This window comes from Devosia equisanguinis, from assembly GCF_900631955.1.
In the GTDB taxonomy this organism is placed as follows: Bacteria; Pseudomonadota; Alphaproteobacteria; order Rhizobiales; family Devosiaceae; genus Devosia; species Devosia equisanguinis.
The window spans coordinates 1-57,671 of sequence record NZ_UZWD01000035.1; the positions used below are offsets into that span (position 1 = coordinate 1).

Below are 57,671 nucleotides of genomic sequence, written 5' to 3' on the forward strand. Positions count from 1 at the left end.
CCGGGGTGGGGGGTGGTTCAGTGGCACACCGATGGACCCCCACCCTCAATCCCTCCCCTCAAGGGGGAGGGAGGCGAAAGAGCCCTGAGTCCACGTCAATTTGAAATGTTCTAGCCGCGTCTTCGGACTCTCCACAGGAGCCTCAACCATGACCCTGACCATCAAGCTCATCATCCTTGCCATGGCCGCGCAGGTTTTTTTGTCGATGGGCATATTGGTGCTGTTGGGGCGCGAGCGCGTGCCGAGGATCATGAGCGGGGAAATCCCGGTCGCGACGATCGCCGTAGAGCGCGATGCCTATCCGCTCAAGGCGCGGCTGCTCTCGAACAATTTCGACAATCAGTTCCAGCTGCCCGTGCTGTTCTATGTCGGCGCCATTCTTTCGCTCTATGCGGCGCCGGGTTGGCCGGAGGCGGGGCTCGCCTGGCTCTTCGTTGCCAGCCGCTATATCCACGCCTATATCCACGTTACCCATAATCGCGTCACTCAGCGTTTCATGGCCTATGTCGCCGGCCTTGCGATCCTGGCGCTGTTCTGGCTATGGCTGGTCGTGCGCCTCGTCATCCTAGCCCCGAGTGTCTGATCCATGCGTTTTCCCGGCCGTCTGTCCGCTGCCATCGAAGTCTTGACCGATGTGGAGCAGCGCAAGCGGCCCGTTTCGGAGGCGCTGAAGGCCTGGGGCATCAACAATCGCTTTGCCGGGGCAGGCGACCGCGCCGCCATCGGCAATCTGGTCTATGACGCACTGCGCCGCCGGGCTTCCCACGCCATCGCCATGGGCAGTGACAGCCCCCGCGCGCTGGTGCTGGCCGTCGCCCTGCGCGATTGGGCCGAGACGCCGGAAAGCCTCAATGCGGCTTTTGCCTCCGATAGCCACGCCCCCGTGCCGCTGAGCGAGGAAGAGACCAAGGGCGCAACGGCCGATCTGGCCGCTGCGCCGGCCGCGATCCGTGCTGATGTTCCCGAATGGTTGGCGCCGTCGCTGGAGCGTGCCTTTGGCGCCGACTGGATTGGCGAGGGGGAAGCCATGACCGGCCGCCCCTCGCTCGACCTGCGCGTCAATGCGCTCAAGGCGGCGCCGGAAAAGGTGATGAAGTCGCTGGCCCGCTTTGCGCCGGAACCCGCTGCCATTGCCCCCTTCGGCCTGACCATGCCGGCCGGCCCACGCGATGCCCGTACGCCTAATGTCACCACCGATGAAGGCTATCTCAAGGGCTGGTTCGAGGTGCAGGACCAGGGCAGCCAGATCGTCGCCGCCCTTGCCGGCGCGCGCGAAGGCGAACAGGTGCTCGATCTCTGCGCCGGGGCAGGGGGCAAGACCCTGGCCCTTGCCGCGACCATGGGCAATTCCGGCCAGATTTTTGCCTATGACAGCGACCGCGCGCGCCTGGCGCCGATCTATGATCGCCTCAAGCGCAATGGCGTGCGCAATGCGCAGGTGCGCGCCCCCAATGATGGCGCGCTGGACGACCTCGTCGGCAAGATGGACCGCGTGGTGGTCGACGCGCCCTGCACCGGCACCGGCACCTGGCGTCGCCGCCCCGACACTAAGTGGAAGCTGACGCCGGAGCTCCTGGCGCAGCGCCAGTCCGAACAGGCGGCGCTCCTGGTGGAAGCCGCCCGTTATCTCAAATCGGGTGGCACGCTGGTTTATATCACCTGCTCGATCCTGCCCGAGGAAAACGACGACCAGATCACCGCCTTCCGCGCCGCTCATCCCGAATTTACCTCGGTCGATATCGCCGGGGCCTGGCGCAGCGCCCTGATCACCGATCTGCCTGCGGGCCTCGCGACCCAAGCCGGCGGCCTCTGCCTCACCCCCCGTCGCACCAGGACCGACGGGTTCTACGTGCATATGCTGCGCAAGGCGTAGCGCGGAGGTTACCGGTCTACTGTGCGGCCGGAGTGAACCACCCCAGCCTGCGCGACGTTATGGTGTCAGAATGCTGACACAGGAGCGTCGCCATGCACGCCACCACCACAGACTACCGCGCCCCCCAGTCCTGGGTCGCTCTTGCCGTCTTTCTTGTCCTGGTCATCGGCATCGGGGCGCTGATCGGTACGCAGTCCGTCCCCGGCGCCTGGTATGAGCAACTGACCAAGCCGCCGCTCAATCCGCCCAATTGGGTATTCGGCCCGGTCTGGTTCGCGCTTTACGTGCTGATCGCCATTGCCGGCTGGCGCATCTGGGTGGCCGCGCCGACATCGAATGCCATGAAATTCTGGGGCGGGCAGATGCTGCTCAATTGGGCCTGGTCGCCCATCTGGTTCCTGGCACAGCAGCCCTGGCTTGCCTTTGCGGTGCTCGTCGCCATGTGGCTTTCCATTGTCGGCTTCATCGTCACCAGCCGTCGCCACGACACGCTCGCTCCCTGGCTCTTCGCCCCCTATCTCGCCTGGGTGAGCTTTGCGGGCTATCTGAACTTGTCGATTGCGCTACTCAATCCCGGCGCATAGCAACCTTGCCCCACGTCGCACTTGCGGAATCCCCATGGCGGGGCTAAAGCCTCGCCATGCTGCACCCAGACACCGCCCCCCGCACCGACACCATTCTCATCGTCGACTTCGGATCGCAGGTCACGCAATTGATTGCGCGCCGCATCCGCGAAACCGGCGTGTATTGCGAAATCCATCCCTTCCAGTCGGCGGGCGCCGCCATGGTCGCGCTCAATCCCAAGGGCGTGGTGCTCTCGGGCAGCCCGGCCTCGACGCTGGACGACAACGCCCCCACCATCGACCAGTCGATCCTCGATGCCAATGTGCCGATCCTGGGGATTTGCTATGGCCAACAGGCTTTGTGCATGGCGCTGGGCGGTAAGGTCGAGGCTGGCCACCACCGCGAATTCGGCCGGGCCGAGCTGACGCTGCAAAAGCCAAATTCACTGTCCGAAGGCGTCTGGGACGTGGGCACCGACCATCAGGTCTGGATGAGCCATGGCGACCGCGTCGTCGCGCTGCCGGAAGGCTTTGAGGTCGTCGGCACCTCGCCGAATGCGCCCTTCGCCATGATCGCCAATGAGCAGCGCCGCATCTGGGCCGTGCAGTTCCACCCGGAAGTCGTGCACACGCCCGACGGCGCCAAGCTCTATGCCAATTTCGTGCACAAGATCTGCGGCATCCAGTCGACTTGGACCATGTCCGCCTATCGCCAGAAGATGATCGAAAAGATTCGCGATCAGGTCGGCTCTGGCCGCGTCATCTGTGGTCTTTCCGGCGGCGTCGACTCTTCGGTCGCGGCGGTGCTGATCCACGAAGCCATCGGCGATCAGCTCACCTGTATCTATGTCGATCACGGCCTGATGCGCCTGAACGAAAGCGAACAGGTCGTCACCATGTTCCGCGATCAGTTTAATATCCCGCTGGTCCATGTCGATGCGTCGAAGAAATTCCTCGGCGAGCTCGAAGGCCAGTCCGATCCCGAAACCAAGCGCAAGATCATCGGGCGCCTGTTCATCGAAGTCTTCGAGGAAGAGGCTAAGAAGCTCGGCGGCGCCGAATTCCTGGCCCAGGGCACGCTCTATCCGGACGTCATCGAATCCGTCTCCTTCACCGGCGGCCCCTCGGTCACCATCAAGAGCCACCACAATGTCGGCGGCCTGCCCGAGCGCATGAACATGCAGCTCGTCGAGCCGCTGCGCGAACTGTTCAAGGACGAAGTGCGCGTGCTCGGCCGCGAGCTGGGTATTCCGGACAGCTTCATCGGCCGTCATCCCTTCCCGGGCCCGGGCCTGGCCATTCGTTGCCCCGGCGGCATCACGCCGGAAAAGCTCGATATCCTGCGCCAGGCCGACGCCATCTATCTCGACGAGATCCGCAAGTCCGGCCAATATGACAAAATCTGGCAGGCCTTCGCCGTGCTGCTCCCTGTCCAGACCGTCGGCGTCATGGGCGATGGCCGCACCTATGAATTCGTCTGCGCGCTGCGCGCCGTGACCTCGGTCGACGGCATGACCGCCGATTTCTATCAGTTCGACATGAACTTCCTCGGCAAGACCGCCACCCGCATCATCAACGAAGTCCGCGGCATCAACCGTGTCGTCTACGACGTCACCAGCAAGCCCCCGGGCACGATCGAGTGGGAATAATCCGGGCCGCCGAAGCGACCCGGCCTGCCTGTAAAGCGGCAGTTACGACTGGCTGGATTACTGACCGCGCTTGCGGGCAGTCACTTCGATCTCAACCTTGATTTCCTCGACCGGGAAACCGCAGATGATTGTTGTGTTGGTCGGCCGCGGGTCTGAGAAGGTCTCGCCCAGGACCTTTGAAACGGTCATCACGTCAGCACGGTCGGCGACATAGACATTGAGGCGCACGATATCGGCAAGGCTGGCGCCACCCTCTTCAAGCGCCCGGGCAATGGTGCGCAGCGACTGCCGCGTCTGCTCTTCCGGATCGAACGAGATCGAACCATCGGGATTGTGCCCCGCTGTGCCCGAGACGAAAACCCATTCGCCATCGACCAGCGCGCGCGAATAGCCGGCCAGTTTCTCGAATTTCGATCCGGATGAAATGGCGCGGCGGTCCGTCGACATATTTTCGTGCTTTCTTGTTTGGGCCTAATCGCCCCATGGCAGGGCTGGTCGGCTCGTTCTAGCTCTAGGGCGCGTCGCTGGTGGAATCTTCGGTTGCGAGAATATCGAGCAACAGGTCTTGCGAGGCGCGGATATCGGCTTCGCAGGCCTCGCCAAGCCCATTCCAGTCACCATTCTTGATCGCCGTGATCATCGCGGCATGCTGGTCGGTGAAACCCGAACGATGTTCAGTCTTGAGCAATTCGCTCATCCGGTCCGAAAGAAAGCGCACATAAGGCCCGGATCGCAGCCAGAGATTTTCGATCTGGCTCAACAATACGGAACTGCCGGCAGCGCGGTAGATGTGGAAATGGAAGGCGCGGTTGGCCGCCGTCATTTCGGTATTGTTTCCGGCACTGGCACTGGCGCGGTGGTGCTCGAGAATTTGCTCGAGCCGGGCAATATCAGCAGGGCTGAGCTGCGGTCCCGCAATGCGCGCCGTGGCGCCCTCGACGATCATCCTGGCCAGGGTGATATCGCGCAGCTCCGGTGCTGTGATCGCAGGGACATAGGCGGTGCCGGACGCAGAAATGCTTAGCGCATTTTCCGATGCCAGCCGGCGCAGCGCCTCGCGCACAGGCATATGCGAGGTGTGAAACCGCTCAGACAAAGACGCGATGGTGAAGGCTTTTCTGGCTTCGAAAGCGCCGGACATCAGGGCATCGCGCAATTGCTCATAGACCAGATCATGCACAGTCTTGCGCGAAGAAACGGGTTTCAGCTCGCCGGTCGAGAATTTGCTTTCCAGCAATCGAATACCCTTTCCCACGCACGAACGCCCCTTAGTCTTTGCTAGTATGATCAAAGGACACTATCCGCAACACGGAAATGCCCGATCAACCGAGCTGCCGAACAAAGCCCGCCATGCGGTCCATTGCCCGGTCGATGTCGTCCAGCGACAGCGCTCCGAAGCAGATGCGAAGGCGGCCTTCGCCGGCCGTGCCATAGAAACTGCCGGCTTCCACCACTACCCCGGCTTCGTCCATCAGCCGCTCGGCCAGGGTTTGCGCCGACAGGCCGAGTTGCGACACATCGGGGAAAGCATAGATGGTTCCCTGCGGCCAGGCGCAGGTCACGCCGGAAATCTGGTTGAGCCGGGTGACCACGCGATCCCGCTTGGCGCGGTCGTCGGCGATGAGTTCCGCCAGGATCGCGGGATCACCGGTCAGCGCGGCCAGGGCGCCTTCCTGGATAAAGGTGTTCACATGGGTCACGTCATTGGCTGTGATCTTGAGGATGGCGCCAACCGCTGCCTTGGGCGCAGCCAGATAACCGATGCGCCAGCCATCCATGGCATAGCTCTTGGTGAAGGCAAAAAGCGTCACCGTGCGTTCGGCCATGCCGGGAAGCGACGCGATCGAGATGTGTTTGGCGCCGTCGTAGACGATTTCCTCATAGACCTCGTCGGACACCACGATCAGATCATGACGGATCGCAAGATCGGCCAGGGCCAGAAGTTCCGCGCGCGTATAGACGCGACCGGTCGGATTGCACGGATTGATCAGCACGATCATCTTGGTGCGGTCGGTAATGCTGGCCTCGATCCGCGCCGCATCGATGGCGTAGTCGTTGGCGGCGTCGAGCGGCACGGGAACGGCAATGCCCCCGGCCAGTTCGATCTTGCCGATATGCTGGGGATAGTAGGGCTCGAGCAGGATGACCTCGTCGCCATCGTCGATAAAGGCCATGAGCGCGGCATAGGAGCCGTGGGTCAGGCCATTGGTGACGACCACCTGGTCGGGCGTGACGTCCATGCCGTTTTGCCGCGACAGCTTGGCGGCGATAACCTGGCGGAGCGGCAGGATGCCGGGAAGGTCGGAATAATGGACCTTGCCCGCCTGGATGGCAGCGATGGTGGCATCCTTTATGTGCTGTGGCGTGTCGGCGGAGGGCTTGCCCAGCTCCATATGAATCAGGTCCTCACGGCCGCTCGACGCGGCGCGCGCATACATGCCGAAGGACTTTTTGGACGTGGCGGTAATTCGGCGGGAGAGCTGCTTCATAACTATAGGTCCTGGCGGCGATCTGTGCCGCTCAACTGTTCGATCATTTGGCCAGCATGTCCTTGAGGCGGGCCTGGACGAGCGCGGCCGAGGCGACCATGGGCGTAAACTGGTGAAAGGGGAGAGGGCGCAGCGGGCGGGTTGGAATGGGCAAGGTCTCGAGGCTTTCGCCGAGCGCGGCCCGTGCCAGCACGCGGCCCAGTTGCGCGGTCATGGCGATGCCGCGGCCATTGCAACCGATGCCGCCGAACCAGTTTTCGCCCAGCTGGTAGAGACGTGGCAGGAAGTCCGGCGTCATCGCTGCAACGCCGGTCCACACCACTTCGGGCGTCACGGCCTGGGGCAGCGCGAGCTCTTCGCTGAGCCGCTTCGCCACGGCCCGGCCGAGCCTGTCGAAGGCGCCAAAGGGAATGGCGGCCATGCCCCCGCTGATCAGGCGATTGTCGCGGTCCAACCGATAGGTGAACAGGTTTTGCCGCGTATCGCCGACCGGGCGACCATCGGGCGCAATGCGTTTGACCGTCGTCGGGTCGGCTGGTGTGGTGGCGATCTGGTAGACCCGCAGCGGCACGGTTGAGCGTCCCATGCGGGAAGCCACGCCGCTGGTGAAGGCATTGGTGCATTGCAGCACCGTCGTTGCCATCACGCTCGCACCTGAGCGCATGGTGAGGCGCCAAAGCCTGCCGTCGCGGTCGACCCTATCGACGCAACTGTTTTCATGCACGGTACCGCCCCGGCGCCGCACGCCTTGCACCAGTCCGCGCAGATAATCGAGCGGGTGGATGGTGCCGCCGTCTTGGTCGAGCAGCGCCCCGGAATAGATGTCCATGCCGGTCTGTTCGCGGGTCGCATCCGCGTCGAGGAACGATACCGGCCGGCCCAACTCCCGCCACAGCGCCGCGCGGCTGCGGAGCATGTCGGCGCTCGCCTCGCCATAGGCGGGATTGAGCCAGCCGCTTTGGCGCGCATCGCAGGCGATGTCGTCTTCCGCGATGATACTGAACACGGCGTTGGCGCCATCCCCCACAAGACGCAGCAAGGCGTTACCCCGCTCAGTCCCGAGCTTGGCACGGACGGCGTTGGGGTCAGCCTTGGCGAAATTGGGGACCACGAAACCCGCATTCATGCCGCTGGCCCCGGCGCCGATCTGGCCGGCCTCCAGCACGGCGACCGAACGGCCGGCAAGCAATAGCGCGCGTGCGGCGGTGAGACCGGTAAAGCCCCCGCCGATAATGGCGACATCCACCGAATGCGGCAGGTCGGTGTCGGTCTCGGCAGCGAGCCGCGCCGTGCGGGTCCACAGCGTATCCTGGAGGGGTGTGGTCATGGTCAGGTCCGGATCCGGGGATCGAGCAGGATGTAGAGGAAATCCACGATCAGATTGGCGATGACGATGAAGAAGCCTGCCAGCATGACCACGCCGATGATCACCGGGCGGTCCTGGGTCTGCACCGATTGCACGGCGAGCGAACCAATGCCCTGCAGCCCGAAGACTTGTTCGGTGACCAGCGCGCCGCCGAGCAGGGCCGCGATATCTGCCCCCAGCTGAGTCGACAGCGGCGAGAAGATCGATCGCACGCCGTGCTTATAAACGACCTTGCGCTCGGAAAGTCCCTTGGCCCGGGCGGTGCGGATATAGTCTTCGCCCAAAACCTCGAGCAATTGACCGCGTGTGAGGCGCGCATAGATGGCGGCGGAGGTGAAGGCCAGGGTGAACCAGGGCAGCATGAGATGCCACGCCCACAGCCCCGGATTGGGCAGGAACGGCCGGTAGCCGCCCGGTGGGAACAGGGTGAAGCCGGCCTGCCGCGGCACGAAATAGAGAAAATACAGCGCCGCCATGCCGAGAACGAAGGAGGGGAAACTCACGCCGATCAGGACGAACCCCTGGCCCAGCCGGTCGGCCAGGCTGCCGGGTCGCCGCGCCGACATGATGCCGATGGGTATGCCCATGCAGAGCCAGAGAATGACCGCCCCGACACAGAGCGAAATCGTGGCAGGCATGCGGTTGCTGATGAGATCGAGCACCGGCTGCTGGTTGCGATAGGAATAGCCGAGATCACCGCTGAGGCTGCGCCCGAGAAAACTCATATATTGCTCGATGATTGGCCGATCGAGGCCAAGGTTCTCGCGCACCTGTGCAACCTGGGCCTCGGTTGCCCTTTCCCCTGCGACCACGCGCGCGGGATCGCCCGGCGCAACGAAGAACAGCGTGAACACGAAGCCGCTCAGCATGATCAGGACGAGCGCGGCGAAGCCGATGCGGCTGGCGATGAAGCGGATCATGGCGCAGTCCCCACGGCGGTCTTTTTCTTCTTTTGCACCTTGTGCCGCATGCTGGCCGGGTCGAGCGCATCGCGCAGCGCATCCCCCAGGATGTTGAACGAGAGCGTGGTGAACAGCAGCGCCAGGCCGGGAAACAGCACCAGCCACCAGGCGAACATGTAGATCGAATTGTTGGCCGCCTCGGCCAGCATGCCACCCCAGCTCGGCGCCGGCGGAACGATGCCCAGGCCGAGGAAGGACAGTGTTGCCTCGAAGATGATGGAGGTCGGCACCATCATGGTCGTGTAGATGATGATCGGCGCACCCAGATTGGGCAGGATGTCGGTCACCATGATCGACAGATGCCCGGCACCCATCGATCGGGACGCGAGAACGAATTCGCGCTCCTTGAGCGAGAGCACCTGTCCGCGGATGACCCGGCCCATCGTCGTCCATGAGAAGAACACGATGACGGCAAGGCTCAGGGGCAGGCTGGGGCCGAAAACCGCCACCAGCGACAGCATGCAGAGCAGCACCGGGATACTCATCACCAGATCCATGAGCCGGCCCAGCACGACGTCGATCCAGCCGCCGAAATAGCCGGCCACGAGCCCGACAGTAATGCCGATGACAGCAGCCGTGAGCGAAGCGAGAACGCCTATGGCCAGCGAGATGCGGGCGCCATAAGCGAGCCGGACCAGGACGTCGCGCCCCAATTGATCGGTGCCGAAGAGAAATTCGCCGCTGGGCGGCACGGGCAGGCCGGTGGGTGTGAGGCCAGTGGTGAGGAACTGCGCGACCGGGCTGTGGCCGGTCAGGGCGGCAATGGCATCTGCACCCAAGGCAGCTGCGGCCAGCAGCACGATGAAGACCAGCGCGACGAGGCCGGCGCGGTCAGCCAGCAGCCGCCGCATCGTCAATTCGAACGAACCGCGTTGTTTGACTTCGGCGCTCATGGCGTGGCCCCCTGTCCGAGGGCGTCGGCAAGGCCGCCGCCTGTTTTTCGATAGTGCGGGTCGGCCGCGGCGAGCAGTTCGCGCGTATAGGGGTGCTGCGGGTTGTGATAAAGCGTTTCGGTCTCGCCACGCTCGACCACCTGTCCCGATTTCATCACCATAATCTCGGAGCTGACATGACGCACCACGGCCAGATCGTGGGAGATGAAAAGGTAAGACAAGCCCATTTCCCGCTGCAGCTTGCCGATGAGGTTGAGAATCTGCGCCTGGATCGACACGTCGAGTGCCGAAACCGGTTCGTCGAAAATGATGATCGAGGGCTTGAGCGCCAGCGCCCGGGCAATCCCGATGCGTTGGCGCTGGCCGCCGGAGAATTCGGCTGGAAACCGGTTATAGTGCTCGGGGTTGAGACCAACGATCTCCATGAGCTCGCGCACCTTGTTCTTGCGCTCGATGCCATGGGCGATGTTCTGGATGCGGAAAGGGTCGCCGATGATCGAGCCGACACGACGGCGCGGATTGAGTGATCCGAAGGGGTCCTGAAACACCATCTGCACGCGCTTGCGCATTTCAATCCAGCGCGCGCGATCAATGTCGACCACGCTCTCGCCTTCGATGGTGACCTCACCCGATGTCGGGGGCAGGAGGCCGGCAATGATGCGGGCCAGCGTTGACTTGCCGCAGCCGCTTTCGCCGACGATGCCGAGCGTCGTGCCGCGCGGCAGCTCGAGGCTGACGCCCTTGAGCACTTCAAGATTGATGCGCCTGCCGAACAGTGAGCGGCCGCCATAGGTCAGCCGAACATCCTTTGCGCTGACCACGATATCGCGTTGCGCGACAAGAGCTGCGGGCTCCGCTGGCACCGGGGCGAGCGCTGCCGCGGTATTGGAAGCCTTGTCCTCCAGCCAGCACAGTGACTGCGTGCCATCGGCGAAGGTTCGCAAGGGCGGGCGCTCTTGCCGGCATATAGCCATTGCGGCTGGGCAACGCGGCGCAAAGGCGCAGGCTTTCTGCTCGAGCAGCAGGCTTGGTGGCTGGCCGGGAATGGAAGGCAACGCGCCGCGCTTTTCCTGGCTGGGCGAGGAGCGCAACAGGCCGAGCGTGTAGGGATGGGCCGGCGCGGTCAGCACAGCCTCGCCGGGACCGAACTCCATGCGGTTGCCCGCATACATCACCATGGTGTGGTCAGCGATGGAGGAGAGCAGATCCAGATCGTGGGTGACCATGATGATGGCCGTGCCGAATTCGCGTCGCATCTGGTTGAGAAGGCTGATGATCTGCGCCTGCACGGTGACGTCCAGTGCCGTCGTCGGCTCGTCGGCGATCAACAGGGCAGGGCGCAGCACAATGGCCATGGCGATCATGACACGCTGGCGCATGCCGCCTGAAAACTGATGCGGATAGTCGTGGACGCGTTTTTCCGCATCGTGGATGCCGACGCGACCGAGAATGTCGATGACTTCCTTGAGTGCTTCCGCCTCGCTCACCTTGCGATGGGTGCGGATGGCTTCGACGATCTGTGCACCGATCGTGTAGAAAGGATGCAGGCTGGAGAGCGGATCCTGCGAGATCATGGCAATTCGATTGCCCCGCAGCTGCTGCATGGCGCGCGCTGGCAGGTCGAGCAGATTACGGCCCTCGAAGAGAATTTCGCCTGAAATGAGTGCGCCTGGCAGCAAACCCATGATCGCCTTGGACAGGACGCTCTTGCCAGAGCCGGATTCGCCGGCAATGCCGAACAGCTCCTCCGCGCCCACATCGAAGGAGACGTCGCGGGCGGCGTGCACGAATCCATCCCCGGTGGGGATGTCGATGCTGAGGTTGCGGACGGAAAGAACGGTCATAATCAGATCGGTCGCCAGGGGGCTGCGGTGAGGAGGCCGGACAAGCCGGCCTCCGTCGATTGGGGATGAGGCGCGATCAGCGGCTCAGCCACACATTGGTCCAGTCGCCATTGCCGCCAGCGGCATAGGGCAGGAAGTTCTGAACGGCAGCGCCGTGGTAGAGCACGGTGGTCTGCGAGATCAGAGGCACTGTCGGGGGATTGGCCATGACAATCTCGTCGACTTGGTTCCAGAGCTTGCCGGCTTCCTCTAGGTCCGACGTTGCCAGGGCGCGCGCCGCCACTTCATTGGCCTCTTCGTTGTTGTAGTCCGAGAAGTTGAAGGTGCCGTGGGTGCCGTCATAGGTGTATTGCGGCTGGAAAATCGAGCGCGCAGCACCACCCGGCCAATCCGGCGACCAGCCCGACGGCACCAGATCCCAGACACCGTTGAGGGCGTTGTCGAAATTGGTGATCAGGCGCGGATAGAAATCGGAAGCCGGGGTCGGCACCAGTTCGATCTTGAACCCGGCGGCCTCAAGGCTTGCCTGCAGCACCTGGGCTTCGGCAGCGCCGTTCCCCGCATTGCGGAACGGCATCTTGAGCGACAGCCCATCGGGATAACCGGCTTCGGCCAGCAATGCCTTTGCCTTGGCGGCATCGCCTTCGCTGTTCGGCGTCGGATAGGGTGCAAAGTCGTGGTGGCCCAGGATGCCGAGCGGGAAAATGCCGTTGAGCGGGGTGGCGAATTCAGGCCCGCCCAGCTGCTGCACGATGGCCGCCTTGTTGACCGCATAGTTCAGTGCCTGGCGCACCAGTGGATTGCGCAAGGCTCCGTCATTGTTCTCGGAAACCGTGTTGATCCAGATCATGCGCGAGGCGCCTTCGGCCAGCGTCGAGATCTTATCATCGCCCTGCATCGTCAGCATCTGCACGGTGACCGGTGGCACATTGATGTCATAGAGCATGTCGCCGTCGCCGGACTGCAACTGCTGCATGGCCGCATCGGGCTGAACGCCGGCAACGACTTCGATCGTATCGACATAGGCCTTGCGCAGCGGATCGCTCTCGGCGGTCCAGGCCGGGTTGCGCACCAGTGTGACCTGCGTGTCGGGTACGTAGGCGTCGATGGTATAGGGGCCGCTGGAAATGAAGTTCTCGCGGTATTCCGGGCTGTCCGGCAGATAGTCCAGCACTTCCACCGGGGCCGGGGTGGTGACGGGCAGGGTCAGCAGATAGATGAAATCGTTGGCCGCATATTTGAGGCGGAAGACCACTGTGTCTTCAGAGGGGGTTTCGATACCCGCGACATCGCCGGACTCGATAAAGGCCTTCATCGCCTCGACGGTCGGCTCCACCTTGGCAAAGTCAGCGCAGAACTCGGCATAGCCCACGATCAGGTCCTCGAAATAGGACACGGCGGGGTTCGGCAGCGAGGGATTGCAGATGCGCATGAAGCCGCGCTCGATATCGGCCGCCACGATCTGGCGCGCGCCATCCGGGGCGTCCCAATTGGCGCCCTGGCGCAGCTTGAAGGTGTAGGTCAAACCTTCGTCGGTCGGCACGGGAACGCTGTCCGCCAGGTCGGCCTGGGGTGCGATCTGTTCCTCAGCATCATTCGATGCGGCAAAATTGATCAGCTGGCGCGTGACGGCGCGGAAAAAGCTCCCGGTATCGGCGGTGGCCGGCGGGACCGTATCGAAGCGATCGACTTCGGCCGTGCCCAGAACGCGCAGTGTGCCGCCGGTCTGGGCGTCCTGCGCCATGATGCCGGTGGAGCTCAGCAAGGCGAGCGTGAGCCCGGCCAGGGCCATCCTGGCAGATGTGCGGTATGTCATGTGTTCCCTTTCTGCCAAAGCGGCAGTTCCCTTCAACCTCGAAATTTCAGGCGCGAACTTACCCCTTGCGCGCCGGAAATATCAGTCTGAGCATTTGATCAAACGATGCGATACTAGGAGCCACGCTCGGCAGATGTCAACGCGGTCGCCATCGGAAAATCACAAGGTGGTCGGCCTGATCACAGAAAAATGCCACTTTGTGATTTTTTGATCAAACGCCTTTACAGCGCTCGGCGATGGCGACACATTGGCGCCGCACAGGGACCGGGAAGCGGTCACTCAGCACATGCTCGTCCGGAGGAAAATCATATGTCAGCCATCGCTTTAACCAATGCCACGCTGTTCGATGGCGTGAAGGAAGAGGCCATTCCGGGCATGAACGTCCTCGTCGTGGACGGCCGCATCGAGGCGGTGACCGACCAGTCCATAACCGGCAAAGCCGTCACCGAATACAATGTCGGCGGGCGCACGCTCATGCCCGGGCTGATCGACGCGCATGCCCATGTTTTCGCAATCAATCTGGTGGCCGAACACGACCGCAATATTCCGCTCACCGAGATGACCGCCCGCGCCGTTCCGCGCATCCGCAAAATGCTCGACCGTGGCTTCACCAGCGTTCGCGACGTTGCCGGCGGCGATGTGGGCATCCGCAATGCCATTGCCCAGGGCTTCATTCCCGGGCCGCGCCTCTTCGTGGGTGGACCGGCGCTGAGCCAGATCGGCGGCCATGGTGACCATCGCAGCACCACCGACGAGAGCCTCGACATCGACCTGAATTCGAGCGCTTTCTACTTCACCTGCCGCATTGTCGAAGGCGTCGACAATCTCCGCAGCGTGGTGCGTAACGAATTGCGCAAGGGCGCCGACCACATCAAGGTTCTGGCCTCCGGCGGGGTGGGTTCGCCCAATGATGCCATCGAAGTTCCGCAATACAGCGAAGAAGAGTTGCGCACCGTGGTGCGCGAGGCAGCGGTGCGCGGCAAATATGTCTGCGCCCACGCCTATGAAAGCGCCGCCATCGCCCATTCCATCCGGGCAGGGGTGCGCACCATCGAACACGCCAACCTCATCAACCGCGAAACCGCCGCCATGGTGGCCGCTGCGGATGCCTTCGTCGTGCCCACCCTGGTCGCCTATGAGGTGACCGCCCAGCATGGCGAGCGCCTGGGGCTGTCGCCCTATGTCATGCAGAAGCTCAATATGGTCAACGATGCCGGTATCGTCATGCTCGGCCTCTGCGAAGATGCCGGGGTGAAGCTCGGTTTCGGCACCGATCTGATGGGCGACATGGAATTTGCACAATTGCAGGAGCTGACGATCCGCGCCCGGGTGCAGCGTCCCGTGGATGTGCTGCGGTCGGCGACTTCGGTCAATGCGCAGATCGTGCAGCGCCCGGACCTGGGCGTGATCGCGGCCGGCGCCACCGCCGACATCCTTGTGGTCGATGGCGACCCGCTCAAGGACATTTCCGTGCTTACTGCGCCGGAAAAGAACCTGCGCATGATCATGAAGGACGGTCAAATCTACAAGACCGACCTGGCCGCCAAGGCCGCCTGAGCCGTTCTTTTTGTTGCCCGATCCTCGAGTGCCGACCATGACCAGCCAAGCCCCTGCCGACCTGACATTTGAAACGCTGTACAGTGAGCCCAGCATTATCGGCACGCTGCCGATCGGGCAATGCTGGTCGGCGGATGGCACGCGCCTGGCTTTCCTTTGGAACGATGGCGGCCACACTTTTCGCGATGTGTGGATCTGGGATGGCGCGAGCCAATCTCGGCAGCGCCTGACGCATCTGGGGGAGGGACGCACCAGCGGCGAACCACAGGGTATTTCCGAACTCGCCTGGATCGGTGAGGGTCGGTTGGCCTTCGTGCTGGGCGGCCAGCTCTACGCCGTGGACGCGGTGGGGCAGGTGCTGCCTCTCGCCATCGGCACGCCCAATATTCACACCCTTGCCGCCGCGCCTGACGGTGCGTCGCTGGCATTCCTGTCGGGTAACGCCTTGCTGGCGCTTAGCACCGAAACCGGCGCGCAGCCTCAAACGCTGGTGTCGGGCTCCACCTTTGTCGGCGTCGAGTCTTTTCACTGGACCGAAGATGGCCGCCTCTGCTTCGTCGAGGCGGATGATACCAATACCCGCAAGATCGAGATCGCCTATGATGCGCGCGGCGAAGCGCGGCGGGACCGGTTTGTCCGCGCCTTCCCCGGCGATCTGCTGACCCGCCGTCGTGTGGGGCTGGTTGACACCAAGGGTGGCGCGCCGACCTGGTTTGAGCGGCCGGACGCCGAAGACGCAATCTGGGGTTATGGCGTGTCGCCGGATGGTCGTTCACTGTTCATCAGCAGCAGCGATCTCTCCATCAAGCATCACACGATTTATCTCTACGATACGGCTTCGGGCACGCGCAGCACGGCCTATGCCGCCCACGACCCCGCAAAGATCCGCCCGGACTGGCAGGTGGCATTCTCGCCGAACGGCGAGGGCCTGATCGTTCTCACCGATCGCGATGGCTACAATCACCTGCATCTGCAGCCCAAGGCCGGCGCGGCACTTCAGCCATTGACCGCGGGCCCTTGGGAGGTCGCAGAATTCTTCATCGACGCCGCGGGCGGCACTATCTACTTCATGGCCAATGCAGCCCACCCCGCCGAGCGGCACCTTTACGCGGTACCCGTGTCGGGTGGCGAGGTCACGCGGATCACCGGACCGGCCGGCATTCACGTTCCGACTTTTGCCCGCGATTTCAGCGCCCTCGTCGATCTTTTCAGCGATGACATGACGCCGCCCGAACTCTTCGTGCAAACCTTGATCGGCAAGACCGATCCCGTTCCAGTGACGCAATCCCCGCTGCCGGCCTTCGCGCAACGGCAATGGGCTGAGGTGCGCTATGTGAAGTTCAAGAGCCATGTGGACGGCGCGGAACTCATGGCGCGTGTCATGATCCCCCACGGTTTCCAGCCCGACGGCGCCCATCCGATGGTGGTCGGCTCGGTCTATTCCGATGGGCTCCTGAACCAGTGGGGCGGCCGGGCTGCGCATCCGAGCTGGGGCATCGACCAATATCTCGCGGCGCGCGGCTTTGTCGTCGTCAGTCCCGAAATCCGGGGAAGTTTCGGCCGTGGTCGCGAGTGGAACCGCGCCATGCTCAACAGCTATGGCACCCAGGATATCGAGGACATCGCCGACTGCGTCAAAACCCTGACCGATCTCGGCTATGCCGATCCCAAGCGTGTTGGCATCTGGGGCTCGAGTTATGGCGGCCTCATGACGCTGATGTCGCTGTTCAAGAAGCCCGGTTTCTATGCTGCCGGCTTTGCGGGGGCACCGGCGACCAATGTCTGGCACGCCTATCCCGAACAGGGCTGGATCATGGGCCTGACCGAAGGCGAGGACTTTATTGACCGCTATCGCAAACAGTCGGCCCTGTTCCATAGTGCCGGGCTCAAGGACCCTCTGACGATCCTGCATGGCACCAAGGACGAAGTGGTGCTCTACGCCGACACCTTGGCGCTGGTCGAAAAGCTCATCGAACAGGGCAAGAGCTTTGAACTCGTCACCCTGCCGGGCACAGGCCACGCCTGGGCCAAGCAAGACCGCACACTGACCCGCTTTGCCTATGGCAAGATGGCCGCCTTCTTCGAGCGTCACCTCAAGGCATAAGAGGCGGGGGTCCGGCAGGACGCTAGGGCAGGGCAAACCGCCTATGATGCTCCGTCACCTTCTGGAAGGCGTGTGCAGCATTCAGCAGCATGGGCTCTGCCAGCGGCTTTGCCACCAGCTGGATGGCATAGGGCAGGCCGTCCGGCGTAACGCCGCAGGGCAGGGTGATGGTGGGCACGCCGGCCATGGAGAAAGGCGAGGTGAAGCGGTGGAGCGCGAACATGGTTTCGTTGTCCATGGCTTCCACGGCGGCGCGGGTCGGCGGTGCCGTGGGAATGGCCGGCACGGCGATCAGATCAACATCGGCCATGGCATGGGCCAGCCGCCCCGCAAATTCCGTACGGTAGCGATAGGCCCGCTGCAGCCGCGCCACCGGCAAAGCGCGGCCGGTTTCGATCGCAAGGGCCAGCGGCTCTGAATAGGTCTCGCGGTGTCGGGCGAAATTCTCCGCATGCACCAGCGCCACATGCGCCGTGCAGATATCGTACCAGCGGTCGACCAGTTCGGGTTCGGGGGCCAACGAAAAGTCGGAAATGCGCGCGCCAAGGCCGGCATAGAGGTCAAGTGCACTTTCGATGGCGTCGAGCAGGCCGGTTTCAACCCCCTGCGCCAGCCACTGCCGCGGAACCCCGATCCTGAGCCCCGAAACCGGTTGGCCGAGTTGCGCCACATAATCGGGAACGGGGGCGACCAGGGTGGTCGGGTCTGCCGGATCGGCGCCGGCGACGACACCCAGCATGATGGCGACGTCCTCGGCAGAACGGGCGATGACCCCCACGTGATCGAGCAGGCCCGCCAGTTCGAAGGCGCCATGGCGGCTGATGCGGCCCCAGCTCGGCTTGAGGCCGGTGACGCCGTTGACGGCGCTGGGCATGCGGATGGAGCCGCCGGTGTCGGAGGCCATGGACGCATAACCGAGGCCCGCTGCCATCGAGACGCCGCTACCGCCCGACGAAGCGCCACCCCAGTGCTCTAGGCTCCAGGGATTGAGCGGCTCGTTGAAGGGCGGCACATATTTTCCGAATACGCCTTCGGCGAGGTTCACCTTGCCCACGATCACCGCACCAGCCGTCTGCAGTCGGTCGATGATGGTGGCATTGGTGGCGGCGCGGTGGTCGATGCGACTGGGCATGCCGGCAGTGGTCGGGACACCGGCAATGTCGAACATGTCCTTGACGTTGACGGGTACGCCATGGAGCGGGCCGAGCAAACGCCCCTCGGCGCGTGCTGCATCCGCCCGGTCGGCCGCAGCCAAAGCCGCCTCGGGCATAAGGGTAATGAAGGCATTGGTGCGCTCGGCCAATGCCGCGGCACGCGCGAGAATATGCTCGGCCAGGGCCCGGGCGGTGAGTTCACCCACCCGCAGGCGCTGCGCGATTTCGGCGAGGGACTGATAGTGGAGTGGCGTCATGGCAATTCGGCATAGTGGTGGACGGAGGCCTTGATCTTGGTGTGGGCCAGAACTGCGGCTTCGCTGAGATCGGCGCCCATGCCGGAATTTTTCCAGCCGCCGAAGGGCAGGGCAACGTCGAGAGCATTATGCACATTGACCCAGATCGAGCCGGCCTCGAGCTTGCGCGTCATATGATGCACCCGGCCAAGATCATTGGTCCAGATGCTGGCGCCGAGGCCGAATTCCGAGCCATTGGCCAAGGCGAGCGCCTCGGCATCGCTGTCGAAACTGGCGGCGACGAGGACGGGCCCGAAGATTTCCTCGCGCACCGGGGTCATGTCGGAGCGCACATCCGTCAAGACGGTGGGCGGCACATAGCTGCCCGGTCCCTCGATCGGCGTGCCGCCAACGACGACCCGGGCGCCTTCTGCAGTGCCGGCGTTGATAAGGTCATGAATGCGGCGTTGCTGGGCTCGCGTGACGACCGGCCCCATCTGTGTCGCCGGGTCGAGCGGGGAGCCGATGACGATGTTTCGCGCGATCTCGGCCACGCCCTCGATGACCTGATCGTAGAGAGATCGGTGCACATAGAGGCGCGAGCCGGCGCAGCAATTCTGTCCGTGATTGGAAAAGATGGCCCAGGCGGCCGCGGGAATGGCGCGTTCCAGCGGCGCATCCTGGAACAGGATCACCGGAGATTTGCCGCCCAGTTCGAGACTGCAGCGCTTGAAGGCGCCAGCGGCATCGACGGCGATCTGCCGGCCGACGGGGGTGGAGCCGGTGAAGGTCACCATGTTGACATCCGGGTGGCGCACCAGCGCGATGCCGGTCTCGGCGCCGCTGCCGGTGACGATATTGATGACACCCTCGGGAATGCCGGCTTCGAGCGCCAGTTCGGCAAAGCGCAGGGCGCTGAGCGGGGTCTGCGGCGCGGGCTTCAGCACTATGGTGCAACCGGCTGCCAGCGCCGGCGCGATTTTCCAGACCGCGATGCCGAGGGCGACATTCCAGGGCACGATCGCGCCGACGACACCGATGGGCTCACGGAAGGTGAAGCCCGCCATTTCGCCGTCGGGAATGTAGGGAATGGAGAGACGCGCCGTCTGGCCTTCGAGCTTTGTGGCCCAGCCGGCCATGTAGCGCAGGAAGTGGGCCGAATAGCCGACATCGACGCCGCGCGTATTGGCGAGCAGGCGCCCGGAACACAGGGTCTCGATTTCGGCGATCTCGGTTTCATGCCGTTCGAGCAGGTCGGCGAGCCGCAGCATGGCCAGTTCGCGCTCATTGGGGCGCATGCGGCCCCAGGCTCCGTTGAGTGCGGCGCGCGCGGCACGCACGGCGGCATCGACATCCGCCGCCGAGGCATCAGCAGCGCGAGCGAAGGACTGGCCCGTGGTCGGGTCGCTAAGGTCGTAGCTGGCTGCGGCGGCATGAGCCTTGCCGCCAATATGCATGGGGTGCGACCGGTCGAGATAGGCCTGCGCCGCCGTTCCAAGAGCCGAAAGATCGTTTTCCAAGCGGGGCATGCAAACCTCCTTCAAAAGATGGTTCGAGGAGTGTGCCGCGGCCCCGTCCGATGCGACAGGCGACGGCGGCAGCCTGTAGCCCGCCAGCGCAAAATTGTGGTGCCTCAACGCCCTGGGCTGCGCATCATCTCGGAGGGCAGGGCCCCGAAACTGGCGCGGAAGTCGCGGGCAAACTTGCTGAGATGATAAAAGCCATAGGTGGTGGCGATATCGGTGACGGTGCGCGAGGTCTCGGCCGCCTTGAGAATTTCCGCCCGCGCCGCCTCCAGCCGCATGGTCTTGTGCAGGCCCAGTGGGGTCGTGTCGCGGAACCGCCGGAAGCCGGCATGAAGCGAACGCCGGCTGACACCGGCGACGTGGACCAGATCGTCGATGCCGATATCATCGGTCAGATGGGCGCGCATGAATTCCTCGGCGCGGCGGATATAGTAGGGAATGGCGGAGCGCTGGTCATCGCCGAAGCGGTCCGACAGGCTGTTGGGCAGCGACAGGATCAGCGACACCAGCGCCATCTGGAACGAGCGCTGGACCATGGGCTGTTTCAAAAGCCCGTCGCCCATGTCGAGCGCCTGGCAGATCGAGCCCAGCGTGCTGAGAAAAAGGCGTGGAGCCGGGCCGCTATTGACCGCGTCGAGATCAAAATGCAGCGCATCGGGACAGCTGTTCTGCAACTCGGCACTGGCGGCGTGAAGCAGCACGGACATGGGGATTTGCAGGGTCAGCTGCTGGTAATCCGCCGACATCGACGACATCAGCGGCTTGCGTGGCTCCGCCAAGTAGATCATTCCGGGCCGGATCTGCGTCGTGGCCTTACCCTGGGACATTTCGGCACTGCCCGACAGCGGTATCTTGACCAGCAAATTGCTTTCGAGCTTGGGCGCCAACACGTCGACGCCGGATGCATCTGACTTGTAGGCGATGAAGTGCAGGTTCAGCTTGTGCAGCTTGGCGCTGTTGTGAACGAGGTGCAGCTTGCGGCCGCGACCGCGCAGGGAAAGGTCGTGCGGGGCGATGAGATTGGTCAGGTAGGTGCGGGCCTCATCCAGCGAACAGGCCTTCACCGGCGATTGCGTGGTGAAGGGGGAGCTGGCAAAGGCGCTGAAAAGGACGGGCGTTGCCGCCTGTGAATTCAGGTTGACGGCTATGGTCATCGAGCGGCCTCCAATTCCAATCAGGGGGCGCCCGGCGGACGATCCGCCGGGCGAAGGCGTCAGTCCACCAGGGGGATATTGTCGAGAGAATAGGGACGCTCGAGCGGAGCCACCCAGGTGTCGATATTGTCCGAGGTGAACAGCGTCGACTTGACCGTCAGGTCGGGATGCTCGCCAGTGGGATTGTCGATGGCGTTCTTCATCGCCAGGGCCACGGCCCAGCCGGTGGCATAGCTGTCGGGGTCCCAGGTGCCGGTGATGCGGCCATCGCGAACGGCCTGGATGGCGTCGTCGTCACCATTGATGCCGAAGATCATCACGCCTTCCTTGGACTGGCCGCCATAGATCGGCTTGCCGGAAGAGGCCAGCGCGGCGGAGATTCCCAGGGCGCTCTGGTCGTTATAGGCCCAGAACACCTGCGCATCGGGGAAGCGGAGGATTTCGTCGGCGGCGAGGGTCGAGGCGTTGGCAGCGGAGTCCTTGGTGTTGTCGACCTGGTCGATGATTTCGAGACCGGCGGCCTTTGCCGCGTTGGTAAAGCAGGTGACGTTGTTCTGGATGGACGGGACCGGAGGGCCACCCATGACGATGACCTTGGCCGCCGGGGCGCGCTCGGCGATCCAGGCGGCCTGCTGGTCGTAGGCGCCACCTTCGGTGCAGAGATTGGCGGCCCACCAGACCGAGCTGGTCACGCCTTCGCCGCTCGAATTGACGCCGATCACCGGAACGCCCTGGGCATTGGCGCGCGAATAGGCGCCGGCCACGGCGTTCGGGTCGAGCGACCAGGAGGCGAATGCCTTGACGCCAAGGGTGAGCAGGGTGTCGACATGGGAAACCTGGCGGTCGGCCGAGAGGTTGGCATCGAGCAGGCGCCACTGCCAGCCCAGATCGGCGGCAGCCTTCTCCATGGCCGCATTGATCACCTGCTGGCCCGGTTGGGCCGCGATGGGCGAGATGTAACCGATGGTGATGTTGTCCTGGGCGAAGCTCGCCGAGGCGGACAAGGTCGCCATCAATGCCGCCGCAGCGGCCAACACGATAGAACGTTTCATTGCAGTTCCCTTCCTTGGGTAGTCTGTTTTAGGCCCTTTCCCTCAGGGCCATCGGGTCCACACCCCTCGTGGACGCACCTTCCGCCGGGGTCAGCTTCCAGTGCTTTGCCTTTTGCGGCGCAGCAGCTGGCGCATCCCGCCCAGCCACACCGCGAAAATGAGAATTCCGCCGCTCACCATGCCCTGCCAGAACGAGGACACGCCGCTGAGCGTCAGCCCGTTCTGGATCACGCCCAAGAACAACACGCCGATCATGGTGCCGAAGACGCCACCCTCGCCGCCGGTAAAGGCCGTGCCGCCGATAAGCACAGCGGCCAGCACGGTCATCAGCAAGGTCGGATCGATCTCGGCCGAGGCCGAGGTCAGCCGGCCCACCTGGACAACGCTGCCCAGGCCGGCCGCGAGGCCGGCGATGACGAAGACGAAGAACATGACGCGCTTGACGTCGATGCCGTTGAGGCGTGCCGCTTCCATATTGGCGCCAATGGCATAGAGCGAGCGGCCGAACGTGGTGTAGCGCAGTACGCCGCCGGCGATGAGCAGCAACGCCACGTCGAAGGTGAGGATCATCGGCACCGCTCCGATATTGCCGTTGACGAAGGCATTGATCGGGGCAAATCCGGGGGCCGAGAAGACGCTGACGCTGACGCCGTCATTGATGATCAGCGCAAAGCTCTGGAACATGGACAGCGCGCCCAGCGTCACCACGAAGAAGGATATCTTGAAATAGCTGATCAGCGTGCCGTTGATGGCGCCGAGAAAGGCGCCGAACAGGATTGCCGCCGCCACCGCGACCGGGGTCGCCAGTCCGGCCGCCAGCAACAGGCCGAAGATCATGGCGCTTGCAGCGGTGGCGCTGGCCACCGACAGGTCGATGCCACCGGCGATGACCACATAAGTCGCGCCCAGTGCCAGGATAAACACCACGCTGTTGGATTTGACGATGTTCATCAGGTTCGGCCAGGTCAGGAAGACCGGCTGGGTGACGGCGAGAAAGGCGGCGACCAGCAAAAGGCTGACCAGCGCGCCGGTGTAGCGGTTCTGCAGGATGCGGCTGACGAGGGAGGGCGTCGCCGTGTAGCGGCCGTGGCCGTCTGCCTTGGCAATCGATTGTGCGGTCATGCTGACGCTCCGATGTGCTGGGAGGGGTGATGGTGCCGGTCGGCGCCGGCAACGGCGACATGGGCGATGGCTTCCTCGTCCGCCGAGGCGCGGTCGAAAATCGTTTCGAGACTGCCCTCGAAAAATACGGCGATCCGGTCGGCGATGCCGAGCAGCTCAGGCAGTTCGGAGGAAATAACGATGACGGCGGCGCCGGCCTCGGCGGCATCCTGCAGCATGCGGTAGATTTCGCTCTTGGCGCCGACATCGATGCCGCGGGTGGGTTCGCTCAGCACCAGGACGTCAGGGCGACGCACGAAGGTGCGGCCCAGAATGACCTTCTGCTGATTGCCGCCTGAAAGCGTGCCGATGGCGGGGGCGGACGACCCGGTGGCGACCCGATATGTCCTGATGGCCGCGTCGACCTGCGCCTGTTCGCCCCGCAGGTTGAGCAGGCCGCCGGCGCGGCCGATACGGTCGAACCAGGCCAGCGAGAAGTTTTCGAGAATGCTGCGGACCAGCAAAAGGGCCGAGGCCTTGCGATCATCGGGCACGAAGCCGATGCCGGCGCGGATGGCCCGGCGCGGATCGCCGAGACCCACGCTGCGCCCGGCGACATGGACCGTGCCAGTGGCAGGAATGGCGCCACCCAAGGCCAGGCCGAACTCGGCCTTGCCGGAGCCAACAAGGCCGGCAACGCCAAGGATTTCGCCCCGGCGGACGCTGAGGCTGGTGGGGCGCAGAGATCCCTGTGGCGTGGCCAGGTCGGCAATTTCGATGACTGTATCGCCCGCCGCGATAGCGCGCTTGCCGTAAAAATCCTGGATTTCTCGGCCGACCATCAGCCGGACAAGCTGGTCTTCGTCGGTTTCCGGCAGCGGCACGCTGGCAACGAACAGCCCGTCGCGCAGTACGGTGGCGACCGAGGCGGCGCTGTAGATTTCGGGCATGCGGTGGGTGATCATCACTACGGCCATGCCTGCATCGCGTTCCTTGCGCACCAGCTCGAGCAGGCGTGCCGTGGCCGCCTCGGAAAGCGAACTGGTGGCTTCGTCGAGAATGAGCACGCGGGCATTGGACGACAGCGCCCGGGCGATCTCGATCTCCTGGCGGATTTCGACGCTGAGATCGCTGACCTTGGCGCGGGGCGAGACATGCACATCCAGCCGCTGCAGCGCAGCCTCCGCGTCCCGCTCCAGTTGCGGCCAGTCGACGAGACCGATGCGGTTGCGGGGCAGGCGGCCGAGGAAAATGTTCTCGGCGACGGTCAGGGTCGGCGCCAGGGTCAGCTCCTGGCTGATGATGACGATGCCCATGGCGATGGCGGCGGCCGGGGAGGCGATGACCTGCTCGCGGCCATCCACGAAGATGCGACCGCCATCCGGCTGGATCATGCCCGACATCACCTTGGCCAAGGTGGACTTGCCCGAGCCGTTCTCACCGGTCAGAGCATGGACCTCGCCGGCCCGCACCACGAAATCGACGCCTTGCAGCGCCTTCACGCCCGGATAGGTCTTGGAAATGCCTTCGAGGCGCAGGATGGGTTCGGCGGCTTGGCTCATGCGGCTTGCCCCTGAATTGTCGCGGCGGCCTTTTCCGCGATCATGATGGTGGGGGCATTGGTATTGCCCGAAATCAGGGTCGGCATGATGGAGGCATCCACCACGCGCAGCCCCTCGACGCCGCGGACACGCAGCTGCGGATCGACAACGGCCATGGCGTCGGTGCCCATCTTGCAGGTGCCGACCTGGTGGGACACGCAGCCGCCGTTCTGGACCAGGTAGTCCTCGATTTCCTGGTCGGTCGCGGTCGCCGAGCCGGGCAGGTGTTCTTCGATGACAAAATCGGCCAGCGGCTTGCTGGCGGCCATGCGGCGGGCGAGCTTGAGGCCTTCGACGGCGATGCGGCGATCGCGCTCGTCCGAGAAATAGTTCGGCTCAAGCCGTGGCTGCGCATGCGCATCGGCGGAGCTAAGCGTGATCTGGCCGCGACTATTGGGTCGAACCGGACAGAGGAAATTGGCAAAGCCCGAGAACTTGAACAACCCGTCCTCGTAATAGCCGCCGCTGAACGTCTGAAACAGGAACTGCAGATCCGGCGTGGCGCTGTCGGGCAATACGCGCGCAAAGAGCGCGGCCTGGCCAGCCGGAACCGAGAGCGGGCCGCGGCGCGTCAGCAGCCATTGCAGGCCGACCTTCAACTGGCGGAAGCGGCTCATCATCACATCGTTCATGGTGATGGCACGATTGCACTTCCAGGTGATCTGCCCGCCATAATGGTCCTGCAGGTTCTGCCCCACGCCGGGGAGATCGAGGACCGGCGCAATGCCGTGCTGTGCCAGGTGCCGGGCATTGCCGATGCCCGAGAGCATGAGCAGGTGCGGAGACTTGACCGAGCCGGCCGAGAGAATGACTTCGCGGTTGGCCTTTGCCGTGACCATGCGGCCCTCGTGGCGGAATTGCACTCCGGTGGCTTTTTGCCCGTCGAGCAGCACCTTTTCGGTCATGGCGCGGGTGAGGACGGTGAGGTTGGGGCGGCGCATGGCCGGGCGCAGATAGGCCGTGGCCGCGGATTCGCGCCGACCGTTGCGCACCGTGGCCTGGAAATAGCCGGCGCCTTCCTGACGCGCACCGTTGAAATCATCATTGCGCGGAATGCCCTGGCTTTGTGCCGAACCAATGAAGGCGTCGCAGAGGGGATTGCGCTCGCGCAGATTGGTAACCCGTAGGGGGCCATCGGCACCGTGATAGGCGTCGGCGCCGTTTTCCTGGTTTTCCGCCTTCTTGAAGAAGGGCAGCACGTCCTCATAGGACCAGCCGACATTGCCGAGCTGGCGCCAGTGATCATAGTCCTCGGCCTGGCCGCGAATGTAGATGAGGCCGTTGATCGAGGAGGAGCCGCCCAAGACCTTGCCGCGCGGCCAGTAGATCGTGCGCCCGCCCAGGGCATGATTGGCTTCGGTCTGGAATTTCCAGTTCACGCGCTCATCGACGATCGTCTTGCCATAGCCGATGGGGATGTGGATCCAGAAGCTGTCGTCCTTGCCGCCCGCTTCGAGCAAAAGCACACTGTTGCGGCCGCTTTCGCTCAGCCGGTTGGCAAGGACGCAGCCGGCCGATCCGGCGCCGACGATGATATAGTCAAAGCTCTGACCGTCTTGCACGGTTCTGTCTCCACTTTTGGAACACCGGCCGGGGCAGGCCAGCATTCCCCCTCTCATTCCTGCCGCCGGTTCGCCGCCGGTAGGTCGTCGGGCGCCCTCACGCCCAACTCAGCTTAGTGTCGGGGTTTTGCGCCCCAATATCCCCCCAGTGCAGCCGGCCCCTTCGCCGGCCGCATTCAGAGGCTCTGCCGGCGGATCATGTCCGCGGCCTTTTCCGCGATCATGATCGTCGGTGCATTGGTATTGCCCGAGACCAGTGTGGGCATGATCGAGGCATCGACGACGCGCAGGTTCTGCACGCCGCGCACCTTCAGCGTTTCGTCGACCACGGCCATGGCGTCCTGGCCCATTTTGCAGGTGCCGACCTGGTGGGCGATGGAAAGCCCCGTCTCGCGGGCATAGGCCAAAAGCTCGTCATCGCTCTGCACTTGCGGGCCAGGCGAGTATTCGGCCACGATATGGGAGCGGATCGCCGCCCTTTCCGCCACTTTGCGGGAAATCTTCATCGCATCGACAAGGATACGCCGATCCGCTTCGGCCGCCAGATAGTTGGGCTGCATGGAAGGGCTGTCTTTGGCGCTGGCCGAGCGTAGCTTCAGCGTGCCGCGGCTTTCCGGACGCACCGGGCAGACGACATTGGCAAAGCCCGAAAACTTGTGCAGGCCGGCGTCATATTCGTCGTGGCTGAAGGTCTGGAACAGGAACTGGATATCGGGTGTCGTCGCCTGCGGGCCCGACTTGACGAAGGCGCCGACCTGCGCGGCCGAAATGGTCAGCGGCCCCTTGCGGAACAACAGATATTCCAGCCCCGCCTTCACCTGTCGCACCGGGCTGGTCATGATATCGTTGACCGTCAGCGGCAGCCGGCTTTTATAGGTGATGATGGCGCCGTAATGGTCCTGCAGGTTCTCGCCCACGCCCGCCACGTCGGCGACGACCGGAATGCCGAATTCAGCGAGATGAGCGGCAGGGCCGACGCCCGAAAGCATCAGCAATTGCGGCGAGGCAATCGAGCCTGCCGAGAGGATGACCTCGCGGCGCGCCCGCACGATCACGCTGCGGCCACCCTGTTCGTACTGGACGCCGACCGCCTTGGTACCCTCGAAGATGATCTTTTCCGCCGCGGCCTTGGTGACGACGCGCAAATTCGGACGCTTTGACGCCGGATGCAGATAGGCGACGGCAGCCGAGCAGCGCCGGGCATTGCGCGTTGTGATCTGGTAGTAGCCAATGCCTTCCTGATTGGCGCCGTTGAAATCGTCATTGCGCGGAATGCCGGCTTCTACAGCGCTATCGATGAAAGCGTCGCAGAGCGGGTTGCGCTCCCTGAGGTTCGACACGGCCAATGGGCCGTCGTCCCCGTGAAATTCGTCGGCGCCGTTTTCCTGGTTTTCCGCCTTCTTGAAATAGGGCAGCACGTCTTCATAGGACCAGCCGGCATTGCCCAATTGACGCCAGTGGTCGTAATCGCCGGCCTGGCCCCGCACATAGAGCAGGCCATTGATCGATGAGGAGCCGCCGAGAACCTTGCCCCGCGCCCAATACATCGGGCGGTCCGCGATTTCGGCGCCCTTTTCGGTCTCGTAGCGCCAGTTGAGCGAAGGATCGACGATAGTCTTGCCATAGCCGATGGGCACATGGATCCAGGGGTTCCAGTCGCGCCCGCCCGCCTCGAGCAGGGTGACGGAGGTCGCGCTATCTTCGGAGAGTCGCGCGGCGAGCGTGCAGCCAGCGGAGCCGCCGCCCACGATCACATAATCGGTTTCAAAGCTGGTTGTGGTCACGTTCAATATCCGCCCGGTCTCAATAATCGCCTGCCAGGCGCATCACCACGGCCTTGGGTTCGGTAAAGGCGTTGATCGCCTCGGTGCCGAACTCGCGGCCGAGCCCCGACATCTTGGTGCCACCAAACGGCACGGCGAGATCGAGGATATTGTGGGTGTTGAACCAGACGGTGCCGGCATCAATCTCCTCGGCCAGCAGGTGCGCGTGGTCGAGATTGCGCGTCCAGATGCTGGCGCCTAGGCCGTAGGGTGTATCGTTGGCAATCGCCTTGATCTCGCTACGCGCGCTGAACGGAATGGCGCAGACCACAGGCCCGAAGATCTCCTCGCGGATCACCTGCATGTCCGGACGCACATCGGCCAGCACGGTCGGCTCGAAGAACCAGCCATCGCGATCGGCACGATTGCCGCCGGCAACGACGCGGGCACCCTCTGAACGGCCGCTCTGCACCAGGCCGGAAATACGCTCGAGCTGGCGCGAGGAGACGATGGGTCCCAGCTGCGTGCCTTCCTGGTGACCCGGCCCCAGGCGCAGTCCACGGGCGATCTCTGCAACGCCTGCCACCACTTCCTCATAGACCGGCTTCTCGATCAAGAGGCGCGAGCCGGCGGTGCAGACCTGTCCGGAATTGCCGAAAATGGCATTGGCGGCGCCGGGGATGGCGCGGCTGAGATCGGCATCGGCAAGAATAATGGTCGGCGACTTGCCGCCAAGTTCCAGGGTGACGCGCTTCATGGTCTTGGCCGACGCGGCGAGGATGCGCTGGCCGGTGGCGGTCGAGCCGGTAAAGGCGATCTTGCGCACCAGCGGATGATCGACCAATGCCGCGCCGGCATCGTGGCCATATCCGGTGACGATGTTGACGGCACCCTTGGGGAAGCCGACCTCATGGATCAACTCGGCGAGCCGCAGCGTCGTCAGCGAGGTTTCCTCGGACGGCTTGAGCACCACTGTGCAGCCAAAGGCGATGGCGGGGGCGATCTTCTGGATCGCCTGGCCCAGCGGGAAGTTCCAGGGGGTGATCCCGCCCACCACGCCCACCGGCTTGCGCTCGGTATAGGCGCGATAGACGCCGCCATCGTCGAAGAAAGGCGAGAGGGTGATGTATTCGCCGGCGGTCTTGGAGGCCCAGCCACCGAAATAGCGCAGAGCGTCGATGGTGAAGGCAAGGTCCACATAGCGGGATGTCGCGTAGGGCTTGCCGTTGTCGTAGGTTTCGAGGCGCGCCAGTTCGTCGGCATGCTCCTCGACCACGAGGGCCAGTTTTTCGAGCAGACGCCCGCGATCCAGTGGGCGCATACGTCGCCAGGCGGTGCTTTCGAAACAGGCATGCGCCGCTTCCACCGCTCGGTTGACGTCCTCGACGGACGCCGCGGCGAGTTCGGCAATCTGGTTTTCCGTGGCCGGATTGAAGACCGGGATGGTCTTGCCCGAGCTGGCTTTGACCCACTCGCCGTTGATGTAGAGGTCGGTGCGGGGCAGGCTCGGAGCCTGGTTCATTGCATTCACGTCTGTGTCCCTCCGGTCTTCCCGGCGGCGTGGCGACGCTTTTCCCTCACGTCGTCATGCAGATGCCAGAAAACTCCTTTAAGCCTGAATGATCCCCAGATTGGGCGTGACTTCCAATACAATTGTATGCTCCTTTTGATGCCGGAACGGTATCGGACAGCATGAATCTACGTCAAATCAGGTATTTCGTGGCGGTGGCGCAGACCGAGAATTTCCGCCGCGCCTCACAGCTCCTTCACGTGGCGCAACCGGCGCTCAGCCGGCAGATGACAGCGCTTGAAGATGAGCTTGGCGTCGAGCTTTTCATCCGCCTGCCGCGCGGCGTGCGGCTCTCAAACGCTGGGCAAGTGATGCTGCAGCGCTGTCAAACTCTGCTCGACAATCTCGACGGCATTATCGAGGAGGTCCGCGGCGTTGGTCGGGGGCTGGCCGGTCATCTCAAGCTTGGCTTTATCGAAGTTGCAGCGCTTTCCGAAATCATGCCTGCTTCCATGCGCACCTTCGGCGAAAAGGTGCCCGATGTGCAGCTCGAACTGCACTCCATGGCCAGCCTGACCCAGATCGAGGAGATCCGCGCGCGGCGGCTTGATGGCGGCTTTCTCTACAACCCGCCCAGGGGCGACGCCGACGTGGTCTCGATCCGGCTTGAGCGCCATCCGGTGTTTCTGGCCGTCCCCAATGTCTCGCCGCTATCGCAACGCCAGTCGGTGAGTCTTGGCGAGCTCGAACGGGAGAAATTCATCTGGTTTCACCGTGCCGCCAGCCCGCAATATCACGACCAGCTGGCCGAGGCGATCCGTGCGGCGGGTGTCAAATACAATGTCATCCACCATTCCGAGAGCGAAGCGGTGATGCTGGCTCTTGTCCGCATGGGACTGGGCATTGCCTTTGTCAATGCGCGGCAGGCGCGGCGCCGTCCAGACGGGGTAATGCTTATTCCGGTTGAGGACTTGCCGGTGCTCATCGACCTGCATTTCGCCTGGCGGGTTGACGAGATCTCGCCCGCCTTGCGCCGCCTAATCGCGCTGCTTGAGACACTTGCGGAACTGCCGGAGCCGGGCGGTCCCGCTTAGCCCAGAACGGCAAGGTCGAGGCTGCGCTAGTGAGCTAGTCCGATTGTTCCGCGCCATGGTCTAGGTGACGCTACCAGTCACTAACGTGGTGAACCATGCCCGCGAACCGGAACGGGAAGCGGCGGCCATATGAGGACATATATGCCGTCGCCCCGGTCAGTCTGACCTATCAACGCTATTCGACCCGGCCCGCCCAGTGGTGGATCGGCGCGGCGCTGCGCAATCTGGCTTCGGCCTCGGGCATCCCGCATACCGCATTCGATGGTCTTAGCATTGCCAGCTTCACGCTCGGTCCTGATCCGGCCATCGCCATGACGCAGCATTTCGGCATGACGACCCGTTGGATCGACAGCATGGCCATGGGCGGCGCGTCGGGGGTTGCCGCCATCCGGCGCGCCGCGCGGGCGCTGGAGGCAGGGGATGTCGATATCGTTGCCTGCATCGGCGCTGATACCAATTACACCGATACCTTCCGCGAACTGCTCGCCGGCTTTTCCCGCTTTTCCCAGGATGCGGTCTATCCGCATGGGGCAGGGGGCGCCAATGCGAGCTTCGCGCATCTAACCAATGCCTATATGGACCGCTTCGGGGTCACGCGCGAGGATTTCGGCCGCATCTGCGTGTCCCAGCGCCAGAATGCCCTCCGCAATCCGCGCGCCATCATGAAAAAGCCGCTGACGCTTGACGGCTACCTTTCGGCTCGGCCCATCGTCGATCCGCTCGGCCTTTTCGATTGCGTCATGCCGGTGGCGGGGGCCGAGGCGTTTCTGCTGATGCGCGGCGACACCATGCGCCACCATGGCCTTACCGGAGCGCGCCTGCTCTCGAGCATCGAGCGGCACAATGCCTTTCCCGACGACCCCGTGCAGTATCGCGGCGGCTGGGCGCTGGATGTCGAAGTACTCTACGGCATGGCGGGCGTCGGACCATCCGACATCGACGTGCTGCAGACTTACGACGATTACCCGGTGATCGTGATGATGCAATTCGAGGATCTGGGCTTCTGCGCCAAGGGCGAAGGCGCCGCCTTCGTGGCCGGCAACGACCTCACCATCGGCGGCAGCTTCCCTCACAATACGACAGGCGGACAGCTCTCCGCCGGCCAGGCCGGCGCCGCAGGTGGGCATCTGGGCATTGTCGAAACCATACGCCAGGTCACCGGCACGGCTGCAACCACGCAGGTCGACGGCGCGCGGCTGGGCATGGCGTCGGGTTTCGGCATGATCAACTATGATCGGGGCCTCGCCTCTGGCGCCGTCATCTTTGCGGGGGACGACGTATGAGCATGCAACGCCCGCGCCCGCCGCGGAAAAATCCGCTGGCCCGCACTACGGCGCCCTTGCTGCCACCGGCAACGCGCAGCCGGGCGGCCCATGGCCTCACCCGCGCCGCTGCGCGTGGTGAGTTCGCATTGCATACCTGCACAGGGTGCGGAACGGTCAGCTACCCGGCGCGCGAAGCCTGCCCGAAATGTCTATCCGATCTCGTGGTTGCTCCGGTCGCTCGCGGCGGCACGGTGCTCTCCATCACCACTATCGAGATCAGCGGTGAACCCTATTTCCGCCGCCTCGCCCCGGCCCGCCAGGCGCTTATCGCGCTCGATTGCGGACCGACCATCGTCGCCGAAGCGCGGCCGGACTGCGTGGCCGGCATGCGTATTCGCGCCTCCCTGCAATTGGATAAGGCGGGCCAGCCCGTGATCTATGCCCGTCCCGAAAATGGCGATCCCGAAAGTGACACCGATCCGCATTGGCGCGAACTGGTCGCCGATCCGCTGCACCGGCGCTGCCTCATCACCGATGGCCGCAATCCGGTGACCTTGCCTCTGGCCAAGGCATTGCTGGGCGCCGGGGCAGCCAAGGTGGTGGTCGGCATTTCCGAGCGCTGGAAGCCCTTTGCCGATGCCGGCAAGCTCGAGGCGCTGGGGGCGGTGGAACTGGTCGATCTCGACCTGGCCGACGAGCGCTCGGTGGCGGGGCTGGCGTCCGACTATGCGGCCAAGACCGATATCCTCGTACACAACGCTTTGCATCTGCGGCCCGGCAGCCTGTTTTCGGGTGGCGAAGTGCTCAAGGCGCGAGACGCCATGGAAGTGAGCTATTTCGGCGCGTTGCGGCTGGCGCAGCATTTCGGCCCGGTCATGCGCTCGCGCGGCGCTGATGGCGACAACAGCGCGGCGGCTTGGGTGAATGTGCTCTCGATCTTCGCGCATCTGAGCTGGCCCGGTTTTGCCGCTTATGCGGCGACGCAGGCGGCAAGCCTTTCCTTCTCGCAGGCCTTGCGTGCCGAAATGCGCGGCAGCGGCGTGCGGGTGCTGGATGTGTTTTCGGGTCCCATGGAAATCGACTGGCTGGAGCATCTGCCACCGCCAAAGGTTCAACCCGCCGCCGTCGCCCACGAAATCGTCGCGGCGCTCAAGGGCGGCGAGGAAGAGCGCTGGGTCGGCGATGTGGCCAAGGACTTCCGGGACCGCTTCAGCGCCAATCCCAAGGAAATAGAACGCGACCTCTGGCGGCAATGAGCATGAGCGAAAATCAATCCCTATTGGCCCAAATGGCCATGGCTTTAGCCGGCGGCAGCATGCGCGTCGTCGATCTCAGCCAGACGCTGGAGCCGGGTGCGCCGACCATCGTCATGCCGCCGGAGCTGGGCCAGTCCTGGCCGGTGCGCATCGAGCCGATCTCGCGATATGACGAGAATGGCCCGGCCTGGTACTGGAACAATATCAGCTTCGGCGAGCATACCGGCACGCATCTCGACGCCCCAATCCACTGGATCACCGGGCGTTACCTGCCGCAGAACACCGTCGATACCATGCCGGCCAGCCTCATGGTGGCGCCGGCTTGCGTCATCAACTGCTCCGCCGAAAGCGCCGCCGATGCCGATTTTCTGGTGACAGTGCCCTTTGTCGAGGCCTGGGAGGCGCGACATGGGCGCATTGCGGCCGGGAGCTGGGTGCTGTTGCGCACCGACTGGTCGCTGAAGCGCGGCGCTGCCTATGCCAATCTCGATGAGACTGGTGCACACACGCCGGGTCCGGACGCTGAACTGATGCGCTGGCTGGTCGAGGAGCGCGACGTGCTCGGCGTCGGCACCGAGACCATCGGCACCGATGCGGGGCAGGGCGGTCATCTCGATCCGCCCTATCCGGCCCACCATTATCTGCACGGTGCCGGCAAATTTGGCCTGCAATGCCTGGCGCGTCTCGATGAACTGCCGCCCACGGGCGCCCTGATTATCGCGGCCCCACTCAAAATTCTTGGCGGCTCGGGCAGCCCGCTGCGCGTCATCGCGCTGGTCGAGGTCTGACCATGGCAGAGCTGCTGACCCCGGAAGAAAACGCCGCCCTAGGTGAAACCTATCTCTTGGCCGGCACGGTCTTTGGCCTGCTCGAGGCCCAGGCCGCGCGCTACCCGCAAAATGACTTGTTCGTCCTGCCGGCAAAGGTACAGGCGCTTTGGCAGGAAGCGGCGGCGAGCCTAAGCTATGCTGATGTGCTCGCGCAGGTGCTGCGGCTCTCTCATGCCTTTGAAGCGGCAGGCTATGTCGCCGGTCAGCGCGTGGCGCTGTCGCTGGAAAACCGGCCCGCCCATTTCCTTCACTGGCTGGCGCTCAACCGGCTCGGCGTCAGCGTCGTGCCCGTCAATCCCGATCTGCGCGGCGAGGAAGTCCACTATCTCCTCAGCCACAGCGGCGCTGTCCTGCTGGTCCGGCTCCAAAGCCATGCCGAACGCCTCGACGATGTGGCCGCAGAGCTGGGCATTCCGGTGATGGCGCCGGGCGCCCAGGTCTCCGCCTCACGAGGCTCTGTCGCCGGCGGAGTGCCTGGCCTCGAACAGGAAGCAGCCCTGATATACACCTCCGGCACCACCGGCCGGCCCAAGGGCTGCATGCTCTCCAATCGCTTCTTCCTGAACTGGTCGTGGTGGTACGCAGCGCAAAGCGGGCTGATATCGCTGCGGCCTGGTCAGGAGCGGCTGATGAACCCGCTGCCGGCCTTCCACGTCAACGCCATGGGCCACAGCTTCATGGGCATGTTGGGCAGTGGCGGCGCGCAGATCATCATCGATCGTTTCCATCCCCGCGACTGGTGGGATACGGCGCGCGAAGCCGGGGCCACGGCCTTCCACTATCTCGGCGTCATTCCCGCCATTCTGCTGCAGCTGCCACCCTCCGACGCGGATCGCGCCCACCAGGTGCGTTTCGCACTGGGCGGCGGCGTGCACCCTGATCACCATGCCACCTTCGAAGCCCGCTTCGGCGTGCCGCTGCTCGAAGGCTGGGCCATGACCGAAACCGGCGGCGCGGGCACGCTCTGCGCCGCCTTCGACCCGCGCAGCATCGGCGAACGCTGCATCGGCTCGCCCGATCGGTCCGGCCCGCCGCTCGCGGTGCGCCTTGTTGATGACGATGGCAACGAGGTCACTCCCAGCCAGCCCGGCGAGCTCCTGCTCCGATCCGGCGGCGCCTCGGCACGCGAAGGCTTCTTCTCCGGTTATCTGCATGACGCCGAAGCGACCGAAAAAGCCTGGTCCGGCGGCTGGCTGCATACTGGCGATGTCATGCGACAGGACAAGAGCGGCCGGCTCTATTTCGTCGATCGCAAGAAGAACATCATCCGCCGCTCCGGCGAGAATATCGCCGCCGCCGAGGTGGAAACCGTGCTGGCGGCCGTCCCTGGCGTTGCCCAGGTGGCGGTCATTGCCGCCCTCGACCCGCTGCGCGGCGAGGAAGTCATGGCGGTGGTGGTGCCGGGCGAGGGGGAAAGGGAGGCTCTGGCCGAAGCTCTCTTCGCCGCCGCCGCCGAGCGCCTCGCCTATTACAAGGTGCCAGGCCTGCTGCTGTTCGTCCCGTCGCTCCCGACCACTTCGACCCAGAAGGTCCAGCGCGAAAAGCTGCGCGGCCTGGCGGAAGCGCCATTGTCCCAACCCGGATGCCTGGACTGGCGAGCGCGCAAGCAGGGCCTGCGCAGCGCCACACACTAAATCAGTCGACGCGGTCGAGCCGACCCGTCAGTGCGAGACCATTCGATGACCACGCCATTTTTTCTCTTCGCCGACGCAGCAGCTGCCCGACCCGATCAGGTCTTCCTGTCGCTGCCCGCGGCAGCCAAGCTGGATTATGCTCCGGGCGGATTTCAAATAAACTATGGCGAACTCGAAAAGGCCGTTTTGTCCCAGCGCGAAGCCTATCGCCAAGCCGGGTACGGCGCGGGCCACGTCGTGGCCATTTCGCTCGATAACCGCCCCGAATTCTTCGTACATTTCCTGGCGCTCAACAGCCTCGGGGTGGGCATCCTGCCGCTCAATCCTGACCTGCGCAGCGAAGAACTGGCCTACCAGTTCTCCATCGCCGAGCCGGAACTGATGGTGGCGCTGCCGGCCTATCACCACACCGGCATCGAGGCCGGACTGCTAGCGGAACGGGTAATCGGGCCGGATGGCATCGTGCCGCCCGCCTTCAAGCCGGCGAGCCGGTTCGAAGGCCGGCCCGACGACCCCTGCGCGTTTCTTTTCACCTCCGGCACCACCGGCAAGCCTAAATGCTGTGTGCTCTCCAACGACTATTTCGTGCGCCTGGCCCAATGGTATGTCGGTGCCGGCACTGGCGGCGCTCTGCGAGTTGGCGAGGAAGTGATCCTCACGCCCCTGCCGATGTTCCATATGAACGCGCTGGGCTGCTCGGCACTGGGCGCCATCATCCTGCAATCCACCCTCGTGCCGCTGGATCGCTTTAGCGCCTCGCGCTGGTGGCCCAGTGTCGCCGAATCCGGCGCGACGCTCATCCACTATCTCGGCGTCATGCCCGCCATTCTCCTCAAGCTCCCGGCCTCAGAGCATGATCGCAATCATCGGGTGAGGATCGCCTTCGGTGCCGGCGTTGACCCGCTGCATCAGGAAACCTTCGAGCGCCGCTTCGGCATCGCGCTGACCGAAGCCTGGGCCATGACCGAAACAGGCGGCGGCGCCACGACCTCGACGGCCGGGGGTGACCGCCATGTGGCGCAGCGCTGCATCGGCTATCCGCATTCGGAAATGGACTACCGTATCGTCGATGAACAGGGCGCTGATATCAGCGAGGGCGAGCCGGGTGAACTGGTGGTCCGCGCCACCGGTGATGATCCGCGTCGTGGCTTTTTCACCGAATATCTCAAGGATCCGGTGGCAACGGCCGAGGCCTGGATCGGTGGCTGGTTCCATACCGGCGACGTCGTCCGTCGCGGTGCCGATGGCGCCCTATTTTTCGTCGATCGCAAGAAGAACATCGTCCGCCGCTCGGGCGAGAACATTGCCGTGGTCGAGGTCGAGGGCGTCTTGCAGAATCTCGATGTCGTCGCCGGCGTCGCCGTGGCGCCCGTGCCAGACGAATTGCGCGGCGAGGAAGTGATGGCGCTCGTCATCCTCGGGCCCGGCCAGCAGGATCGAGATCCCAATGAGGTGGCGCGCAGCATTGCCCAGGCCTCCGCCGCGCGGCTCGCTTATCACAAGGTGCCGGGCTATGTGGCGTTTGTGGACACCCTGCCGACCACGGCCACCCAGAAACTGCAGCGCGGCGAGATCAAGAGGATCGCGCAGACCCTCGTGTCCGATGCATGCACCATCGACTTGCGAGACTTTAAGGGCGACCTGCGCCGGCTTGAAAGCGCGGCCAAGAGCGCCTGATCCACTCGATCGGCGCTGACCGACAGACAAAAGAATATGCGGCACGCTACGGGATCAACCCATAACGGGCCGCAGGATTTTCGGGGTTCAGCCGTGCTTGAGCAGCGCCAATAGCGCGTTGACTGACAGCCGCACGCCGTTATCGAGCGCGTCCTCGTCGATATCGAAGCGCGCATCGTGATGAGCCGCGGTAATGCCCTTGGCCCGATTGCCGGCGCCCACCAAGATGAAGCATGACGGCGCGACCTGGCCGAAGGCAGAAAAATCCTCGCCCGGCATGATCGGATCACGCTCTTCCACCCGCTCGGCCCCGAACAGGTCGCGCGCCGTCCTCGCCAGGATGGCGGCGGTCTCGGGATCGTTGATGACGGCATCATAAACGCGGGTATAGCTGTAGTCGCAGGTCGCGCCATGGGCAGCGCAAATGCCCCCGGCGATCTCGCCAATGCGCCGCTCGATAAGGTCGCGGACTGCGGGATCGAACATATTGGTGCCGCCGCCGATCACCGCCGTCGCCGGGATGACGCCCACCGATTGACCGGCGTGAAATTCGGTCACGCCGACCACGGCGGCTTCCACCGGGTCGATCTCGCGCGCCACCAGATGCTGCAGATTGGTAACGATCTGGCAACCGATGGCGATGGGGTCGACGGCGCGATGCGGCGCGCCGACATGCCCGCCAACGCCCTTCACCTCGATGCGGAAGATATCGCAGGCGGCCATCATGCGGCGCGGATTGATGTGCAACTGCCCCACCTCCAGCGGCGACCACAGATGCAGGCCGATGACCCGGTCGACACCGTCCATTACGCCGCCTTCGATCATGCCCTTGGCGCCGCCCGGTGGCGTTTCCTCGCCATTCTCGAACAACAGGCGGATTTCCCCGGCAAAGTTGTCGCGCAATTGCGCAAGCACCGTCGCCGTGCCGAGCAGCATGGCCGTGTGTCCGTCATGCCCGCAGGCATGCATGACGCCGGGATTGCGCGACGCATAGGGCGCGCCGGTCTCTTCGTTGATGGGCAGGGCGTCGAAATCGGCACGGATGGCAATGGTCGGACCGGGGCGATTACCCCTCAGCCTGCCCACAACGCTCGTGCCGGAGGGGCGCGAAATCTCGATCCCGCCGATCTCCTCCAGCCGCGCGACGATGAAGGCGGCGGTCTCGTGCTCCTCGAAAGAGAGTTCGGGATGCGCGTGCATATGGCGTCGCCAGGCAATCACCTGTTCACGCACCCCATCCAGCAACTTTTCGATATGGTCGTTCATCTGGGACCTCCTTGTTCGCTCATGGATTTCAGCTGCCCGCTGCTCTCCCCAGAGCCAGACAGCCGATTTGATGAATATTGCCCAACAGCGCGCCGGGCGGCTGTCCCAGCGCCATTTCGAGAATGGCGGACGAAAACACGGCCAGCAGGACCGTGGCGGTCCCGATTTCCAGCCATGCCAGCCGGCCCATTGCCGGCGCGACATGCTGGCCGGCACACCGGTGCCCCCCGGCCACTGCTGCGCGCGGCGCAGGACGCAGTGTCGTCCAGGCCAGCTTGAGCGTTAGCAAGAGGGTTGCGCAGCAGATCATCACGTCATCTCCGAAAAGCGCCGCCTGCGAGGCAGGCGGCGTATGGTGCTACTCCTTGGTTCCGGTTGGCCCGTGGCAGCAGGCTTCCCCGCCACCGGACCGTGAGTGGTGGCCCTTGGCCGCCGGCGGGATGGTCATGGCCGGGCTGGTCATGAAGAAATTGTTGGGCTTGAGCGTGAACCCCGCATATTCGACCGGCATGATCGGGAAGTCTTCGGGCTTGCACACATGGGTGTGGCCGAAGCTGTGCCAGAGCACGATGTCCTGGTTCACGATGCTGCGCTTCTGCCGGATATAGACCGGCAGGCCACATTCGCCGCCATGCTGGTTGGGATAGTCGCCGCTGGCGAAGCGTTCCTCGGGGGCATAGGGCGTTACCCAGATATGCTTCTGCGCAAAGCCGGCCCGCTTGGCCACCGAACTGGCCGGGTCGGCGAGGAGCGTGGGGGAGGGCATGACCACCACCTTGTAGCCAGGATGGTTGCCGACCTCGTTGGTGATGTTGGGATTGATGACCTTCCAGTAGCGGCCGGTGGCGCCATCGGCATTGCGGGCGGCGTCCGCCTCGTTCTCCAGCAGTTCGCTGGCCACTTCGAACACATTGCCATAGGGGTTCTTTTCCCCCAGCGGCACGCTGCGATAGTCATGCTGGGTCACGCTGTTGCCAGTGCCATCGATGGCCATGTGCAGCCGTGCGTTGAAGAAGTGCTGATGGCTTGGACCGCCCAGGTCGGGCGTGATCATGCCGCCATACTTGTAGCGCTCGCCGGCTTCCAGCGCCGCCGTCTGCACGATGCCCGTGAGCTTGGCCTCGAGCTGCACCGTCCCGTCCTGGTAGAGATACCAGTAAAAGCCGTAGTCGTAATTGCCCACCGTGGCGAAAAAGCTGATCACCAGTCGCCGGGAGCGCCGGGTTTCGCTGACATTGCTGCGGAATTCATTGTGCTTCCAGAGGATGCCGTAGTCTTCCTCATGCATGCAGATGGCATTCTTCATCACGAAGGGCTGGCCGAAATCGTCGCTGGCCGGCGCGTCGAAATAGTGGATATGCCCAAGGCAGTCGCAGCCCAACTCCAGCTGATTGGCCAGCTTGCCTAGACCGAATTCGCCGGCGTCGAAGGCGCACTTGGCAAAATGCTGCGGCGTCGGATCGGCATAGGGCACCGCCATTTCGGTGATGCTGGCCCGATAGATGATCGGACGCACGCGCCCCTCATTGCGGAAACCGAGCTGGCTCAGCACCACGCCTTCACGCGGGGTGAAGCCGACGCGGAATTCCCAGTCCTGCCAGGTGACTTTCCAACCATCGACCGTAAAGCTCGGGCCTTCGGGCTGTACGATCTCGAGCGGCTTGAGGTCGGTGCGGGGGGCACCCAGCGCCGCCGTCTCGTAGTTATATTGCTTGCGCGGGATTGGCACATTGCGGCCATCGTCCTTGAGCGAGATGATCGCGCCCTCGATCAGATCGACGACCGCCACCAGGCCCTCGACCGGGTGCGCATAGGCGTTGTCTTTTTCGTAAGCCCGATAATAGGTAACCGCGCGCAGGATGCGCCGGCCCTTATAGGGCTCGAAATCGAAGTAGCCCGGCGAGATCGGATCGACCTGCACGAGATCGATTTCCGCATCAGTCAGGCCGCGGCGCTTCAGCGCCGCGCGCCAGTCGGCATTTGCCTTCACGATCTCTGCGGCACGATGGAAGTCCTCGACCAGGATCGGCGGCTGGCCGTGCTCGTGGTCGGTCTCTATCGACTTGCGGCTTTCAAGCACGCCCTTGCAGAGATCGACCACTGCCTCAGTGGCCGCACCGGAGCTGGTATCGAGGGTCACCAGCAGCGCCCGGCGGGGAAAATCCGAACCACCAGTGAAGGCCTCGACCTCGCTCTTGACCGGCTCGAGCAATTCCACCCAGGGAAAGCGCAATGCCGCGGCGTCGGCCGTGTCCGCGCGCACGATATTGCAGGCCTTCCGGATTTCCTCGATGGTGAGGGGATCGAGAGGATGAACCGCGCCGGTCGGCGTCGATTTGGTCTGTTCGTGTGCGTTCAGCATGCCATCACCTGCTTTGTCGTCTTGAACGTGAGACTGGCATGAGCTTCTGGCGGCGCTGTAGGCAAGTTCGGCCAAAATCTTTGCAATTCCGGCCACCGAGGCAGATTCTCGGTCGGACGGCAACGAGCGCTGGACCGCTTGCGGGGGCGATGGTACCAGCCACGCGAAAAGCTGCCGCACACTGCCGGCGGTTGGGCCGGAAGGATGGGCCGCTGCATGCCGCTGACAATCGAGCACCGCCTGCGGGAGGCCGGCGTCGAGCGCGTGATGCTGCCCATGGGCAAGGCCAATCCGGACCTGCAGCATGTCAACGCCTGGCGCATCGGCCCTTCGGTCCTGGTCGATACCGGCAAGGACGATGCCGACACCCGCAATGCCTGGCAGCAGGCCGGCGGGCTGGGCGGCATCACCGACATCGTCTGTACCCATGGCCATCCCGACCATATAGGGCTCGCCCACCATTTCGAAGCGGCATACGGCGCCCGCATCCAAGCGACGACCCTGGAACTGGATGCTGTCCGGCTTGGCTTCAATCGCGCGCCTGACGCAAAGGCCGGCCTGCGGCGGAAATTTCTGCTCGATATGGGTGGCTTGCGCAGCGGAGCCAGCCCCACAACGCCTCTCGGTGGCAGCCCCACCAGACCGCCAGTCGCTCCGCTCACGCTTGAGGACGGCGACCGCCTCGCGTTTGAGGGCGGAGCCTGGCGCGTGCAGCTGGGGGGCGGGCACTCGCCGCGACCGGCCCTGTTCATCAATGACGCGCATGACCTGGTCATCACCGGCGACCAGATACTCCCCGACACTGCGCCCTATGTCGGCGTCTCCTTCGGCGCCCCCGATGCCGACCCCATGTCCGACATGATCGCGTTTCTCAATGCATGGACCCACGTGAACGCCGATTGCATCGCCCTGCCGGGCCATGGCGCGCCGTTTACCGATCCCGGCCGGCGGGCCCGCGCTCATCTTGCGTCCTATGAGCGTCGGCTGGCGCGCGTCTGGGCCGCAGCGGAACGCCCCTTGACCTGTGCCGATCTCCTGCCCAGCCTGTTCCGCGTCAGTGCCGGGAGCCCAGTGCTCGACATCCACTACACCATGGCAGCAGCACTGCTGAACCACTTGGTTGCGGCTGATAAAATGCAGCGCTGGCGCGATGCCGATGGCCCCCTTCTTTACCAGCAGCGCTGAGGCTAGTGGCCGGCCTGGGCAAAGCGCATCGGCGACATGCCGGTCCAGCCCCGGAAGGCCCTGCAGAACGCGGCGGCATCGGCATAGCCAAGCCGGGCTGCTGCCTCAATCAATGGCATATGGCCGCCGCGCAACAGGGATCGCGCGCGCAGGAGGCGCTGTTGTTGCACAAGGTCGCGAAAGCTGGTTCCGGCTTCCTCCAGATGTCGACGCAAGCTGCGCTCGGACGTGTGCATTTCCAGCGCCACTGTGGCGATATCGAGCGGCGCCCGCCCCATACGGCGATTGATGATCGCCACTGTGGCCTCGACAATTCCGGTGGTTTCAGACGCGCCATTGTCCTGTCTCATCAGATCGACCAAGTGCCGCTCCAAGACTTTCGCACCCCCGCCTGCACCGTGACCGAGCGGCCGTTCAAGGTCCGAGTTGGCGACGACCAGGCGGTTCGCATCGCACGACCCAAAGACCGGCGCATCGAAAAAGGCGCGCAGCGGCCGCTTGTCGGCAGGCAGGACATGCTCGAATTCCACCGTCTCCGGCGACCAATGGGCAAAGCCGGCCTGGCGTCCCAGCGTCACCAGCGCAGCAAGCGTCAGCTCTGCGTCCTGCCGGCGCGGCCAGATGCTCGGATCGTCGATGACATAGGTGTAGTGCGTGACGTCCTCATGCCGCTCGATGAGGAACCGCGTATTGATCTGCCACAGGCCCTGAAAGCCGCCATAGAGCTCGAACACCTCGCGCAATGTGCCGGCATTTGCCAAGAGAGCGCAAAAGGGCCCGAGGCTACGCTGATCGAAGCGCCGTCCGATATCGAAGCCGAGATAGGGGTTGTTGGTCTGCTCGGCTGCGTCCTCCAGCAATTCGGTGTGGCACCGGAGCGGCACCCAGGCGTAGGGGGACGCGATGTCGGAGGAGGTCAGGCCATGGCGTCCAAGCGTGGCGCCTATCGGCTGGTGCAGCCGCTGCAACTCGTTCAGGGTAGGTTCGAGGAAAAAGGCACGAATGGCAGACTGTCCATGCATCGTGCCAATAGTCTCACAGCGCATATCCGTCTCCCCGACTGGGCCGAGGCGAATTTTGATCGCGCTTCGGCAGGACCGATACACAAAGGATAAGTGCACTGGCATTGGCGTCTAGCCTTGGAGCGCAACCATGGCGGCCAGACTGGGCAGCGACACCGATCGTGAGCGGCGGCTGGCAAAAGCCCAGATTGGGCTAAGAAGCTGCGGTCAGCGCCATGCCGACCGCAGCGCCACGATGATCAGCGGCCGATTGCGGCCGCTTCCAGGGTTTGTTGGACGAGGTCGTCAAAGGCGATCTTTGCCGGGCGGCGCATATATGTGACGATGTCGTCCTTGATCAGCGGTGCGTACCAGCGTTCCGCAATCACGCTGCTGCGCTTCTGGATGCCCAGCACGCAAAGCATCTGCGCGGCATTGCAGTCAACGTCGTGGCCAATGCCGCAGATGATCTCGAGTGTCCGATCGAAATCGCCCTCGCCGAACCACAGGGCCACCACCTGGGCTGCGGCATTGGGATAGACGTGGATCCAGTTATATTCGATATATTCGGCATCGCACTTGGCCCAGGCCGTCTGCCAGTCAGGGGAATTGCGGCACGCATCGAGCGCGAAGGCCAGCACGGCGCCATATTCGGTCGCGGTGGAGAACAGCGCGCAGGTTGAGACCAGCAGGTCCTGAGTGTCCGAAAGTGTATAGGCACGCGCGGCCAGCACGGCGTTGAATACCTCCCCCAGGATGCCATTGCCGGCGGCGGATACTTCCGCGTCGATATAGGCAAGGCGGGCGGCTTCGCGGGCGCGACCCGGCGCAACCATGCCGCAAATGGTGCCGCGCATCTGGCCGCCGATCCATTCGTCGAACGGGTTTTCGAGCCAGCCGCTGACCGGCGGCATGATACCGCGGCGGATATTGTTGAGCGCAATGCCTTCCGCCGACCAGCCCATGGGGATCATGCCGGTCCAGCGCGCCGCAATATCGGCACCGGTAATGGCAGCGCCCTTTTCGCGATAGGCCTCGAGGAAAGCGAGCTCGAACGTAATGTCGTCGTTATAGGTGTTGGGTTCGCGCACATAGTCGCGGATAGGGCCGAAGACGTCAGCGATATTTTCCGCCGTATAGCCCTCGAGCGCCGTACCCGCTGCCGCGCCGACCAGCTGCCCCAGCCAGGCCGCGCGGGTCTGGTCGGCAAAATCGGCCCCGGCGACATCGACGGCCTCGTCTTCGGGCCAATGGGTCGCCGCGTCGAACTCCGCCCAGCTCTGGTAGCGCAGGGTCTTTTGAGAGGCATGCTCGGGATCGGGCTTGGCCGCCTGCATGATGGCGCGCAGGCGCATATCGATCATGTAAAGCTGTTCGAAATCGGCCGCATCGACCGCCTTGAGGCCATCGGCCAGCAAGTCGTGGTACGGCGCGAGGACGTAGCCCTTGCTCTCCAGCGACTGCAAGGCGCCGGCCATCAGGCATTCGGGCGCGGCCGAGCCTGGCACATTGCTCTTCCAGAACATGGCCAGCATCGCATCGCCAGCAGCCATCACGGCGCTGGCGTCCCAGGTTTGCTCCTCGGCGCTGCGCACCACCGGCTTGGTGTTGCGCAGGAGGTCGCGGGTAAGTTCCCAGGCTTTCATTGGTCTCGTCCTTGATGGTTCAGGAATGGGTGCGGGCCTTGGCCTGTCGGCGCGCGGCATAGACGGTGAGCACGATCACCGGCACGATATAGGGGATCATCTGCATCAGCTCGTTGGGCAGTCCGAGGGCCTGCATGGTGATGGCAGTCGTTTCGGCGACGGCAAGCACGGCAGCGGCTGCAAATGTGCCCCAGGCCGTGCCCATGCCCATCACCTCGGCGGCGATGGCGATAAAGCCGCGGCCGGCCGTCATGTTCTGGGCGAACCAGCTCACATAGCCCATCGAGAGATAGGCGCCGGCGGCGCCACCGAACGCGCCGGAGATCATGAGCGCGAAAAGTTGGGTGCGATTACGGGATATGCCCGCCGCGGCAGCCGCCTTGGGGTCGGCACCGACGGCGCGGATATGCAGTCCGAACGGCGTCCGCGCCAGCATGATCGAGATAAGCGGCACGCAGGCAATGGCCAGATAGGTCAGCATGTGGTGACCCGAGAGCAGGCTGCCGAGAACGGGAATGTCCCGCAGCAGCGGAATATGGATGGAGGGCAGGACGCCGCTTTGCAGGGCGCCGGACATGCCCTTGTCGCCGGTGGCCAGGAACAGGCCCAAGGTCGTCGCCGAGGCCGCAGCCAGGTTGAGCGCGATGCCGGTGATGATGAAATGCGTCCCCAGCCCATTGATCGCCATGGCCATCAGCGCGCCAAGCGCGGCACCACAGGCGATGGCGGCAAGGAGCCCGATCATCGGCGTGCCGGTCCAGGCGCTGGCCAGCACCCCGACCAGGGCACCGGACAGCATCATGCCTTCCATGCCGATATTGAGCACGCCGGCACGGTCGGAAATCAGCACGCCAAGAGCGGCGAGCAGCAGCGGTGTCATCACCCGCAGCACGGTGGCGAACAGTGCCGGATCGGAGATCGAGGACCAGATGGCGTCGCTCATAGTGCCTGCTCCTGGCCCTTGATGTCGCGGATCAGCCGCAGGAAGGCGGGATGGCGGAAAATGGCGGTGGCGGTGACCACCAGCATAATGGCGGCGGTGACGAGGCCGACGACTTCGCTCGGGACAGCCAGGTTGCGCGCCAGCATGTCGCCACCCACCTGCAGATAGGCGAGGAACAAGGCGGCCGGGATGACGAGGAAGGGGTTTTCGCGCGCCAGGATGGCGATGGTGATGCCGGTCCAGCCGTGGCCGGGCAGGGCGGTCCAGGAAAAGCGGTTGTAGAGCCCGAGCACCTCGATGGCGCCCGCCATGCCGGCCACGAGCCCGCCAATGATCTGTGCGCGCATGACGAGAGCGCCGCTATTGAGGCCCAGATGCTGGGCAAATCCGGGGCCGGCGCCGACAATGCGCAGATTGAGGCCGCCCCGGGTACCATAGAGCCAGATGCCGCCAATGATGCAGGCCGCGAAAGCCACGATCACACCGGTATGCAAGCGCGTTCCCGCCATCAGGCGCTCAAGGGTGAAATCGCCCGGCAACCGGTGGGACATCAGTGCCCCGGCATTGGGATCGCGCAGGTAGTAGTTCAGGATGAAGATGCCGGCATAGAGGAAGGCGAAGTTGAGCACGAGCGAGTTGACCATTTCGGAGGCGCCGAAGCGGACCTTGAGATAGCCAGGCACCGAGCAGGCGAATGACCCGACCAGCGCGCCGACGAGAATGGCAATGGGGGCAGCGATCATGCCGGTAAGGGGCAGGAACAGGGCCGCCGCCGTGGCCGCAATGCCACCCAGGAAGAAGCTCCCCTCGACGCCCAGGTTGAAACTGCCGGCCCGGAAGATCAGTGTCGCGGCAAGGCCTGTCAGCATGGTAGGCGTGGCGAGTTCCAAGACGTTGCCAAGATGGCGCATCGTGCCAAAAGGCCCAAGAAGAAAGAGGCCGAGGACCTGCGCCGGGTCGGGTTGCGACAACGCGACGGGAACCAGCACGGCCAGGATCACCACGGCGATGACCAGTGCTGTCAGAGCAAATTCTGTAAGGCCGGCAAGGGCTGAACGGATCATGCGGCCTGCTCCAGTCCGAGCATGTAGGGGCCCAATGCTGCCGGGGTCAGGCCGGCAGCATTGGGCAGGTCGGCCACGATGCGCCCATTGAAGAGCACCACAACGCGGTCGGCCAATCTCAGAAGTTCGTCGAGGTCTGCGGTGACCAGCAGCACGGCGGCGCCCGAGCGGGCGACGGCATCGATGCGGGAATGCAGGAATGCAGCCGACGCCACGTCGATGCCGCGCGTCGGCTGATCGGCGATGAGCAGGCGCGGCGAGCCGGCCAGTTCGCGAGCCGCGATCAGCTTTTGCGCATTGCCGCCGGACAGGGAATCCAGTCTTTCGGTGATGCCACGCATGCGCACGGCAAACGTGCGAACCATGGCACCGACATGCTTGCGGATCGCGCCGCGCCTGAGGAAGGGGCCCCATTGCAGGCCGCGGTCTCCATCGGTGCCGGCAATGGCATTGTCGATCAGCGTCAGGCTGGGTGTGCCGCCCTGTGTGAACCGATCGGCAGGTAGATAGGCCAGCCCGGACTTTCGCCATTCGGCGATGCTGGCCTTGTCCATGGCCTGCCCCTCGAAGCGGATCGAGCCGGTGCTTGCCCGCATCTGCCCGCTCAGCAGGGCCACGAGGCCGCGCTGGCCTGAGCCATCCACGCCGGCAATGCCGACGATCTCGTTGGCGCCGATCTTCAGTGAGATATTGCTCAGCCGATCGGCAGTGTCACGTGTCTGCGTCGTCACATCAGCGATCTCCACCAGCGGCGCACCGCCGGATGCGCCAGCCTCGCGGCGGACGATCTCGATATCGCGGCCCATCACCATGCGGGTGATTTCGGCATCGCTGACCTCGGCCAGCGGCAATGTCGCGACCACACTGCCGGCGCGCAGCACCGTGACCATATCGGCCAGGGCGCGCACTTCGTGCAGCTTGTGCGAGATGAAGAGAATGGTGATGCCGCTGTCCCTCAGGGCGCGCAAGCGGACGAACAACTCTTCGATTTCCGGCGGCGACAGCACGGCAGTCGGTTCATCAAGGATGAGCAGGCGCGTTTGGCGCGCCAGCGCCTTGAGAATTTCGACCTTTTGTTGGGCCGCGACCGAAAGGGTTTCTATGCGCGCATCGGGAGCGACATCGAGCTCGTAGCGGTTGCTCAGCTCGATGACCTGCTCCCGGGCGCGACGCCGGTCGATGAAGACGCCCGCACGCGGTTCGTGACCCAGAATGATGTTCTCGGTCACGGTGAGTGGCGCGACCAGCGAAAAATGCTGGTGCACCATGCCGATACCGTTGCGGCCGGCAAAGTCGGGTGCCGCCGTATCGACGGCGGCACCGTCTAGAAGAACCTGTCCGGCGCTGTGGGGCTCAAGGCCGAACAGGATCTTCATCAGCGTGGATTTGCCCGCGCCGTTTTCGCCGCAGATGGCGTGGATCGACCCCTTGCGAATGTCGAAAGTGGCATCATTGAGGGCCACCGTGCCGTTCGGATAGGTCTTGGAGACCTTCTCGAACACAACGATCGGAACGGGCGACGTCATCTGCACAATCGTCCTGGTTTATGGGCGAACGCTGTCACGCGTCGCGGCAATGGCGGCGCTATCCATGCCGAAGGCCGTGGGCACCTGGATTTCGCCCGCCGCAATGGCGGCCTTGGCGGCTTCGATTGCAGCAACGGTTTCGGGCGATGCCAGTTTTTCAAAATTGCCGGTTTCGACGATGCCGACAGCGCCTTCCGCCAGGCCTACGGTTTCGGCGGTGCCGAAGGGCAATTTGCCCTCGCGGTACATTTCATAGGCCCGCACCAGGCTGACATCGACATTCTTGAGTACCGAGCTCACGACGCGGCTGGCCAGCGCCGGATCGCTTTCGGCGAAAATGGCCTCCTGGTCGGAGTCGACGCCGAGGACGTATTGGTTGGTTTCTGCAGCAGCCGATACCTGGCCCAGCCCGGCCTGCGAGGCGGCAATAAAGCCGATGCCGACGCCGGCGCGGTACTGCGCCAAGCCGAGTTCCTTGCCCTTGGCAGCATCGGTGAACGAGCCGGCATAGGAGACGGAAACCTTGACGTCCGGGTTCACCGACTGCGCACCGGCAATATAGCCGATGAGGAAGTCGTTGATCACCGGAATATCCATGCCGCCGAGGAAGCCGAGATTCTTGCCCGTGCCGTCCGGCAGACCATTCTGCAGCAGGCTGGCGGCGAGAATGCCACCGAGATAGGAGCCCTCGTTCTGCTTGTACTGTATGGAATAGACATTGGCATAAGCGCCGCCGTCATAGGGGAGGGAGGCGTCGAAGAGAATGTACTTATTGTCAGGATAGAGCTCGGCCACGTCGCCCAGGGTTTCCGACAGCGAGAAGGTGCCGCCGATGATCAGGTCCCAGTCTTGTTCCGAGACTTCAAGCAGGGCCGGTTCCCAACCGGTCGGATCGTCGCCGATCTCGAGAACGCGGGTTTCGACATCGTCGCCATAGGTGGCCTTGATCTGCTCAAGGCCGCGATTGGCCGAATCGAAGAACGACTTGTCGCCCAGGGCGCCGTTGATCAGCAGCAGGATCTTGTCCTGCGCCATGGCGCCTGCCTGTGTCGCGACGAGCAAGGTCGCCACGCTGACCAAGCCGAGAAGCGCGCGGCGCGCATGAGTTCCGTTTTTCGCCTTGACCATGATGAACCTCCCCTGGTGCTTTTGGCATTCTCTTGAAACGGCCGCATAGCAGTCGTTTAATCGTGTAAATGATAAGTCGGTGGCCCGGGGTTCTGTCAAGGGGCGTCGTGACGGACATTCAACCAGACTTGGCGACGCGGGATTTTTCCGCCAAGGGGTATCAGCGGGGTGATGCAATGAGCCGACGACGAAGTCCAACGATCAAAGATGTGGCGAAGGCGGCGGGCGTATCTTCTGCCACCGTCTCCTACGTGCTGAACGGGCTCAACAAAGTCACCCCGGAAGTGGACGCTCTGGTGCGTCGTGCCGCCACCGAGATCGGCTATTCCCGCAACAATGCCGCGCGCGCTCTCAAGACCGGTCACCACCATCTGATCGGCTGCATTCTGCCCACGCTCACCAGCCCGGTCTTCCCCGAGATAGCCCAGGCCGTGCAGCGGCGTGCCGCACACCATGGCTATGCGACGGTCGTGATCGATTCCGGCAACGAGCCCATGCGCGAGCTCGAAGTCATCGAGACCTTGGGGCGGCATGGCATTGATGGCGTCGTCGCGCTTTTGCATCCGAGCTTTCCCCTGGCGACACCGCCGCAATTACCGATGGTTTCGCTGGACGCGCCATTCCCTGGGCTCGATGGCGTCATGGCCGACCACATCACCGGCGGCCGGCTGATGGCGGAGCATGTGGTTGGGCTTGGCCACCGCAGGGTGGGACTCCTGTCGGGCTTCCAGGAACACACCAGTAATCGCGAACGCCGCGATGGCTTCGTGCAGGGAGCCGGGGAACGACTGGATCTGGTCTGGGAAATCCAGGTCGATCTCGTGCCGCAGCTGCCGGACGCTGCGGTGGCCGCGATCGCGCGACGCGAGGTCAGCGTCATCGTCTGCGTCAATGATCTCGTCGCCATCGCTGCACTCAGTGCCTTGAAAAGTCTGGGATTGAGCGTGCCGGACGACGTTTCAGTCATCGGTTTCGATGACATGCAGTGGAGCAGCTGGCCCTTGATCAGCCTGACCACGGTGCGCCAGCCGCTCAACGTTCTGGGCGAACGGGCCGTGGACCTGCTAGTTGAGCGGATATCGGGCACCAGCATGCCAATAACGGTTGAACGGCTGCCCGTTGAGCTGGTGGTGCGCACCAGCACAAAGGCCGTCGACTAGCGGCAACCCCGGCATTTGTGCCTCGACTAGCGGCACCCCGGAGGCGCCTGGATCATTTCAAACCGAGGCGGGCTCAGGGCAATTTCGCCTCTCTCCCTTTGGGGAGGGGATGCTAGAGCCGCTTTAACACCATTTTGAAACGCTCTAAAGCGAGCCGGCGCTTGTCATCGTCCCCGTCGCGAAGGCCAGGGTTGCGGCCGCCGCAAAGGCGTTGCTGCGGGCCTGGGCCTGGGCATATTGCGCTTTGAGCAGGCCGGTCTGTGCGACGCTGACATCCGCCAGTGTGCCCAGTCCGTTCTGATAATATTCAAGCGCCGCGTCGTAATTGGTGCGCGCGGCGGACACCAGTTCGCTGGCGGCGGCATGGCCGGATAGGCTGGTGCGCAATACGTCATAGGCGACCACGATTTCCTGCGCTGCCGTATTCTGCAACCGGGCAAAATCCTGCTGCGACGCCGCCGCATTGGCGCGGGCGGAATCGAGCCGAGCATCGCGCATCCCGCCATCGAAGATGGGCATGGTGACGCCAAGCAGCAGCGCTGCATTGGGCTGGTTGACCTCAAGGTTCGCCGAGGACGACAGGCGCGAGTCGCTGACCGAATAATTGCCGATCACCCGGTTTGCCGTCGCCGACACCGCGATCTTGGGCAGGAATTCCGCCTGTGCCGCCAGAATGCCCTGCTCGCTGGCCTTCATCTGCGCGAAGGAGGCCTGCACATCGGGCCGCCGCTGCAGCGAGGTGACGATCAGGCTATCGAGATTGGCGGGCACCTGGCGGGGCAGGGGCTTGCCACCCAGATCCTGCACCTTGATGCTGGTGGTGGGGGATATTCCCATGGCCCCGAGCAGCATGGAATAGCTGCCGCGTTCATGGCCGCTGGCCTGGGTCAGGTCGAACTGGGCCTGCGCCACCTGCTGCTTGGCCTGCGCCACCTCCATTGTGGTGGCCACGCCCTGCTTGAGGCGCGCTTCGGCGGCGCTCAGCACCACCTTGGCATTGTCGAGAGCCTCGCGGTCGATACGGCTTTGTGCCCTTGCGGCGCTATATTGATAATAGGCGTTGGCGACGTCGAAAATCAGCTTTTGGTGGGTGGCGTTGAAGCCCACATTGGCCGCGAACGACAATTGCTGCGCTGTGGCCAGCGCCGCGTCGCGCGCACCGAAATCGAACAGCAGCCATTTGATTGCCAGCGACGGCACGAGCTGCCCACCCGACGTGGTGATGGTGCCATTGGGCACGCTGATGATCCCGGCATCGATGCCCGGTGCGGTATTGGAGGTCACCGCATAGCCGGCCAGCACATCGGCGGTCAGCACCGGCAGATAGGTGGCCTCGGCAATGCCCGTGGCCGCAGCAGCTTCTCGCGCACGCTCCCAGGCGGCCCGCGTCACCGGGCTCGACAATTGCGCGATATTGATGAGCTCGGGAAGGCTGTAGCTGCGTGAAGAATCCAGCTTCGGGGTTGCGATGGCAATCGGCATGGTCGGGTCGGCGGCGACGCCAAAATCACGGCTGCCGGTGTCGACGGCCGCTTGCCCCGCCATGCCCTGATAAGGCGTCGTGGCGCTGGCTGGCGCCAGCTTCAGTGCCGAGCTCGAACACGCCGCCAGCCCCAGAGCCATTATGGCCAGTGCGCCGAGGTGTATAAAACTGCGTCCGCCCATCACATGGCCTCCAGCGTCGTGGCAAAGCCCTTGAGCAGTTTGCGATGGGTATGGGCGGCCGCAACCAGATCGCTTCGCCAGGGCGCCCGGCGTGGCGCGGTTTCAGCCATATGCTCGAGCCGCCCCAGCGTCTGGAAGGAAATGTGCAGCGACTGCTCAAGCATGGTCCGGGCCTCGGGTTCGGGTTTGAGGATAGCCTCTGACGCCACCGCCAAAAACCCACTGCTGGACGCTTCCTGTGCAAGCGTTGCCGCTTTGACACGGCGTGGCGCGCCGAAGAGGTAGCGTGGTTCGGCACGCAAGGTCTGCAGCCGCGCAATGTCAGGCATGGCCCGGTGGCCGGCGTCGAGGATGGCGGCGGCATGGGGCAGGATGGGCGAGGAGGCGCGCAACCGCGACGGCTCGAAGGCAGAAAGTCTGGCCAGTCGTCCCGCAGCATCGAATTCTGCAATGGCCGCCGCCAATCCGCCAGCCGAGCGTTTCAGCACCCTTGCCAGTCCGGCGATGCCATTGGCCAGATGGGCGCCGACGCTGCTGGAGACACTGGTCGGCCACAGCCACAGGAAGACGATGGTCACCACCACATTGCCGATCAGAATGCCGAGAATGCGGTTGGTGGCGACGTGGGTGTCGAAGCTCGGCCCGAAGCCGGGCAGCACGCAGAGGAAAAAGGCCAGCGCCATCTGCCAGCCGGCATATTGGATAAGGCTCGATCCATTCGATACCCAGGCCGCCACAAAACTTCCCGCCGCCACCAGCAGCAGCAAATGCCCGATATCGGTCATGTGGGGCATGAGGAACACGATGCTGGCAATGCCCATGGCCGCACCGACCAGGCACCCGATAATACGCAGGCTGGCCTTGTGCAGGGTCTCGCCGGTCGTCCCCAGCGCCACGTAGAAGCAGGTGATCATTGCCGTATGGATTTCGAACCAGCCGCCGGCGGTGTAGATGCCATAGGTGATGAACACCGCCAGCAAGGTCTTGAGCGCGAACTGCGCGTAAGCGGGATTGGTAAAGGTATCGGCAGGCTCTTTGGGCGCCGAAGCAGGGCGCGCGGGCAGTGCCATCGCGCCACACCAGATGCGGTCCATCGCGTCAGCGGTCGCGGCGAGGGGGCGCGCCGCGCGGGTATCGGCGACGAGCGGCGCGTGGTGGCGCGTCGTGTCGCGCTGCTCGATGCGCTGCGCCAACTGCTCGATTCCAGTGGCCAGCCGCTGATCGGCAACGGCGCTCAGGCTCAGCGCCAGCAGCTCCTGCGCCTGTGGCAGCAGAACGTTGAGCCTTGCTGCCTCGTCCTTGCCCTGGAATCCGAACGCTGCGCCCAGCCGCGACGGCGAGGCCAACGCGCCAACACTTTCGCGGAGCAGCGCGTCGGCTCGTTCAAAAGCACCCTCTTCGCGCCGCAACAGCGCCGCGCTGGCCAGCAAGCGCCTGGCCACGGCCTGCCGCACCAACCTTGCCGAATTGGGGCCGATCAGCGCATTGACCAGCACCAGCACCGCCATGGGCACGAAAACCACCACCCACATCCAGCTCAGCGCCCGCGACATCAGTTCAGGAATGGGCACGAAGTCGTTGAGCGTCATCACGAATGCGAAGACGAATCCCACTGTCGCGGCGATCGGACCGGCCTTGGTGGCAACGGAAAAATACATGCCGGCAAAGGTAAAGCCGGCCATCAGCGCCAGGCGCAGCATCGGCTCGTCCGAGGCGATCTGCAGGAACAGCAGACCCAGCCCGATGCCCACAGTCGCCGCGACGATGAGGCCCAGGCCGATCAGGATGCCGCTTGCCGCATTGTCGCGACTGGCAAAAAAGATCAGGTAGCAGGACAGGGCCGCCTCCGGCACCTGTTGGCTCATTGAAAACGCCACCACCAGCACGCAGCACAGCGCCATGCGCAAGGCAGCGCCCAGCCGCCCCTCTCGTGGCCGCAAGTCCTCGGCGACGATGTCGAACAGGCCCCGCCTAGTGTTCGGCCGCGACATGTTCGGCGTCCGCGTGACCGGTGACCACCACGATGGCCGACGCGCCGACGCGCATCAGGTCCGCTGGTGGATCCTCGATTTCGACATAGACCGGGAAACGCTTGGCAACCTTCACCCAGTTGAGCGAATTGGAGATGATCGGCAGGCCCAGGAGAGTGGCAGCGTCGGCTGAGCGCACGCCCCAGCCAATGGCCGATACCTTGCCCCGCACGGTGACCTGAGAATTGGCCATGATGAATATCTCGGCGCTGTCGCCGACCGCTATATTGGGCAATTCCGTTTCCCGGAAAAACGCCACCGCTTCCCATTGCGCGGTGTCGATCATGGCGAAAACGGTCTGGCCGGTTATCACATATTGCCCGGCGGGCATGGTGAGCCCGGAAATGATGCCGTCGAACGGCGCGCGCACCGTGGTATTGTCGAGATCGCGCTGCGCCAGCGCCACTGTGGCCTGAGCGGTGTCGACCTGCGCCTGTCGCGTATCCAGCGTGCCGATCACCTGGCTCGCGCCCTGCGACTGCTGCAGCGATTGTTCGAGGCTCACAAGCGCGTCATTATAGGCGGTGCGGGCCTGGTCGACCTGCTGCGCGGTCACGAAGCCCCGGTCGAGCAGCGGCGTCAGCCGGTCCAGCGTCTGCTTGGCCAGGTCGGCATTGAATTGCGCCCGCTCGATCTGTTTCTGCGCCACATCGGCATTGGACTGTTCGGTGGCGATATTGCGCTCACCCTGCGCCAGTTCCGATTGCGCCGCGCGTAATTCTGCCTGCGCCTGGTCCAGACGCAATTGATAGGGCTCGGGGTCGATCTGGAACAGCACATCGCCCTGCTTGACCGCCTGATTGTTGTGCACCGCGATGGAAATGATCCGCCCCGGCACGTTGGAGGAAATCTGCACCACCGGCGCCTCGATCTCGGCGACGTCGGAGCGCGGATTGGCCAGGCCATTGCTCCAGGCCAGAAAGATCATGAAGGCGGTGAGCGCGAAGATGGCGTAGCCGAGGATTTTTCCGATGATCGGGCGCATCAAACCGTCCCCGTCCAGAGCATGTAGAGTCCAATGCCGAAGCTGATCGACAGGCAGAGATAGACCAGCGGCGGCGCCGGCAGGTGCTCGTCGATATGGGTGGCGATGAACAGCGCCCGGATGGCGACGGCCAGCACGATTCCACCCACTGCGCAGATCACCCAGGCCGGAAAGAACGAGCCGAACACCGAAATCGAGGGTGCACGCGCAGCGCTGCTGCTGCATCCCTGCACCAGCAGGGCGACAAGGGCCAATGCCCCGAACCGCTGAGATTTCACCGTGCACTCCTTTACCAAACCGCCCGGCCGTCGCATTGCCCGAAAGCAGGCGAAGCCACGGCCCGTTGGCCCGCTCTTACTCCTAAACAGGGTGCTCGACCAGTTTGCGGTGATCAAGCCGCCCTGCGGTTTGCATTCGCGGGTGCGCGTGATAAAGCTGCGCCAAATTTGGAACGAATTGGTTCAGGCTGGCCATGTCGCAGGACAATATCTTTCGCGAAGTCGATGAAGAGCTCCGCTCCGACCGGATGCGGGCGCTTTGGCGTCGCTTTGCCCCCTTCGTAATTGGCGGCGCCATCGCCATCGTGGCCCTGGTTGCGATCAACGAGGGCTGGGCCTGGTATAGCAATAGCCAGTCGGCTAAGGCCTCGGACGAATACTACGCCGCGCTCAACGCCGCCGATGCGGGCGATCTCGCCGGGGCGCAGGCCCAGCTCGATACACTCGCCAACGGTTCGGGCGGTTACGCCGTACTGGCCGGCTTCCGTCGTGCCGCGCTGCTCGCCGAGCAGGGCGACAGCGCCGGCGCCGTGGCGGAATATGACGCGCTGGCCAATGCACAGTCCAATCCGCGCCTGCGCGAACTGGCTTTGGTGCTGGCGGCCAATATCCTGGTCGATACCGGCACCCTGGCCGATGTTGAAACCCGTATTGCCTCCGTCGCCAGCGACGATAGTCCGCTGCGCCGCGTCGCGCGCGAGCGCCTCGGCCTCGCCCAGTACAAGGCCGGCGATTTCGCCGCCGCTCAGGCCAGCTTCGAGGCCGTGCTCAACGACCCGCTGACCCAGACCCCGACGCGCAATCGCATGGCCTACTATCTCGGCCAGCTCTTGTCGGATGGCGTCACCACCGCCCCCACCGATGCCGAAGTGGCTGCCGATGCCATTGACGCCGCCGTGCAGGGCGAAGCCGCGCCTGCGGCCGAATAGTCGCAGTATAGCGGCGGAAGGATACCGGCCATGACGGTCACACTCGCCATTGTCGGCCGCCCCAATGTCGGCAAGTCGACGCTGTTCAACCGCCTGGTTGGCCGCAAGATCGCGCTGGTCGACGATACGCCCGGCGTCACCCGCGATCGCCGCGAAGCCGAAGGCCACATTGCCGATCTCAGCTTCCGCGTGCTCGATACCGCCGGCTATGAAGACGTCACCGACGGTAGTCTTGAGGACCGCATGCGCCAGCAGACCGAGCTGGCCATCCGCGAAGCCGACATCATCCTGTTCATGATTGACGCCCGCGCCGGCGTCGTGCCGCTCGACCAGCGCTTTGCCCAGGTTTTGCGCAAGGCCGGCAAGCATGTGCATCTGGTGGGCAACAAGGCAGAGAGCAAATCGGCCGAAGCTGGCCTCGTAGAGGCCTTCAAGCTTGGTTTCGGCGAACCCATCGCCCTCTCGGCCGAGCATGGGCTGGGCCTTTCCGAGCTCTATTCCATCGTGTCCGCCGCCATTGACAAGGCCGAGGAAAAGAAGGCCAGCGACGCCGCTGCCGAAGCTGAGGCAGCTGCCGATCTCGATATGCTGCCCGAGGTCGATGTCGACATCACCCCGGACATGCTCGAAGGCGAGGGCGACGAGGCGACGCTGCGCTGGAACCCGCGCCGCCACCTCAACGTCGCCATTGTCGGCCGTCCCAATGCCGGCAAGTCCACTTTGGTCAACCGTATGGTGGGCGAAGACCGCGTGCTCGTCGGCCCCGAGGCCGGCATTACCCGCGACAGCATTCTCGTGCCGTGGGAATGGGAAGGCCGCACCATCAACCTAGTCGACACCGCCGGCATTCGCCGCCGCGCCCGCGTACAGGAGAAGCTCGAAAAGCTGGCTGTGGGCGACAGCCTGCGTTCCATCCAATATGCCGAAGTCGTCGTGCTGCTGCTCGACGCCACCATCCCCTTCGAAAAGCAG

General features: G+C 64.1%; 46 protein-coding genes (1 of these 46 running past the window's edge). 16 read left to right on the plus strand and 30 right to left on the minus strand.

Annotated elements, in window-relative coordinates; all coding sequences use genetic code 11:
- The first annotated feature begins 148 nt into the window (after positions 1–148).
- From DEVEQU_RS13980 to guaA, 4 genes are all read left to right on the plus strand, one after another.
- Positions 149–583 (plus strand): MAPEG family protein, encoded by a 435-nt coding sequence (locus DEVEQU_RS13980; RefSeq protein ID WP_126151219.1) that lies wholly within the window; start codon positions 149–151, stop codon positions 581–583.
- Between the two features lie 3 nt (positions 584–586).
- Complete coding sequence (locus DEVEQU_RS13985; RefSeq protein WP_126151220.1) at positions 587–1,873, plus strand: RsmB/NOP family class I SAM-dependent RNA methyltransferase; 1,287 nt, start codon at positions 587–589, stop codon at positions 1,871–1,873.
- Between the two features lie 92 nt (positions 1,874–1,965).
- The gene (locus DEVEQU_RS13990; RefSeq protein ID WP_126151221.1) at positions 1,966–2,457 is read left to right on the plus strand and encodes a TspO/MBR family protein; all 492 of its coding nucleotides are present in this window, start codon (positions 1,966–1,968) and stop codon (positions 2,455–2,457) included.
- 56 nt (positions 2,458–2,513) lie between these two features.
- Positions 2,514–4,085, plus strand: coding sequence for a glutamine-hydrolyzing GMP synthase (gene guaA / locus DEVEQU_RS13995; protein ID WP_126151222.1), 1,572 nt, complete (start codon positions 2,514–2,516; stop codon positions 4,083–4,085).
- 57 nt (positions 4,086–4,142) lie between these two features.
- On the opposite strand, the gene DEVEQU_RS14000 is transcribed toward guaA, so the two are convergent.
- The 8 genes from DEVEQU_RS14000 to DEVEQU_RS14035 form a co-directional block, all read right to left on the minus strand.
- Positions 4,143–4,532, minus strand: a complete 390-nt coding sequence (locus DEVEQU_RS14000; protein WP_126151223.1) for a RidA family protein — start codon at positions 4,530–4,532, stop codon at positions 4,143–4,145.
- Positions 4,533–4,596: 64 nt separating this feature from the next.
- Positions 4,597–5,322 (minus strand): GntR family transcriptional regulator, encoded by a 726-nt coding sequence (locus tag DEVEQU_RS14005; RefSeq protein ID WP_126151224.1) that lies wholly within the window; start codon positions 5,320–5,322, stop codon positions 4,597–4,599.
- Positions 5,323–5,407: 85 nt separating this feature from the next.
- Entirely contained in the window at positions 5,408–6,574 is a 1,167-nt protein-coding gene (locus DEVEQU_RS14010) for a pyridoxal phosphate-dependent aminotransferase (protein WP_126151225.1), read from the minus strand.
- Positions 6,575–6,617: 43 nt separating this feature from the next.
- Entirely contained in the window at positions 6,618–7,901 is a 1,284-nt protein-coding gene (locus DEVEQU_RS14015) for an NAD(P)/FAD-dependent oxidoreductase (protein ID WP_126151226.1), read from the minus strand.
- Positions 7,902–7,903: 2 nt separating this feature from the next.
- On the minus strand, positions 7,904–8,860 hold the full coding sequence (locus tag DEVEQU_RS14020) for an ABC transporter permease (protein WP_126151227.1): 957 nt from the start codon (positions 8,858–8,860) through the stop codon (positions 7,904–7,906).
- Positions 8,857–9,795 (minus strand): ABC transporter permease, encoded by a 939-nt coding sequence (locus DEVEQU_RS14025; RefSeq protein WP_126151228.1) that lies wholly within the window; start codon positions 9,793–9,795, stop codon positions 8,857–8,859. The genes DEVEQU_RS14020 and DEVEQU_RS14025 overlap by 4 nt, the downstream gene beginning before the upstream one ends.
- Positions 9,792–11,639, minus strand: coding sequence for a dipeptide ABC transporter ATP-binding protein (locus DEVEQU_RS14030; protein ID WP_126151229.1), 1,848 nt, complete (start codon positions 11,637–11,639; stop codon positions 9,792–9,794). Before DEVEQU_RS14030 ends, DEVEQU_RS14025 begins: the two co-directional genes overlap by 4 nt.
- A gap of 76 nt (positions 11,640–11,715) precedes the next feature.
- The gene (locus DEVEQU_RS14035) at positions 11,716–13,455 is read right to left on the minus strand and encodes an ABC transporter substrate-binding protein (protein WP_223214233.1); all 1,740 of its coding nucleotides are present in this window, start codon (positions 13,453–13,455) and stop codon (positions 11,716–11,718) included.
- Between the two features lie 309 nt (positions 13,456–13,764).
- Between DEVEQU_RS14035 and DEVEQU_RS14040 the strand changes: the two genes are divergently transcribed.
- Both DEVEQU_RS14040 and DEVEQU_RS14045 read left to right on the plus strand, forming a co-directional pair.
- On the plus strand, positions 13,765–15,012 hold the full coding sequence (locus DEVEQU_RS14040; protein ID WP_164550411.1) for a metal-dependent hydrolase family protein: 1,248 nt from the start codon (positions 13,765–13,767) through the stop codon (positions 15,010–15,012).
- 37 nt (positions 15,013–15,049) lie between these two features.
- The gene (locus DEVEQU_RS14045) at positions 15,050–17,116 is read left to right on the plus strand and encodes a S9 family peptidase (RefSeq protein WP_126151231.1); all 2,067 of its coding nucleotides are present in this window, start codon (positions 15,050–15,052) and stop codon (positions 17,114–17,116) included.
- Between the two features lie 22 nt (positions 17,117–17,138).
- Here DEVEQU_RS14045 and DEVEQU_RS14050 read toward each other — a convergent pair whose 3' ends face one another.
- The 9 genes from DEVEQU_RS14050 to DEVEQU_RS14090 all read right to left on the minus strand — a co-directional run bounded on the left by DEVEQU_RS14050 (position 17,139) and on the right by DEVEQU_RS14090 (position 29,787).
- A complete protein-coding gene (locus DEVEQU_RS14050) occupies positions 17,139–18,527 on the minus strand; it encodes an amidase (protein WP_126151232.1) in 1,389 nt (462 codons plus the stop codon).
- Entirely contained in the window at positions 18,524–20,035 is a 1,512-nt protein-coding gene (locus DEVEQU_RS14055; RefSeq protein ID WP_126151233.1) for an aldehyde dehydrogenase family protein, read from the minus strand. The genes DEVEQU_RS14050 and DEVEQU_RS14055 overlap by 4 nt, the downstream gene beginning before the upstream one ends.
- 104 nt (positions 20,036–20,139) lie before the next feature.
- Entirely contained in the window at positions 20,140–21,186 is a 1,047-nt protein-coding gene (locus DEVEQU_RS14060) for an AraC family transcriptional regulator (RefSeq protein WP_126151234.1), read from the minus strand.
- A 59-nt stretch (positions 21,187–21,245) separates the two neighbouring features.
- Entirely contained in the window at positions 21,246–22,238 is a 993-nt protein-coding gene (locus tag DEVEQU_RS14065) for a sugar ABC transporter substrate-binding protein (RefSeq protein ID WP_126151235.1), read from the minus strand.
- 90 nt (positions 22,239–22,328) lie between these two features.
- On the minus strand, positions 22,329–23,360 hold the full coding sequence (locus DEVEQU_RS14070) for an ABC transporter permease (RefSeq protein ID WP_126151236.1): 1,032 nt from the start codon (positions 23,358–23,360) through the stop codon (positions 22,329–22,331).
- Positions 23,357–24,901 carry a sugar ABC transporter ATP-binding protein gene (locus tag DEVEQU_RS14075; protein ID WP_126151237.1) on the minus strand — a complete coding sequence of 515 codons (1,545 nt, stop codon included), beginning with the start codon at positions 24,899–24,901 and terminating at the stop codon, positions 23,357–23,359. The genes DEVEQU_RS14070 and DEVEQU_RS14075 overlap by 4 nt, the downstream gene beginning before the upstream one ends.
- The gene (locus tag DEVEQU_RS14080) at positions 24,898–26,547 is read right to left on the minus strand and encodes a GMC family oxidoreductase (RefSeq protein ID WP_126151238.1); all 1,650 of its coding nucleotides are present in this window, start codon (positions 26,545–26,547) and stop codon (positions 24,898–24,900) included. Before DEVEQU_RS14080 ends, DEVEQU_RS14075 begins: the two co-directional genes overlap by 4 nt.
- Before the next feature lie 131 nt (positions 26,548–26,678).
- Positions 26,679–28,292, minus strand: a complete 1,614-nt coding sequence (locus tag DEVEQU_RS14085; RefSeq protein ID WP_164550412.1) for a GMC family oxidoreductase — start codon at positions 28,290–28,292, stop codon at positions 26,679–26,681.
- A gap of 13 nt (positions 28,293–28,305) precedes the next feature.
- Entirely contained in the window at positions 28,306–29,787 is a 1,482-nt protein-coding gene (locus tag DEVEQU_RS14090; RefSeq protein WP_126151240.1) for an aldehyde dehydrogenase family protein, read from the minus strand.
- Between the two features lie 170 nt (positions 29,788–29,957).
- On the opposite strand from DEVEQU_RS14090, the gene DEVEQU_RS14095 reads away from it, so the two are divergent.
- The 6 genes from DEVEQU_RS14095 (at position 29,958) to DEVEQU_RS14120 (ending at position 37,531) form a co-directional block, all read left to right on the plus strand.
- Entirely contained in the window at positions 29,958–30,869 is a 912-nt protein-coding gene (locus tag DEVEQU_RS14095; protein ID WP_126151241.1) for a LysR substrate-binding domain-containing protein, read from the plus strand.
- A gap of 95 nt (positions 30,870–30,964) precedes the next feature.
- On the plus strand, positions 30,965–32,152 hold the full coding sequence (locus tag DEVEQU_RS14100; RefSeq protein WP_126151242.1) for a thiolase family protein: 1,188 nt from the start codon (positions 30,965–30,967) through the stop codon (positions 32,150–32,152).
- The gene (locus DEVEQU_RS14105) at positions 32,149–33,390 is read left to right on the plus strand and encodes an SDR family oxidoreductase (RefSeq protein ID WP_223214234.1); all 1,242 of its coding nucleotides are present in this window, start codon (positions 32,149–32,151) and stop codon (positions 33,388–33,390) included. The genes DEVEQU_RS14100 and DEVEQU_RS14105 overlap by 4 nt, the downstream gene beginning before the upstream one ends.
- 2 nt (positions 33,391–33,392) lie before the next feature.
- The gene (locus tag DEVEQU_RS14110; protein WP_126151243.1) at positions 33,393–34,178 is read left to right on the plus strand and encodes a cyclase family protein; all 786 of its coding nucleotides are present in this window, start codon (positions 33,393–33,395) and stop codon (positions 34,176–34,178) included.
- A gap of 2 nt (positions 34,179–34,180) precedes the next feature.
- Positions 34,181–35,854 carry an AMP-binding protein gene (locus tag DEVEQU_RS14115; RefSeq protein WP_126151244.1) on the plus strand — a complete coding sequence of 558 codons (1,674 nt, stop codon included), beginning with the start codon at positions 34,181–34,183 and terminating at the stop codon, positions 35,852–35,854.
- A gap of 45 nt (positions 35,855–35,899) precedes the next feature.
- The gene (locus tag DEVEQU_RS14120; protein WP_126151245.1) at positions 35,900–37,531 is read left to right on the plus strand and encodes an AMP-binding protein; all 1,632 of its coding nucleotides are present in this window, start codon (positions 35,900–35,902) and stop codon (positions 37,529–37,531) included.
- Positions 37,532–37,618: 87 nt separating this feature from the next.
- Here DEVEQU_RS14120 and DEVEQU_RS14125 read toward each other — a convergent pair whose 3' ends face one another.
- The 3 genes from DEVEQU_RS14125 to DEVEQU_RS14135 are packed head-to-tail and all read right to left on the minus strand — an operon-like array spanning position 37,619 to position 41,159.
- Positions 37,619–38,797, minus strand: a complete 1,179-nt coding sequence (locus DEVEQU_RS14125; protein ID WP_126151246.1) for an amidohydrolase — start codon at positions 38,795–38,797, stop codon at positions 37,619–37,621.
- A gap of 28 nt (positions 38,798–38,825) precedes the next feature.
- Positions 38,826–39,107, minus strand: coding sequence for a hypothetical protein (locus DEVEQU_RS14130; protein WP_126151247.1), 282 nt, complete (start codon positions 39,105–39,107; stop codon positions 38,826–38,828).
- A 48-nt stretch (positions 39,108–39,155) separates the two neighbouring features.
- The gene (locus DEVEQU_RS14135; protein WP_126151248.1) at positions 39,156–41,159 is read right to left on the minus strand and encodes a primary-amine oxidase; all 2,004 of its coding nucleotides are present in this window, start codon (positions 41,157–41,159) and stop codon (positions 39,156–39,158) included.
- Between the two features lie 216 nt (positions 41,160–41,375).
- On the opposite strand from DEVEQU_RS14135, the gene DEVEQU_RS14140 reads away from it, so the two are divergent.
- Positions 41,376–42,344, plus strand: coding sequence for an MBL fold metallo-hydrolase (locus DEVEQU_RS14140; RefSeq protein WP_164550413.1), 969 nt, complete (start codon positions 41,376–41,378; stop codon positions 42,342–42,344).
- Between the two features lie 2 nt (positions 42,345–42,346).
- On the opposite strand, the gene DEVEQU_RS14145 is transcribed toward DEVEQU_RS14140, so the two are convergent.
- The 6 genes from DEVEQU_RS14145 to DEVEQU_RS20020 all read right to left on the minus strand — a co-directional run bounded on the left by DEVEQU_RS14145 (position 42,347) and on the right by DEVEQU_RS20020 (position 49,652).
- On the minus strand, positions 42,347–43,390 hold the full coding sequence (locus DEVEQU_RS14145) for an AraC family transcriptional regulator (protein ID WP_164550414.1): 1,044 nt from the start codon (positions 43,388–43,390) through the stop codon (positions 42,347–42,349).
- Positions 43,391–43,605: 215 nt separating this feature from the next.
- A complete protein-coding gene (locus DEVEQU_RS14150; RefSeq protein ID WP_126151251.1) occupies positions 43,606–44,991 on the minus strand; it encodes an ADP-ribosylglycohydrolase family protein in 1,386 nt (461 codons plus the stop codon).
- Positions 44,992–45,010: 19 nt separating this feature from the next.
- Positions 45,011–45,934: an ABC transporter permease gene (locus DEVEQU_RS14155; RefSeq protein WP_126151252.1), complete on the minus strand. Its 924-nt coding sequence runs from the start codon at positions 45,932–45,934 to the stop codon at positions 45,011–45,013.
- Positions 45,931–46,995, minus strand: a complete 1,065-nt coding sequence (locus DEVEQU_RS14160) for an ABC transporter permease (protein WP_126151311.1) — start codon at positions 46,993–46,995, stop codon at positions 45,931–45,933. The genes DEVEQU_RS14155 and DEVEQU_RS14160 overlap by 4 nt, the downstream gene beginning before the upstream one ends.
- Entirely contained in the window at positions 46,995–48,524 is a 1,530-nt protein-coding gene (locus DEVEQU_RS20015; RefSeq protein WP_126151253.1) for an ABC transporter ATP-binding protein, read from the minus strand. The genes DEVEQU_RS14160 and DEVEQU_RS20015 overlap by 1 nt, the downstream gene beginning before the upstream one ends.
- Before the next feature lie 18 nt (positions 48,525–48,542).
- The gene (locus DEVEQU_RS20020) at positions 48,543–49,652 is read right to left on the minus strand and encodes a BMP family ABC transporter substrate-binding protein (protein WP_126151254.1); all 1,110 of its coding nucleotides are present in this window, start codon (positions 49,650–49,652) and stop codon (positions 48,543–48,545) included.
- Between the two features lie 209 nt (positions 49,653–49,861).
- Between DEVEQU_RS20020 and DEVEQU_RS14175 the strand changes: the two genes are divergently transcribed.
- Positions 49,862–50,812, plus strand: coding sequence for a LacI family DNA-binding transcriptional regulator (locus DEVEQU_RS14175; RefSeq protein ID WP_164550415.1), 951 nt, complete (start codon positions 49,862–49,864; stop codon positions 50,810–50,812).
- A 144-nt stretch (positions 50,813–50,956) separates the two neighbouring features.
- On the opposite strand, the gene DEVEQU_RS14180 is transcribed toward DEVEQU_RS14175, so the two are convergent.
- The 4 genes from DEVEQU_RS14180 to DEVEQU_RS14195 are packed head-to-tail and all read right to left on the minus strand — an operon-like array spanning position 50,957 to position 55,770.
- On the minus strand, positions 50,957–52,477 hold the full coding sequence (locus DEVEQU_RS14180) for a TolC family protein (RefSeq protein WP_126151256.1): 1,521 nt from the start codon (positions 52,475–52,477) through the stop codon (positions 50,957–50,959).
- Positions 52,477–54,468, minus strand: coding sequence for an FUSC family protein (locus DEVEQU_RS14185; protein WP_126151257.1), 1,992 nt, complete (start codon positions 54,466–54,468; stop codon positions 52,477–52,479). Before DEVEQU_RS14185 ends, DEVEQU_RS14180 begins: the two co-directional genes overlap by 1 nt.
- Positions 54,449–55,492 carry a multidrug transporter subunit MdtN gene (mdtN, locus tag DEVEQU_RS14190; RefSeq protein WP_126151258.1) on the minus strand — a complete coding sequence of 348 codons (1,044 nt, stop codon included), beginning with the start codon at positions 55,490–55,492 and terminating at the stop codon, positions 54,449–54,451. Before mdtN ends, DEVEQU_RS14185 begins: the two co-directional genes overlap by 20 nt.
- On the minus strand, positions 55,492–55,770 hold the full coding sequence (locus DEVEQU_RS14195; RefSeq protein WP_223214236.1) for a YtcA family lipoprotein: 279 nt from the start codon (positions 55,768–55,770) through the stop codon (positions 55,492–55,494). Before DEVEQU_RS14195 ends, mdtN begins: the two co-directional genes overlap by 1 nt.
- 194 nt (positions 55,771–55,964) lie before the next feature.
- Here DEVEQU_RS14195 and DEVEQU_RS14200 point away from each other — a divergent pair, with 194 nt between their 5' ends.
- Positions 55,965–56,699, plus strand: coding sequence for a tetratricopeptide repeat protein (locus tag DEVEQU_RS14200; RefSeq protein WP_126151260.1), 735 nt, complete (start codon positions 55,965–55,967; stop codon positions 56,697–56,699).
- A gap of 30 nt (positions 56,700–56,729) precedes the next feature.
- Positions 56,730–57,671, plus strand: the 5' portion of a protein-coding gene (gene der, locus DEVEQU_RS14205; protein WP_126151261.1) for a ribosome biogenesis GTPase Der. 528 nt of this gene lie beyond the right edge of the window; 942 of the gene's 1,470 nt are visible here — the first part of the coding sequence; it begins with the start codon at positions 56,730–56,732; its stop codon lies off the right edge, out of view.

Excerpts from the sequence above, each read along its gene's own strand:
- DEVEQU_RS14045 (WP_126151231.1), top strand. The coding sequence starts at position 15,050 with ATGACCAGCCAAGCCCCTGCCGACCTGACATTTGAAACGCTGTACAGT.
- mdtN (WP_126151258.1), bottom strand. The coding sequence starts at position 55,492 with ATGCGCCCGATCATCGGAAAAATCCTCGGCTACGCCATCTTCGCGCTC.
- DEVEQU_RS14150 (WP_126151251.1), bottom strand. The coding sequence starts at position 44,991 with ATGAAAGCCTGGGAACTTACCCGCGACCTCCTGCGCAACACCAAGCCG.
- guaA (WP_126151222.1), top strand. The coding sequence starts at position 2,514 with ATGCTGCACCCAGACACCGCCCCCCGCACCGACACCATTCTCATCGTC.
- DEVEQU_RS14100 (WP_126151242.1), top strand. The coding sequence starts at position 30,965 with ATGCCCGCGAACCGGAACGGGAAGCGGCGGCCATATGAGGACATATAT.
- DEVEQU_RS14185 (WP_126151257.1), bottom strand. The coding sequence starts at position 54,468 with ATGTCGCGGCCGAACACTAGGCGGGGCCTGTTCGACATCGTCGCCGAG.
- DEVEQU_RS14015 (WP_126151226.1), bottom strand. The coding sequence starts at position 7,901 with ATGACCACACCCCTCCAGGATACGCTGTGGACCCGCACGGCGCGGCTC.
- DEVEQU_RS14055 (WP_126151233.1), bottom strand. The coding sequence starts at position 20,035 with ATGCCCCGCTTGGAAAACGATCTTTCGGCTCTTGGAACGGCGGCGCAG.
- DEVEQU_RS14050 (WP_126151232.1), bottom strand. The coding sequence starts at position 18,527 with ATGACGCCACTCCACTATCAGTCCCTCGCCGAAATCGCGCAGCGCCTG.
- DEVEQU_RS14020 (WP_126151227.1), bottom strand. The coding sequence starts at position 8,860 with ATGATCCGCTTCATCGCCAGCCGCATCGGCTTCGCCGCGCTCGTCCTG.
- DEVEQU_RS14025 (WP_126151228.1), bottom strand. The coding sequence starts at position 9,795 with ATGAGCGCCGAAGTCAAACAACGCGGTTCGTTCGAATTGACGATGCGG.
- DEVEQU_RS14060 (WP_126151234.1), bottom strand. The coding sequence starts at position 21,186 with ATGACCATAGCCGTCAACCTGAATTCACAGGCGGCAACGCCCGTCCTT.
- DEVEQU_RS13985 (WP_126151220.1), top strand. The coding sequence starts at position 587 with ATGCGTTTTCCCGGCCGTCTGTCCGCTGCCATCGAAGTCTTGACCGAT.
- DEVEQU_RS14200 (WP_126151260.1), top strand. The coding sequence starts at position 55,965 with ATGTCGCAGGACAATATCTTTCGCGAAGTCGATGAAGAGCTCCGCTCC.
- DEVEQU_RS14035 (WP_223214233.1), bottom strand. The coding sequence starts at position 13,455 with ATGACATACCGCACATCTGCCAGGATGGCCCTGGCCGGGCTCACGCTC.
- DEVEQU_RS14130 (WP_126151247.1), bottom strand. The coding sequence starts at position 39,107 with ATGATCTGCTGCGCAACCCTCTTGCTAACGCTCAAGCTGGCCTGGACG.
- DEVEQU_RS20015 (WP_126151253.1), bottom strand. The coding sequence starts at position 48,524 with ATGACGTCGCCCGTTCCGATCGTTGTGTTCGAGAAGGTCTCCAAGACC.
- DEVEQU_RS14075 (WP_126151237.1), bottom strand. The coding sequence starts at position 24,901 with ATGAGCCAAGCCGCCGAACCCATCCTGCGCCTCGAAGGCATTTCCAAG.
- DEVEQU_RS14125 (WP_126151246.1), bottom strand. The coding sequence starts at position 38,797 with ATGAACGACCATATCGAAAAGTTGCTGGATGGGGTGCGTGAACAGGTG.
- DEVEQU_RS14080 (WP_126151238.1), bottom strand. The coding sequence starts at position 26,547 with ATGCTGGCCTGCCCCGGCCGGTGTTCCAAAAGTGGAGACAGAACCGTG.
- DEVEQU_RS14145 (WP_164550414.1), bottom strand. The coding sequence starts at position 43,390 with ATGCGCTGTGAGACTATTGGCACGATGCATGGACAGTCTGCCATTCGT.
- DEVEQU_RS14010 (WP_126151225.1), bottom strand. The coding sequence starts at position 6,574 with ATGAAGCAGCTCTCCCGCCGAATTACCGCCACGTCCAAAAAGTCCTTC.
- DEVEQU_RS14180 (WP_126151256.1), bottom strand. The coding sequence starts at position 52,477 with ATGGGCGGACGCAGTTTTATACACCTCGGCGCACTGGCCATAATGGCT.
- DEVEQU_RS14040 (WP_164550411.1), top strand. The coding sequence starts at position 13,765 with ATGTCAGCCATCGCTTTAACCAATGCCACGCTGTTCGATGGCGTGAAG.
- DEVEQU_RS14140 (WP_164550413.1), top strand. The coding sequence starts at position 41,376 with ATGCCGCTGACAATCGAGCACCGCCTGCGGGAGGCCGGCGTCGAGCGC.
- DEVEQU_RS14000 (WP_126151223.1), bottom strand. The coding sequence starts at position 4,532 with ATGTCGACGGACCGCCGCGCCATTTCATCCGGATCGAAATTCGAGAAA.
- DEVEQU_RS13990 (WP_126151221.1), top strand. The coding sequence starts at position 1,966 with ATGCACGCCACCACCACAGACTACCGCGCCCCCCAGTCCTGGGTCGCT.
- DEVEQU_RS14065 (WP_126151235.1), bottom strand. The coding sequence starts at position 22,238 with ATGAAACGTTCTATCGTGTTGGCCGCTGCGGCGGCATTGATGGCGACC.
- DEVEQU_RS14105 (WP_223214234.1), top strand. The coding sequence starts at position 32,149 with ATGAGCATGCAACGCCCGCGCCCGCCGCGGAAAAATCCGCTGGCCCGC.
- DEVEQU_RS14115 (WP_126151244.1), top strand. The coding sequence starts at position 34,181 with ATGGCAGAGCTGCTGACCCCGGAAGAAAACGCCGCCCTAGGTGAAACC.
- DEVEQU_RS14070 (WP_126151236.1), bottom strand. The coding sequence starts at position 23,360 with ATGACCGCACAATCGATTGCCAAGGCAGACGGCCACGGCCGCTACACG.
- DEVEQU_RS14090 (WP_126151240.1), bottom strand. The coding sequence starts at position 29,787 with ATGAACCAGGCTCCGAGCCTGCCCCGCACCGACCTCTACATCAACGGC.
- DEVEQU_RS14135 (WP_126151248.1), bottom strand. The coding sequence starts at position 41,159 with ATGCTGAACGCACACGAACAGACCAAATCGACGCCGACCGGCGCGGTT.
- DEVEQU_RS14155 (WP_126151252.1), bottom strand. The coding sequence starts at position 45,934 with ATGAGCGACGCCATCTGGTCCTCGATCTCCGATCCGGCACTGTTCGCC.
- DEVEQU_RS14095 (WP_126151241.1), top strand. The coding sequence starts at position 29,958 with ATGAATCTACGTCAAATCAGGTATTTCGTGGCGGTGGCGCAGACCGAG.
- DEVEQU_RS14120 (WP_126151245.1), top strand. The coding sequence starts at position 35,900 with ATGACCACGCCATTTTTTCTCTTCGCCGACGCAGCAGCTGCCCGACCC.
- DEVEQU_RS14030 (WP_126151229.1), bottom strand. The coding sequence starts at position 11,639 with ATGACCGTTCTTTCCGTCCGCAACCTCAGCATCGACATCCCCACCGGG.
- DEVEQU_RS14110 (WP_126151243.1), top strand. The coding sequence starts at position 33,393 with ATGAGCGAAAATCAATCCCTATTGGCCCAAATGGCCATGGCTTTAGCC.
- DEVEQU_RS13980 (WP_126151219.1), top strand. The coding sequence starts at position 149 with ATGACCCTGACCATCAAGCTCATCATCCTTGCCATGGCCGCGCAGGTT.
- DEVEQU_RS20020 (WP_126151254.1), bottom strand. The coding sequence starts at position 49,652 with ATGGTCAAGGCGAAAAACGGAACTCATGCGCGCCGCGCGCTTCTCGGC.